This window comes from Mesorhizobium carmichaelinearum (assembly GCF_900199455.1).
GTDB lineage: Bacteria > Pseudomonadota > Alphaproteobacteria > Rhizobiales > Rhizobiaceae > Mesorhizobium > Mesorhizobium carmichaelinearum.
Window position 1 is genome coordinate 633,704 of record NZ_FZQR01000001.1, and the last position, 56,032, is coordinate 689,735.

General features: G+C 62.9%; 56 protein-coding genes (1 of these 56 only partly in view). 19 read left to right on the forward strand and 37 right to left on the reverse strand.

The genetic code is table 11. The annotated features are described in order from the left end of the window. The 5 genes from CKW40_RS02635 to CKW40_RS02655 form a co-directional block, all read right to left on the reverse strand. Window positions 1-328, reverse strand: the start of a protein-coding gene (locus tag CKW40_RS02635) for a CpaD family pilus assembly protein (RefSeq protein WP_095198352.1). The gene continues 410 nt to the left of window position 1, outside the view; 328 of the gene's 738 nt are visible here — the first part of the coding sequence; the start codon lies at window positions 326-328; its stop codon lies off the left edge, out of view. Window positions 329-342: 14 nt separating this feature from the next. After that, window positions 343-1,860, reverse strand: coding sequence for a type II and III secretion system protein family protein (locus CKW40_RS02640; RefSeq protein ID WP_095198353.1), 1,518 nt, complete (start codon window positions 1,858-1,860; stop codon window positions 343-345). Next, window positions 1,857-2,672, reverse strand: a complete 816-nt coding sequence (gene cpaB, locus CKW40_RS02645) for a Flp pilus assembly protein CpaB (protein ID WP_095198354.1) — start codon at window positions 2,670-2,672, stop codon at window positions 1,857-1,859. The genes CKW40_RS02640 and cpaB overlap by 4 nt, the downstream gene beginning before the upstream one ends. 226 nt (window positions 2,673-2,898) lie before the next feature. After that, entirely contained in the window at window positions 2,899-3,417 is a 519-nt protein-coding gene (locus CKW40_RS02650; protein ID WP_095198355.1) for an A24 family peptidase, read from the reverse strand. Between the two features lie 185 nt (window positions 3,418-3,602). Beyond that, window positions 3,603-3,779 (reverse strand): Flp family type IVb pilin, encoded by a 177-nt coding sequence (locus tag CKW40_RS02655; protein ID WP_095198356.1) that lies wholly within the window; start codon window positions 3,777-3,779, stop codon window positions 3,603-3,605. A 356-nt stretch (window positions 3,780-4,135) separates the two neighbouring features. On the opposite strand from CKW40_RS02655, the gene CKW40_RS02660 reads away from it, so the two are divergent. The 3 genes from CKW40_RS02660 (at window position 4,136) to CKW40_RS02670 (ending at window position 5,947) form a co-directional block, all read left to right on the forward strand. Further along, the gene (locus CKW40_RS02660; RefSeq protein ID WP_095198357.1) at window positions 4,136-4,558 is read left to right on the forward strand and encodes a pilus assembly protein N-terminal domain-containing protein; all 423 of its coding nucleotides are present in this window, start codon (window positions 4,136-4,138) and stop codon (window positions 4,556-4,558) included. Between the two features lie 140 nt (window positions 4,559-4,698). Further along, window positions 4,699-5,289, forward strand: a complete 591-nt coding sequence (locus CKW40_RS02665; protein ID WP_095198358.1) for a TadE/TadG family type IV pilus assembly protein — start codon at window positions 4,699-4,701, stop codon at window positions 5,287-5,289. Window positions 5,290-5,323: 34 nt separating this feature from the next. Then, window positions 5,324-5,947, forward strand: coding sequence for a TadE/TadG family type IV pilus assembly protein (locus tag CKW40_RS02670; protein WP_095198359.1), 624 nt, complete (start codon window positions 5,324-5,326; stop codon window positions 5,945-5,947). A 6-nt stretch (window positions 5,948-5,953) separates the two neighbouring features. Here the strand turns inward: CKW40_RS02670 and CKW40_RS02675 are convergent, their stop codons facing one another. Further along, window positions 5,954-6,877, reverse strand: coding sequence for a phosphate/phosphite/phosphonate ABC transporter substrate-binding protein (locus CKW40_RS02675; protein ID WP_095198360.1), 924 nt, complete (start codon window positions 6,875-6,877; stop codon window positions 5,954-5,956). 337 nt (window positions 6,878-7,214) lie between these two features. Here CKW40_RS02675 and CKW40_RS02680 point away from each other — a divergent pair, with 337 nt between their 5' ends. The 9 genes from CKW40_RS02680 (at window position 7,215) to CKW40_RS02720 (ending at window position 17,035) form a co-directional block, all read left to right on the forward strand. Further along, a complete protein-coding gene (locus CKW40_RS02680; protein WP_095198361.1) occupies window positions 7,215-8,456 on the forward strand; it encodes a phosphopentomutase in 1,242 nt (413 codons plus the stop codon). After that, window positions 8,449-9,339, forward strand: a complete 891-nt coding sequence (gene mutM / locus CKW40_RS02685; protein WP_095198362.1) for a bifunctional DNA-formamidopyrimidine glycosylase/DNA-(apurinic or apyrimidinic site) lyase — start codon at window positions 8,449-8,451, stop codon at window positions 9,337-9,339. The genes CKW40_RS02680 and mutM overlap by 8 nt, the downstream gene beginning before the upstream one ends. A 92-nt stretch (window positions 9,340-9,431) precedes the next feature. Further along, on the forward strand, window positions 9,432-10,205 hold the full coding sequence (locus CKW40_RS02690; protein ID WP_095198363.1) for an enoyl-CoA hydratase: 774 nt from the start codon (window positions 9,432-9,434) through the stop codon (window positions 10,203-10,205). A 181-nt stretch (window positions 10,206-10,386) separates the two neighbouring features. Then, window positions 10,387-10,653, forward strand: coding sequence for a 30S ribosomal protein S20 (gene rpsT / locus CKW40_RS02695; protein WP_095198364.1), 267 nt, complete (start codon window positions 10,387-10,389; stop codon window positions 10,651-10,653). Window positions 10,654-11,510: 857 nt separating this feature from the next. After that, window positions 11,511-13,055, forward strand: coding sequence for a chromosomal replication initiator protein DnaA (dnaA, locus tag CKW40_RS02700; protein ID WP_095198365.1), 1,545 nt, complete (start codon window positions 11,511-11,513; stop codon window positions 13,053-13,055). A gap of 362 nt (window positions 13,056-13,417) precedes the next feature. Beyond that, window positions 13,418-14,536, forward strand: a complete 1,119-nt coding sequence (gene dnaN, locus CKW40_RS02705) for a DNA polymerase III subunit beta (RefSeq protein ID WP_010913340.1) — start codon at window positions 13,418-13,420, stop codon at window positions 14,534-14,536. Window positions 14,537-14,620: 84 nt separating this feature from the next. Continuing rightward, window positions 14,621-15,760: a DNA replication/repair protein RecF gene (gene recF, locus CKW40_RS02710; RefSeq protein ID WP_095198366.1), complete on the forward strand. Its 1,140-nt coding sequence runs from the start codon at window positions 14,621-14,623 to the stop codon at window positions 15,758-15,760. A 31-nt stretch (window positions 15,761-15,791) separates the two neighbouring features. Further along, entirely contained in the window at window positions 15,792-16,544 is a 753-nt protein-coding gene (locus CKW40_RS02715; RefSeq protein WP_095198367.1) for a molybdopterin-synthase adenylyltransferase MoeB, read from the forward strand. 2 nt (window positions 16,545-16,546) lie between these two features. Beyond that, window positions 16,547-17,035, forward strand: a complete 489-nt coding sequence (locus CKW40_RS02720; protein WP_095198368.1) for a GNAT family N-acetyltransferase — start codon at window positions 16,547-16,549, stop codon at window positions 17,033-17,035. 32 nt (window positions 17,036-17,067) lie between these two features. On the opposite strand, the gene CKW40_RS02725 is transcribed toward CKW40_RS02720, so the two are convergent. Further along, a complete protein-coding gene (locus tag CKW40_RS02725) occupies window positions 17,068-18,069 on the reverse strand; it encodes a 2-hydroxyacid dehydrogenase (RefSeq protein WP_095198369.1) in 1,002 nt (333 codons plus the stop codon). A 148-nt stretch (window positions 18,070-18,217) separates the two neighbouring features. On the opposite strand from CKW40_RS02725, the gene CKW40_RS02730 reads away from it, so the two are divergent. After that, a complete protein-coding gene (locus CKW40_RS02730) occupies window positions 18,218-18,778 on the forward strand; it encodes an SH3 domain-containing protein (protein WP_095198370.1) in 561 nt (186 codons plus the stop codon). On the opposite strand, the gene CKW40_RS02735 is transcribed toward CKW40_RS02730, so the two are convergent. Then, window positions 18,768-19,148 (reverse strand): DUF4260 domain-containing protein, encoded by a 381-nt coding sequence (locus CKW40_RS02735; RefSeq protein WP_095198371.1) that lies wholly within the window; start codon window positions 19,146-19,148, stop codon window positions 18,768-18,770. The two genes, CKW40_RS02730 and CKW40_RS02735, sit on opposite strands and share 11 nt — an antisense overlap. 10 nt (window positions 19,149-19,158) lie before the next feature. Continuing rightward, on the reverse strand, window positions 19,159-19,644 hold the full coding sequence (gene irrA, locus CKW40_RS02740; RefSeq protein ID WP_095198517.1) for an iron response transcriptional regulator IrrA: 486 nt from the start codon (window positions 19,642-19,644) through the stop codon (window positions 19,159-19,161). A 242-nt stretch (window positions 19,645-19,886) separates the two neighbouring features. On the opposite strand from irrA, the gene fabA reads away from it, so the two are divergent. The 4 genes from fabA (at window position 19,887) to CKW40_RS02760 (ending at window position 24,217) form a co-directional block, all read left to right on the forward strand. Next, window positions 19,887-20,402: a 3-hydroxyacyl-[acyl-carrier-protein] dehydratase FabA gene (gene fabA, locus CKW40_RS02745; protein WP_095198372.1), complete on the forward strand. Its 516-nt coding sequence runs from the start codon at window positions 19,887-19,889 to the stop codon at window positions 20,400-20,402. Window positions 20,403-20,451: 49 nt separating this feature from the next. After that, window positions 20,452-21,672: a beta-ketoacyl-ACP synthase I gene (fabB, locus tag CKW40_RS02750; protein ID WP_095198373.1), complete on the forward strand. Its 1,221-nt coding sequence runs from the start codon at window positions 20,452-20,454 to the stop codon at window positions 21,670-21,672. A 31-nt stretch (window positions 21,673-21,703) separates the two neighbouring features. Continuing rightward, complete coding sequence (fabI, locus tag CKW40_RS02755; RefSeq protein WP_095198374.1) at window positions 21,704-22,507, forward strand: enoyl-ACP reductase FabI; 804 nt, start codon at window positions 21,704-21,706, stop codon at window positions 22,505-22,507. A gap of 165 nt (window positions 22,508-22,672) precedes the next feature. Then, window positions 22,673-24,217, forward strand: a complete 1,545-nt coding sequence (locus CKW40_RS02760) for a putative bifunctional diguanylate cyclase/phosphodiesterase (protein WP_095198375.1) — start codon at window positions 22,673-22,675, stop codon at window positions 24,215-24,217. A gap of 17 nt (window positions 24,218-24,234) precedes the next feature. Here the strand turns inward: CKW40_RS02760 and CKW40_RS02765 are convergent, their stop codons facing one another. The 10 genes from CKW40_RS02765 to rimP form a co-directional block, all read right to left on the reverse strand. Beyond that, complete coding sequence (locus CKW40_RS02765) at window positions 24,235-25,245, reverse strand: class I SAM-dependent methyltransferase (protein WP_095198376.1); 1,011 nt, start codon at window positions 25,243-25,245, stop codon at window positions 24,235-24,237. A 69-nt stretch (window positions 25,246-25,314) separates the two neighbouring features. Continuing rightward, entirely contained in the window at window positions 25,315-27,462 is a 2,148-nt protein-coding gene (pnp, locus tag CKW40_RS02770; protein WP_095198377.1) for a polyribonucleotide nucleotidyltransferase, read from the reverse strand. Window positions 27,463-27,870: 408 nt separating this feature from the next. Further along, a complete protein-coding gene (gene rpsO, locus CKW40_RS02775) occupies window positions 27,871-28,245 on the reverse strand; it encodes a 30S ribosomal protein S15 (protein ID WP_269465810.1) in 375 nt (124 codons plus the stop codon). Window positions 28,246-28,323: 78 nt separating this feature from the next. After that, on the reverse strand, window positions 28,324-29,418 hold the full coding sequence (gene corA / locus CKW40_RS02780; RefSeq protein ID WP_095198378.1) for a magnesium/cobalt transporter CorA: 1,095 nt from the start codon (window positions 29,416-29,418) through the stop codon (window positions 28,324-28,326). Between the two features lie 122 nt (window positions 29,419-29,540). After that, window positions 29,541-30,518 (reverse strand): tRNA pseudouridine(55) synthase TruB, encoded by a 978-nt coding sequence (gene truB, locus CKW40_RS02785; RefSeq protein ID WP_095198379.1) that lies wholly within the window; start codon window positions 30,516-30,518, stop codon window positions 29,541-29,543. Further along, on the reverse strand, window positions 30,518-30,958 hold the full coding sequence (gene rbfA, locus CKW40_RS02790; protein WP_095198380.1) for a 30S ribosome-binding factor RbfA: 441 nt from the start codon (window positions 30,956-30,958) through the stop codon (window positions 30,518-30,520). The genes truB and rbfA overlap by 1 nt, the downstream gene beginning before the upstream one ends. Window positions 30,959-31,131: 173 nt before the next feature. Further along, entirely contained in the window at window positions 31,132-33,717 is a 2,586-nt protein-coding gene (gene infB, locus CKW40_RS02795) for a translation initiation factor IF-2 (protein WP_095198381.1), read from the reverse strand. Next, a complete protein-coding gene (locus tag CKW40_RS02800; RefSeq protein WP_095198382.1) occupies window positions 33,714-34,364 on the reverse strand; it encodes an RNA-binding protein in 651 nt (216 codons plus the stop codon). The genes infB and CKW40_RS02800 overlap by 4 nt, the downstream gene beginning before the upstream one ends. A gap of 38 nt (window positions 34,365-34,402) precedes the next feature. Further along, the gene (nusA, locus tag CKW40_RS02805; protein WP_095198383.1) at window positions 34,403-35,998 is read right to left on the reverse strand and encodes a transcription termination factor NusA; all 1,596 of its coding nucleotides are present in this window, start codon (window positions 35,996-35,998) and stop codon (window positions 34,403-34,405) included. Between the two features lie 49 nt (window positions 35,999-36,047). Further along, entirely contained in the window at window positions 36,048-36,695 is a 648-nt protein-coding gene (gene rimP / locus CKW40_RS02810) for a ribosome maturation factor RimP (protein ID WP_010913319.1), read from the reverse strand. A 290-nt stretch (window positions 36,696-36,985) separates the two neighbouring features. On the opposite strand from rimP, the gene CKW40_RS02815 reads away from it, so the two are divergent. Beyond that, window positions 36,986-37,150, forward strand: coding sequence for a hypothetical protein (locus CKW40_RS02815; RefSeq protein WP_095198384.1), 165 nt, complete (start codon window positions 36,986-36,988; stop codon window positions 37,148-37,150). Window positions 37,151-37,179: 29 nt separating this feature from the next. Here the strand turns inward: CKW40_RS02815 and trmB are convergent, their stop codons facing one another. The 18 genes from trmB to CKW40_RS02905 form a co-directional block, all read right to left on the reverse strand. Then, the gene (gene trmB / locus CKW40_RS02820) at window positions 37,180-37,881 is read right to left on the reverse strand and encodes a tRNA (guanine(46)-N(7))-methyltransferase TrmB (protein WP_095198518.1); all 702 of its coding nucleotides are present in this window, start codon (window positions 37,879-37,881) and stop codon (window positions 37,180-37,182) included. Window positions 37,882-37,906: 25 nt separating this feature from the next. Then, entirely contained in the window at window positions 37,907-39,172 is a 1,266-nt protein-coding gene (gene metK, locus CKW40_RS02825; RefSeq protein WP_095198385.1) for a methionine adenosyltransferase, read from the reverse strand. 169 nt (window positions 39,173-39,341) lie between these two features. After that, window positions 39,342-39,761 carry a helix-turn-helix domain-containing protein gene (locus CKW40_RS02830; RefSeq protein WP_027032979.1) on the reverse strand — a complete coding sequence of 140 codons (420 nt, stop codon included), beginning with the start codon at window positions 39,759-39,761 and terminating at the stop codon, window positions 39,342-39,344. Between the two features lie 138 nt (window positions 39,762-39,899). Continuing rightward, the gene (gene lnt, locus CKW40_RS02835) at window positions 39,900-41,492 is read right to left on the reverse strand and encodes an apolipoprotein N-acyltransferase (protein WP_095198386.1); all 1,593 of its coding nucleotides are present in this window, start codon (window positions 41,490-41,492) and stop codon (window positions 39,900-39,902) included. Between the two features lie 97 nt (window positions 41,493-41,589). After that, window positions 41,590-42,060, reverse strand: coding sequence for a VOC family protein (locus CKW40_RS02840; protein ID WP_095198387.1), 471 nt, complete (start codon window positions 42,058-42,060; stop codon window positions 41,590-41,592). A gap of 14 nt (window positions 42,061-42,074) precedes the next feature. Continuing rightward, window positions 42,075-43,151: a hemolysin family protein gene (locus CKW40_RS02845; protein ID WP_095198388.1), complete on the reverse strand. Its 1,077-nt coding sequence runs from the start codon at window positions 43,149-43,151 to the stop codon at window positions 42,075-42,077. A 27-nt stretch (window positions 43,152-43,178) separates the two neighbouring features. Beyond that, on the reverse strand, window positions 43,179-43,679 hold the full coding sequence (gene ybeY / locus CKW40_RS02850; RefSeq protein ID WP_095198389.1) for an rRNA maturation RNase YbeY: 501 nt from the start codon (window positions 43,677-43,679) through the stop codon (window positions 43,179-43,181). 18 nt (window positions 43,680-43,697) lie between these two features. Continuing rightward, entirely contained in the window at window positions 43,698-44,690 is a 993-nt protein-coding gene (locus CKW40_RS02855) for a PhoH family protein (protein WP_023766987.1), read from the reverse strand. A gap of 83 nt (window positions 44,691-44,773) precedes the next feature. Beyond that, window positions 44,774-46,195 (reverse strand): tRNA (N6-isopentenyl adenosine(37)-C2)-methylthiotransferase MiaB, encoded by a 1,422-nt coding sequence (gene miaB, locus CKW40_RS02860; RefSeq protein ID WP_095198390.1) that lies wholly within the window; start codon window positions 46,193-46,195, stop codon window positions 44,774-44,776. A gap of 85 nt (window positions 46,196-46,280) precedes the next feature. Further along, a complete protein-coding gene (gene olsA, locus CKW40_RS02865; RefSeq protein ID WP_095198391.1) occupies window positions 46,281-47,081 on the reverse strand; it encodes a lyso-ornithine lipid O-acyltransferase in 801 nt (266 codons plus the stop codon). Between the two features lie 27 nt (window positions 47,082-47,108). Beyond that, entirely contained in the window at window positions 47,109-47,603 is a 495-nt protein-coding gene (rimI, locus tag CKW40_RS02870) for a ribosomal protein S18-alanine N-acetyltransferase (protein WP_095198392.1), read from the reverse strand. Then, window positions 47,603-48,280: a tRNA (adenosine(37)-N6)-threonylcarbamoyltransferase complex dimerization subunit type 1 TsaB gene (tsaB, locus tag CKW40_RS02875; protein ID WP_095198393.1), complete on the reverse strand. Its 678-nt coding sequence runs from the start codon at window positions 48,278-48,280 to the stop codon at window positions 47,603-47,605. Before tsaB ends, rimI begins: the two co-directional genes overlap by 1 nt. 97 nt (window positions 48,281-48,377) lie before the next feature. Further along, window positions 48,378-49,481: a DUF1513 domain-containing protein gene (locus CKW40_RS02880; RefSeq protein ID WP_095198394.1), complete on the reverse strand. Its 1,104-nt coding sequence runs from the start codon at window positions 49,479-49,481 to the stop codon at window positions 48,378-48,380. 2 nt (window positions 49,482-49,483) lie between these two features. Then, complete coding sequence (locus CKW40_RS02885; RefSeq protein ID WP_095198395.1) at window positions 49,484-50,563, reverse strand: imelysin family protein; 1,080 nt, start codon at window positions 50,561-50,563, stop codon at window positions 49,484-49,486. Next, window positions 50,563-52,164, reverse strand: coding sequence for a di-heme oxidoreductase family protein (locus CKW40_RS02890; protein ID WP_095198396.1), 1,602 nt, complete (start codon window positions 52,162-52,164; stop codon window positions 50,563-50,565). The genes CKW40_RS02885 and CKW40_RS02890 overlap by 1 nt, the downstream gene beginning before the upstream one ends. A 12-nt stretch (window positions 52,165-52,176) precedes the next feature. Then, the gene (gene bfr, locus CKW40_RS02895; RefSeq protein WP_095198397.1) at window positions 52,177-52,662 is read right to left on the reverse strand and encodes a bacterioferritin; all 486 of its coding nucleotides are present in this window, start codon (window positions 52,660-52,662) and stop codon (window positions 52,177-52,179) included. Then, window positions 52,628-52,939, reverse strand: a complete 312-nt coding sequence (locus CKW40_RS02900) for a (2Fe-2S)-binding protein (protein WP_095198398.1) — start codon at window positions 52,937-52,939, stop codon at window positions 52,628-52,630. The genes bfr and CKW40_RS02900 overlap by 35 nt, the downstream gene beginning before the upstream one ends. 64 nt (window positions 52,940-53,003) lie before the next feature. Further along, a complete protein-coding gene (locus CKW40_RS02905; protein ID WP_095198399.1) occupies window positions 53,004-54,293 on the reverse strand; it encodes an imelysin family protein in 1,290 nt (429 codons plus the stop codon). A 433-nt stretch (window positions 54,294-54,726) separates the two neighbouring features. On the opposite strand from CKW40_RS02905, the gene CKW40_RS02910 reads away from it, so the two are divergent. After that, on the forward strand, window positions 54,727-55,980 hold the full coding sequence (locus tag CKW40_RS02910) for an NAD(P)/FAD-dependent oxidoreductase (protein ID WP_095198400.1): 1,254 nt from the start codon (window positions 54,727-54,729) through the stop codon (window positions 55,978-55,980). The last annotated feature ends 52 nt before the right edge of the window (window positions 55,981-56,032 follow it).

Consider the following 56,032-nt stretch of genomic DNA (forward strand, 5'->3'; position numbering starts at 1 on the left):
GAATCTGGATGGTCAATGTCGGCGCGGCACTCTTGTCATAACCGTCGAGGAAACCGAGCAGCGTGTCGCGCTGCGACCCGGTCATGCCGCGGTCGCCGGCGCCGACAGGCAGGTCGATCTTCTGGTTCTTCTCGGCGATGACGATCGGATGGTTGGTGCGATAGTCGTCCGGAATGGCGCCAACGGTGATGCTGTCGCGCTGGGCGCAGCCGGCCAGCAAGGCCGTCACCGCCACCGCCAGCAGCGGCAGCGCCCGCAGGCCGGCCCGCGAACGGCCGGTGCGCATCGTCGAGGCGATGGTCCTTGTCTTCAACGCTGACTGAGACATGTCCGCTTCCCCATTCACTTGTAGATGTAGCCGACGACGCCGTGGTACCGGCCGTTGGGCTTGTCGGTCTGCATGGTGCCGTAGACGCGATTGACCTTGCCTAGGAACATGCCGGCGCCGTCGCTCGGAGGATTGAAATTGTCGTCCGGCTTGGCGAGATCGTTGCGTGCCACCGGCTTCGTCAGATAGGGCGTGATGATGATGACGAGTTCGGTCTCATTGCGCACGAAATCCCTGCTGCGGAAGAGCGCGCCGAGCACTGGGATTTTTGTCAGCCCAGGCAAGCCGGTGACGGCTTGCCTGACATCGTCGCGAACCAGGCCGGCGATCATCATGGAGCCGCCCGAGGGCAGTTCGACGGTCGTATCTGCAAGACGCTTGCGCAGTGACAGGGCATTCATGCCGATACTCTTATTGTCCGTGGATGCCGACACGGACCCCTCGGTTGTCGGTTCGGAAACCGAGGTTCTGACTTTCAGGCTTATGCGACCGGGCGACAGAACCACCGGCTGGAATTCCAGGCCGATGCCGTACTCGATCTTGTCGACTGTATAGGTCTTCAGACCGGTCTGATTGTCGGTGGATACGTTAGCGGAGACCGAGCTCACCATATTGTATTCGCCGCCGACCTTGAAGGTCGCCTTCTCACCGGATACCGCGGTCAACGTCGGCTCCGCCAACGTCTTCATGACCCCGGACTCCTCCATTGCATTGATATAGGCCTGCAGCGCCGAGTTGCCGATGCTTAAGCCCGCGTTCGACAGCGGCTTGCCAAGACCAGTGAAAGGGTCACTGAGTGCAGCGTAGCTTATGCCGTTGCTGCCACCGCTGCCTATCATGTTGACGCCGAGCTGCTTCATCACCGAGCGGCTGACTTCGGCGACCGTCACTTTCAGCGTGACCTGGTCGTCACCGATGATCTGCAGGAGATTGACGATCTTCGAGACGCGTCGTTGCTGGTCGGGATTGTTGATGTCGACACCGTTCGAGGCCGAGCCGCCAGCCGCGGTCTGCGAATACTGACCCGTCGTCGCTTCACCGCCCGAGACGAAGATCGTCGCCAGGTCGACCGCTCGTTTCGCGTCCAGCGGCGTATCGACCGTTCCGGTCAAGATAACGTTGTCGTTCAGCAGTTCCACCTTGACGGTCGAAGTCGGAAGGAAGCGCTTGATGTAGTCCTCCAGGCCGGCAACGTCGCGTTCGACGGCCAGATCCAGGCTGGCGATCTGTTCGCCGTTCGGACCGAAGACGAAGATGTTGGTCTCGCCGACCGCCTTGCCGAACAGATAGATACGCCTTGCGGTGCGGGTCACCGCATCGGCAACGGTCGGGTTGGCGACAAGAATGTCGTAGGCATCGCTCGGCAGGTCTATGACCACCGATTTGTTGAGGCCAAGCTTGACGCGCTGGTTGGCGGTCGTGGCCGTCACCTTAGTGCTCTTCGCCTCGACAACGCCCTGCACATTCGTTCCGACGAGCAGCAGGCCGAATGCCGCGGCTATGATTGCCGGCAGTTTACCGCTTAGCCTCATTTCCTTGCCCCTACTTCGGAAACTTCACCCGACTTGATCAGTCTCACCGTTCCCTTGCGGCCATTGCCGGAAACGAGATAGTCGGCCTCGTCCACATTCTTTTCCTGGGTGTCCGTGATCGCCCGCAGCGCCAGTGTCAGGCGATCGGCCATCTGCTGGGCGACGGTGATGATCTCCGCCTGTTTGGGCGTGAGCTCCAGCGTGGCGGTCTGGCCCACCCTGGTCTTCTTGCCCTCCTCGTCCTCCTGGATCGTCTGGTCGATTGCCAGGACGCGGATGTTCTTGAGGATGGTTTCGGTGTTGAAACCGGTGCCGCCGCTGCTGGCATCGGCCCTTCGCGTCATGATGACGTCGACGAAATCGTTTGGAAGGATGAAGCCGCCGGCCGAAGTGTCGGCCGATATGGTTGTGGCGACCGCGCGCATGCCGGAAGGCAGGATGGACGACATGAAGCTCTGCCCCTCGCCGATCAGCTTGGAACGCCGCACAGGCTCACCCGCATACATCGGCACACGGGCGATCGACCCCTTCAATTTCTCCAGGGCGTCGGGAGCAGTGGCCTTGGTGATGAAATTCGCGTTGACGCCGTCGGCCGGCCAGGATTGCCAGGAGATGTTGTTCTGAAGCGCGTTGCCCATCGCGACATCGCCCGAGAGCACAAGCACGTCCTGCAGCGGGACGGCGGGAGCCTGGGGGCCGGAATCGACGACGATCTGCGGCGGCGGCGCGGCGACCATATTTTTTGCGACATAGCCAGCGCCACCCGCCGCGGCCACCGCCACGCTCAGAATAATCAGTCGGGATGCTGGCATCTGTCCGAACCCTCGCCCTTGGCAAACCACGTAGCCAAGCCGGACTTTGCAGCGGCAATCGTCAAAACAAGGTTAATGTAATGCTTACGATCGTGATTAATTTAAGGTTTACATAAATTAGCCGGATCGTGCCGCCACGAATGCAAAGAGCCCGGCCACGGCTCTTTTCAAAGGGTTTCAAAGGGGTCGGGCAACGCGGTTAATGGTAGCGGAAATCAGATCGCGTTCAGTTCGCAAGCCTTGCCAGCGCCCACACCATCAAAGGCGAATCCGGATAGGTCAGCAGTCCGCCCAGGCCGAGCGCGATCCCATAGGGAACCCCAGTCGTGTCATCCGCGAAATGACGCAGGAATGGATTGCGTCCGGTAAAAACCGCCAGCGGCGACTTCCTATAAAGCAGGATGGCGAGCGTCAGCAGGCCGCCGATCATTGTCGAGACAACGAGGTATTCGACAAGATGGATGTTCAACCCCATCCATACGGCCGTCGCGGCCAGCAGCTTGGCGTCACCGCCGCCCATGCCACCCATCGCGAACAGGCCGAACGTCACGGCCAAGACCAGGGCGCCGGCGGCGAAATGCCAGCCATAGGCTGCCCATTCCATACCCGTCAGCGGCGCAACCAGCGCGAAGACGACAACGAGCAGCACCGAGACGCGGTTTGCAATCGTCATCGACAGCATGTCGGAGATCGCGGCAAACAGCATACAGAACGGAAAGACGACGAAGATCAGGGCTTCAAGCATCGGCGCTCATGCCTATTGTGCGAATTCCAAGGGGCTCAATCTAGGCCGGTTCGATTAACGATTGATGAGGCCCGCAACGAAAAGACGCTTAGTCTTGGTGGTGACATAACAAGCAGAATAAAACAGGGGCCGCCACGTGGCGGCCCCTGTCCAGAACATTAGCTGACCATTCAGCAATAAGCGGATTAGCTGCCGCTGGTGTTCAGGGTGGTTCCGATCGCGGTGAACTTGGCGTTGATTGCATTGCCAAGGGCGCCGGCGCCGGTGATGATGGCGAGCGCGATGAGAGCGGCGATCAGACCATATTCGATAGCGGTCGCGCCGGATTCGTCCTTCACGAAACGTGCAAAAAGGTTAGACATTCGAGAGCTCCTACTCCACGTGTTACAGCACTTCCGTCAACTTCTGTAATGGTTGATCGGATGCTGCCAATCTAGGGAGAAGCTCTTTCGATCGGCTTAATAAACAGCCTTACCGATTCCTTTCCCGGCGCGAACAGAGTGCGTGGTTAACTCCATGCTAAGCGCGGGCTACGCTGCCGTTTCTCAGGCCAACGCCGCAAAAGGCAAGGGCTTAAGGAGGCTTGCGGCCCAGCGCGGATCCGGCCATGCGAGCAGCCATGCCGGTCGCTTCATCCGACACCAGCAAGCCGACTTAACCGTTGGTTCACCAATCTCGTTCATGTTCCGTTGAACAGTTTGCTTGCGGGAGCGCCTCGATGGCCGTGCAGAGATCCTCAATCCTGATTGCCGTGCTTCTTGCCGCCACGAGCTTGATCACTCCAGCCAGGGCCGGCGCCGATATCCAAGTCACGATGAATCAGGCCAAGATCGTGAAACTGTCGCGCCCCGCCGACACGATCGTCATCGGCAACCCAGCCATCGCCGATGCCTCCGTCCAGGACGCCTCGACGGTCGTGCTCACCGGCAAGGGGTTCGGTGTCACCAATCTCGTCGTTCTCGACCAGGAGGGCAGCCCGATCGTCGACGCGCAGGTTACCGTCGTGCGGCAGGCAGCCTCGACGGTTCGCATTTACCGGCGTGCCGAGGTCCAGACCATGTCGTGCACGCCCTATTGCGAAAGCTCCTACAAGAGCGAGGCTGAAAAATCCTCCGAAGCCGAGATGAGCGTGAGCAAATAGGCTGCGCAGCCCTAATTGGCAGTCCAGGTTACTGGCCGGTTAAGACGCCTGCGCCGACTTTAACGATCATCCAAACCGGACCTCAATTGGTTTGCGCTAATACATCTGCCGGAACCGTCCAGGGGTGGCAGGAACAGGGCATGGGCAACGAATTCGGCTCGACAGGTCAGCACAAGGTGGAGCGCGCCAGGTTTTTGAAGCGCTTCGTTCGCAACCGCCGTGGCAGCACGGCCATCGAGTTCGCAATTCTGGCATTGCCGTTCGCGCTTCTTGTCTTTGGCATCCTTGAAAGCTGCATCTCTTTTGCCGGCCAGGAAGTGATGGCCAACATCACCGATGATGTCGCGCGCCAATTGCGCACGGGCCAGTTGCGGCCGGCCGATGTGGCGGGGACCAAATTGACGACCCTGATCTGCGGCAGGCTGCAGATCATCGTCTCCACGGATTGCCCGCAACAGCTGCTCGTCGATCTTCGCGAGTATCCGACTTTCGCCGACGCGGCCACCGCGACCTTCAAGATCCAGAATGGCGACGTCGTGCTGATGCAAGGCACGAACTCACAGACTTTTGCAAACACGCCTGGCCTGGCGGAATCGAAGAACATGCTGCGGGTCTTTTACAAATGGCCTGTGGTGACCGATCTGATGGCGAGGTCTATGGCCAATCTGAGCGGCGGCAGGACGCTGCATTTTGCGTCGGTGACCTGGCAGAACGAGCCGTTCGACAATTGAGTTCGGAAGCACCAACAAGAAAAAAGGCAATGACATGATGCGTGCGGGGGCACATCCGGGAATTGCCGGACTCTGGAGCAAAGCGGTCGGGTTCTGCGCCAATCGTCGTGGGGTGGCGGCGGTCGAGTTCGCTCTTATCGTGCCTATCCTGCTGATCATGTACTTTATGACCATGGAGGCGTCGCAGGCCATCGAGACCAGCAAGAAGGTCAGCCGCATCGGCAGCATGGTCGCGGATCTCATCACGCAGCAGCCGACCATCGTCAAGGCGGATCTCGACGCCATCATGAAAATCGGCACCTCGACCATTCAGCCCTACAACCGCTCGACGCCCAACATCACCATCACCGCAATACAGGTCACGACCGATCCGACGCCCAGGGTCCTGGTGGTGTGGTCGCGCAAGGTCGCCAGCGGCGTCTATAGCGTCGGCGCCACCGCAGGCACGACCACCACGGTTCCGACAACGCTCAAGGTCGCCGGTACCTTCCTCATCCGCGTTGACAGCAACCTTAGCTATGCGCCGATTATCGGCTGGACGACCGATACCCAGCAAAAGCTTGGACTGACCCAATCCCTCACCACCACGATCCCGATGGGCGAGACCTACTATCTGCGACCGCGCAGAAGCCTGACCATCCCCTGCAGCGACTGCTGAAGACTTTTATTGCTGCCCACCGTCGGCCGACACCAGGCGCACGATGGCTTCCGCTGTCGCGTAATCCTTTGGGGACACGGTCAAAAAGCCGCCAGAGTGTTTCGATTCCAGGAGATCGTAGACATCCGGCGTCGTCGATTTGAGGTTGGTGAGGAACACGGTCAGCCGGCGCTTGGCTTCCGGATCAAGATCGCTTCGCACGGCATGGGGCCCGTATCTCAAAAGGCCCGACGTCCACACGACCTTGAGAGCCGACGGCGAAAGGCCGGCCGCTTCGAGCCTTGCCTGCGTGCCGTCGGACAGCAATGGCTGGCCGTCGGCCGCGGCCCTCACCCAGCCGAACGAGGCGTCGGCCTGGCCGTCGAAGAGCATTTTTTCCGCCGCCGACGCTGAATCCGTATGAACCAGAAAGGGAGAATCTTCGGCGATCTTGACGTGTTCGGCGGACAGTTCCGCCAGCGGCAGAAGCGAGCCCCCGACGCTGTCCGGCGGCGGCATGGCGATCCGGTGCGTCTGCATAGCCCCCAGGCCAGACAGCTTGCCGTCCCTGGTCAGCAGCACGGAGCGGATGCCGGCCGCACCGTCTGAATCGACCGGTGCCACAAGCGGCTCGATGCATCCGCAACGCTGCAGCGCCGTGGCGTAAGCCGTTGCCGAATAGATGGCGTACTCGATCCGGGCGTTGGCCTGCGCCTCGATCAGTGCCGCATAGTCGCGCGCAACGACGAACTCCACCTTCATGCCGAGCGCATTGGTAAAGGATTGCGTCAACAGCGCCAGCCCCGGAACGGTGTTGCCGGCGCCAGGCTCAGCGACGATGCCGATGCGAAATGTGCCGATATCATCGCGCCAGTCGGCCCGCGCCGGACCACACCAGAGGGCGCCGTGCACGGCCACAAGGGCAGCACATGCCTTCAGCGCAGCGTTCATAAAAAGACCGTCCTTGGGTTTTCTTCGATCCATGCCCATGCCCGGTGCGCCGCAATACTTTTATCTTGGATTACGTCTGTCGTCGTCACCCCAAAACCGCTGCGCACTTCAGGACGACATGGACTATTGGTTTGTCCCTGTCGTTGTCCCAGAAACCGCCAGGCACTTTGGGCTACATGCACTCTTAGCTCGTGCATGTCGTTCCCCGAAAACCGCTGCGCACTTTTGGGCGACATGCACTGGACTATCCACGCCAGCCGTTGCCGTTTGGTTTCCGAATTGCCAATACCGCTGTGGAACCCTATGTCTGGGCGTCCAAACTGGCAACAATGACCCGATGGCGCGTGCTTTCCTCTTTGTCCTGGATTCCTTCGGCGTCGGCGGCGCGGCCGATGCTGAACGCTATGGCGACGCCGGCGCCAACACGCTTGCGCATATCGCCGAAGCTTGCGCCGAAGGGCGTGCGGATCGCGAGCGGCTTCGTCAGGGGCCGCTGTTTGTCCCGCACATGGCAGCTCTCGGGCTCGGCAAGGCAGCCGAGACGGCGACAGGATTGGCTTTTGCCCATTTCGGGACGGATCTGGCCGCCAATGCCTTCCATGGCGCGGCGCAGGAAGTTTCGAGCGGCAAGGACACCCCTTCCGGTCACTGGGAGATCGCAGGCCTGCCGGTTCGCTTCGACTGGGGTTATTTCCCGGATACGGTTCCCGCCTTTCCGGCTGATCTGACCGCGGCGATGATCCGCGAGGGCGAGGTTTCAGGCATTCTCGGCAACTGCCATGCGCCAGGCACCGATATCATCGAACGCTTCGGCGAGGAACACATCCGCACCGGCAAGCCGATCTGTTACACCTCCGTCGACTCGGTTCTGCAAATCGCCGCGCATGAAGTCCATTTCGGGTTGGAGCGGCTTTATGAATTCTGTCAGGTGGTGCGCCGGCTGGTCGATCCGCTGAGGATCGGGCGCGTGATCGCACGGCCGTTCGTCGGCGAGACCGCCGGCACCTTCCAGCGGACCTACAATCGCCATGACTATGCCGTGCCGCCGCCGGAGCCGACCTTGCTCGACCGGCTGACGGCGCGGGGAAGCCGCGTCATCGCCGTCGGCAAGATCGGCGACATCTTCGCCCATCGCGGGGTTTCGGAAGTGCGCAAGGCGGCCGGCAACATGGCCATGTTCGACAAGGCGCTCGGTGCGATGGATGATGCCGGCGACGGCGATCTCGTCTTTGCCAATTTCGTCGATTTCGACACCGAATTCGGCCATCGCCGCGATGTCGCCGGCTATGCCGCCGCGATCGAGGCCTTCGACCGGCGGCTGCCGGAAGCATTCGCAAAACTGCGGCAGGGCGACCTTCTCATCCTGACGGCCGACCACGGCAACGATCCGACCTGGCGAGGGACCGATCATACGCGTGAACGTATCCCGGTGATCGGCATGGGACCGGGTTTGACAGGTGGCGACATCGGACTGAGAACGACATTCGCCGATATTGGCGAGACCGTCGCCGAACACCTCCACCTGGCGCCCGGCCGCCACGGCACTTCTTTCCACGCGATGATTGGCGGCCATGCCTGAATTGCCCGAAGTCGAAACGGTGCGGCGTGGCCTGCAGCCGGTCCTGGAAGGTGCCCGCCTGGCCAAGGTCGAGGCGCGGCGGCCGGATCTGCGCTTCCCCTTTCCCGAGCGGTTTGCGGAACGGTTGACCGGCAAGACGATCACGGCGCTCGGCCGACGGGCCAAATATCTGACCATGCATGTGCAGGACGGCCCGGTGCTGATCTGCCATCTCGGCATGTCGGGCTCGTTTCGCATCGAGACGGACGACGACGGCGAGACACCCGGCGTGTTCCACCGCGAACGCTCGAAAAACACGACGCACGACCATGTCGTGTTCGATGTCGTCGCCGCCAACGGCGCCCGGTCGCGCGTGATCTTCAACGACCCGCGCCGCTTCGGTTTCATGCTGTTTGCGGAAGGGTCGCCGGAGACGCATCCGATGCTGGCCGGACTGGGCGTCGAGCCCACGGGCAACGCGCTGGACGGCGTGCTGCTTGCCTCGTTGCTGAAGGAGCGGCGATCGCCGCTGAAGGCAGCACTTCTTGACCAAAGGCTGATCGCCGGACTTGGCAACATCTATGTATCGGAGGCGCTTTGGCGCGCCGGCCTGTCGCCCTTGCGTGAGGCGGGCACCGTCGCCAAGCCGGGCAAGAAGGCCAGGGAGCAAAGCGAACGCCTGGCCGAGGCGATCCGCTCGGTCATATCGGATGCCATCGCCGCCGGCGGGTCGTCGCTGCGCGACTACGTGCATACCGACGGATCGCTGGGCTATTTCCAGCATTCCTTCGCCGTCTACGACCGCGAGGGCGAGCCCTGCCCGAAGCCCGGCTGCAGCGGCCACATTGAGCGCATCGTGCAGAGCGGACGCTCGACCTTCTATTGCCGGACGTGTCAGAGCTGAGTTAGAGCAATTCCAGGAAAAGTGTGAACGGTTTTCCGTCCGGAATTGCGTCACGCAATCAGATAGACCGGGTCGAGTGAGGAGAAGCAGCCATGGCCTATGAAACGATCATCACCGAGACGCGTGGCAAGGTCGGACTGATCACACTGAACCGGCCAAAGGCGCTGAATGCTCTGAATTCCCAGATCCTTGCTGAGCTCGTCGCAGCCGTGAACGGGTTCAGCGCCGATCCTGGCATCGGCGCCATGGTTCTTACCGGTTCCGACAAGGCCTTCGCCGCGGGTGCCGACATCAAGGAGATGCAGGCGATCTCCTATGTGGACGCCTACAGCCAAGACTTCTTCGCGGGTTGGGAAGAGTTCACGCGCACGCGAAAGCCGATCATTGCGGCAGTGGCCGGCTATGCGCTCGGCGGCGGATGCGAGCTGGCCATGATGTGCGACTTCATCATTGCCGCCGACACGGCCAAATTCGGCCAGCCCGAAATCACGCTCGGCGTCATTCCCGGCATGGGCGGGTCGCAACGCCTGACCCGGTTCGTCGGCAAATCGAAGGCGATGGATATGTGCCTGACCGGACGGATGATGGATGCCGCGGAAGCCGAGCGCTCAGGCCTGGTGTCGCGGGTCGTGCCCGCCGCCGAGCTTGTCGAAGAGGCGGTCAAGGCGGCGGCCAAGATCGCCGATTTCTCGCTGCCGTCGGTGATGATGGCGAAGGAAGCGGTCAACCGTTCCTATGAGACGACGCTGGCCGAGGGATTGCGGTTCGAGCGCCGTCTGTTCCACTCGCTTTTCGCGCTCGAAGACCAGAAGGAAGGCATGGCGGCCTTCGCCGAAAAGCGGAAGCCGAATTTCACCAATCGGTAGAGTGTTGCCGGCCGGCGATCGAAACCCTGTGGCATCGGCCAAAAAGAACGCCAGGCAGCGTTGACGCGCCGGAAAAGCTGAACTATAAGCCGCACCAACCGAGGCGGCCCTGTGGCTGCCCGTTTGTTTTTTGCGCCCTGCGGCATGCCGCGTGCGCCGACCAGATCAGAAGAGAGGCATCATGGCCAACACATCCTCGGCCAAAAAGGCAACGCGCAAGATCGTCCGCCGCGCAGCGATCAACAAGAACCGCCGCTCGCGCGTGCGTACCTATGTCCGCCAGGTGGAGGAGGCACTCGCCTCCGGCGACAAGGCTGCCGCTCAGGCCGCTTTCAAGGCCGCCGAGCCGGAATTGATGCGTGCCGCGACCAAGGGGGTGATCCACAAGAACACCGCGTCCCGCAAGGTGTCGCGTCTGGCCGCGCGCCTCAAGGTGCTGTCGGCCTGATATCGCCTTTACAGACTAAGCTTCCTTAAAACCCGGCCGATCGTGCCGGGTTTTTTTCGTTTGCCGGCAAGTACTTAAAAAGAATGCTCGGAAACGGCGCCCAAAGCAGATTCCAGACTCCTAAATGCTTTGCCGGCACATGCATGCCTGCTGATGGCTGACATGCTTGAAAAGAGGCGGCTCAAAAACTCTTAACTATCAGAAATAAGCGATATTTTTCAGACAGTTACCCATGGTCGTCCACAGCTTGTCCACAGCACCCCGGAGGGACGGGAGGACAACTGGCTGTCAAGCGAATTATTTCAGAATATTTCGAAGCGGGCCGGCTTTTTCATATTCGCCGGAAAAGGGTTTGAATCACAATGGCTTTGTCAAAATATGCCGCTACGGCATGGCGCCCCAAGGCGCCCGAGGTAACCAGATTCCTTAAAAATCCGTTAGACGTGGCCTTGCCCTATCCACAGCGATTTCGGTAATGTCGATCCATCGAAAGGGACGGGCCTGTGGCCCTAACCCAGCCTGACGCAGCCAGCTTAAATTGGCGGGATTTGCGACGCGGATCAAGTCCGCGAACGGGTATGGCTTGCTCTTTTTCGATACGGTAGGGGACTGGCGTAAATAGACATGGCAGGTAGACGGCGCGCCGGCGCTCTTTCGCCGGACGGTGTTGTATTGCCCTGACATACCCAACGCGGACTGGCTTCCATGGGCCGGCACCGGTTCCCTCCGAATAGTGGGCGACGTTCATTGCCGGCGGCGGCAACGGGCATCGTGGCGAAGACACAGTCGCTGGAAACAAGGATGCAGGAGGCGCATCCCCGGCGGAAAACAGGTACAGAAAAGCAAGGAACTCGATCATGCAGAGCGGCATCGAAAGGGAGCTTACGGGCGACCTCCCATTTCCTGGAACTTTGATCGGAGCAAACGAGATGGCGGTCTCCAGCGACGCGGAGCAGAAGTTCGACCGGGTCAAGACCCAGTTGAAGGCGCGTCTGGGGGCTGAAGTCTATTCGAGCTGGTTCGGCCGCATGAAGGTCGCGGAGGCGTCCAAGGGCATTGTCCGCATCTCGGTGCCCACCGCGTTCCTGCGCTCGTGGATCAACGGCCACTATCTCGACCTCATCTCCGAACTGTGGAAGCAGGAGGATGCCGATCTCCTCAAGATCGAGATCGTCGTGCGCACGGCCACCCGTCAGGGACGCAGCCATGCCGAACCGGAATTGGCGCCGGCGCGCAAGATGACGCGACAGACGCAGACGGCGCTGGCCGCCGGCACCGTAAGCCCCGGCAGGGTGGAACGGCCTCCCGTGCCGCGCCCGGGTGCGGTGGTCGAGAGCGAGTTCCGCCACAACGTGCTGGGATCACCGCTTGACCCGCGCTACACGTTCGGTTCCTTCATCGAGGGGCCGTCGAACCGGGTGGCCTTCGCTGCCGCCAAGGCCGTAGCGGAATCGCAGTCGAGCGCGGTGCGCTTCAATCCGCTTTTCCTGCATGCGACCGTCGGGCTCGGCAAGACCCACTTGCTGCAGGCTATCGCGGCGGAATCGCTGAAGCAGAACCCCAAGTCCCGCGTCGTCTATCTCACCGCGGAATATTTCATGTGGCGCTTCGCCACGGCGATCCGCGACAACAACGCGCTGACGCTCAAGGAGCAGCTGCGCGACATCGACCTCTTGATCATCGACGACATGCAGTTCCTGCAGGGCAAATCGATCCAGCATGAATTCTGCCATCTGATCAACATGCTGCTCGACAGCGCCAAGCAGGTCGTCGTCGCCGCCGACCGGCCGCCGTCCGAACTGGAATCGCTTGAGCCGCGCGTCCGCTCGCGCCTCAATGGCGGCGTCGCGCTCGAAATGTCGGCGCCGGATTTCGCCATGCGCCTCGGCATGCTCAAACTGCGCCTCGCCACGGCCAGGGTCGACGACGCATCGCTGGATATTTCCGACGAGATCCTCAATCACGTCGCCCGCACCGTGACCGGCAGCGGACGCGAACTGGAGGGTGCGTTCAATCAGCTGCTGTTCCGCCAGTCGTTCGAGCCGCAGATCACCATCGACCGCATCGACGAGATCCTCGGCCACATCTATCGCACCGGCGAGCCGAAGCGGGTCCGCATCGAGGATATCCAGCGCATCGTGGCGCGCCACTACAACGTGTCGAAGACCGAATTGCTGTCCAACCGGCGCACGCGCACCATCGTCAAGCCGCGGCAGGTCGCCATGTACCTGTCCAAGGTGATGACGCCGCGCTCGCTGCCCGAAATCGGACGGCGCTTCGGCGGCCGCGATCACACCACGGTGCTGCACGCCGTGCGCAAGATCGAGGACCTGTCCGGCAACGACAACACGCTGGCCCAGGAACTTGAGCTGCTGCGGCGGCTGATCAACGACCAGGCTTGACCGATCCGGCACAGGCAAGCCGGAACCGCACTGGAATTCAATGGCTTGCCTGCCCGGCCGTGAGCCCGAAATGGGCTCGCGGCGCAGAGCAATTCCAGGAAAAGTGTGAGACGGTTTTCCGTCCGGAATTGTGTCAAAACAAAGCCTGGCGATGATCTGGATTCCGGATTCAGCGCATAGGCTGGCGGTCTTCTCGGCCTTTATCCCCAGAAAGCCCGCGCAGCCGGCCGGAACCGGTGGCGCGGGCTTGCGTTTGCTGGCTTTTTCCTGTCAGTTTACGCAGATTCTGAGCCTGTTCAGACCTTTCGCGGGGCGCCGCCAGCCGGAGACCCGCTCATCCTTTCAAGCGAGCCTGTTTCGTCATGCGTGTTATCCTGGAACGGTCAAATCTCCTGAAGTCGCTCAACCACGTCCACCGTGTGGTCGAACGGCGCAACACGATACCGATCCTGTCCAATGTGCTGCTCAGCGCCGAGGGCGCCAGCCTTGAAATGAAGGCGACCGACCTTGATCTGGAGGTGACGGAAGCGACGCCCGCCAAGGTCGAGCGCGGCGGGGCGACGACGGTTCCGGCGCATCTGCTCTACGACATCGTGCGCAAGCTCTCGGACGGCGCCGAGGTGATGCTGAAGACGGACGAGGACGGCAACGCTATGACGGTGACGTCGGGCCGCTCGAGCTTCCGCCTGCAGTGCCTGCCGCAATCCGACTTTCCCGAGCTTTCGGCTGGATCCTTCTCGCATATCTTCCGGCTCGACTCGGTCGCCTTGAAGGGCCTGATCGAGAAGACCCAGTTCGCCATTTCCACCGAGGAGACGCGCTACTATCTCAACGGCATCTACCTGCACACGCATGAGGTCGGCGGCAAGCTGAAGCTGCGTTCGGTGGCCACCGACGGCCACCGCCTGGCGCGGGCCGAAATCGACGCGCCGGCGGGTTCGGAGGGCATGCCGGGCATCATCATTCCGCGCAAGACGGTGAGCGAGCTGCAGAAGCTGGTCGATGATCCGGATGTCGCCGTGACCACCGAGCTGTCCGACACCAAGATCCGCTTCACCATCGGCAGCGTGGTCCTGACCTCGAAGCTGATCGACGGCACCTTCCCGGATTATCAACGAGTCATTCCGACTGGCAACGACAAGAAGCTGATCCTTGACCGCCAGAGCTTTGCCGCGGCGGTCGATCGTGTCTCGACCATTTCCTCCGAACGCGGCCGTGCGGTGAAGCTTTCGATCAGTGAAGGCCAGGTGACGCTTGCGGTCAACAATCCGGATTCCGGCAGCGCCACCGAGGAACTGGCGGCCGACTATTCGTCCGACCCGATCGAGATCGGCTTCAACGCCAAATATCTGCTCGACGTGGCCGCTCAGTTGACCGGAACGGAAGCCAAATTCATGCTGGCCGACGCCGGTTCGCCGACGCTGATCCACGACATGGCCGATGAGACCGCGCTTTACGTGCTGATGCCGATGCGGGTGTAGCCGGCGCTGCATCATCGATCCGGCTCTGCGACGGGACCGGCAGCAGGCACAATGGTTGCGGCGACTTCTACGGGCGGATAGCGGTTGCCGGGACAAATCCATATAAGTAAGCTGATACTTACCAATTTCCGCAACTATGCGGCGCTGGCGATCGATCTCGCCCCGGGCGCCGTGGTGTTTTCCGGCGACAATGGCGCCGGCAAGACCAACCTCCTCGAAGCGATTTCCTTTCTGACGCCCGGGCGCGGCCTGCGCCGTGCCCCTTACGCCGATGTCGCGCGCGAGGGCGGCGACGGCGGCTTTGCGCTGCACGCCCGGCTCGACGGACCCGACGGCCAGATCGAGATCGGCACGGGGATTTCGGTTGGCGAGGGCGAAGGCGGGCGGCGGGTTCGCATCAACGGCGCCACCGCCCGATCGGCCGAAGACATGCTGGAATGGTTGCGCGTGGTGTGGCTGACGCCGGCCATGGATGCGCTGTTCACCGGGCCGGCCGCAGACCGCCGGCGCTTTCTCGACCGGCTGGTGCTGGCGATCGATCCGGGCCACGGCCAGCGCGCTCTCGACTACGAAAAGGCGATGCGCGGCCGTAATCGTCTGCTTACCGAGGGCTCGCGGGATGACCGCTGGTTCGAGGCGATCGAGACGCAGATGGCCGAAACCGGTGTCGCCATTGCGGCGGCGCGCGCGGAACTGGTGCGCCTGCTCGCCGCCATGATCGACAGGCTGCCCGACACGGGACCGTTCCCGCAGGCCGACATCAGCCTTTCGGGCGATCTGGAGGCCGAGGTTTCCACCGCGCCGGCGGTCGATGTCGAGGAGCGGTTCCGCCGGGCGCTTGCCGGTGGCCGTGATCGCGACCGTGCCGCGGGACGCACGCTCGAAGGCCCACACCGTTCCGATCTCCTGGTGCGGCACAGGCCCAAGGCGATGCCGGCCGAGCTCTGCTCGACCGGCGAGCAGAAGGCGCTGCTGGTCGGCATCGTCCTGTCGCATGCCCGGCTGACCGGCGAGATGTCGGGCATGACACCGATCCTGCTGCTCGACGAAATTGCCGCCCATCTCGACGGCGGGCGGCGGGCAGCGCTGTTTTCGATCCTGGAGGAATTGAACTGTCAGGCGTTCATGACAGGGACCGATGCGGCGCTGTTTTCCAGCCTCAAGGGGCGCGCGCAGTTCCTGACGGTCGACCATGGCACGGTTGGGCCAACCGAAGACGCCTGACAAGGTTTTTCGGTCGCTATATGGTCCTGATATGACCACCACACTCACCGCCGACGAGATCGAACGCTATGCCCGCCACATCGTGCTGCCCGAAGTTGGCGGCGCGGGCCAACAAAAGCTCAAGCAAGCCCGGGTTCTGGTGATCGGCGCTGGTGGGTTGGGTGCGCCGGTGCTCGAATATCTTGCGGCGGCGGGCGTCGGCACACTCGGCATTGTCGATGACGACACCGTGTCGCTCTCCAATTTGCAGCGCCAGGTCATCCACGGCACCGATACGATCGGCATGCTGAAAACCGAGAGCGCCAAGGCGGCAATCGCCCGCATCAATCCCAACACCGCAGTGGAGACGCACACATTCCGGCTAAGCGCGGACAACGCCCCTGCCCTCGTCGCCCGCTATGACATCACTGTCGACGGGTCCGACAATTTCGAGACCCGTTATACGGTGGCCGATGCCTGTGCGAGCGCACACAAACCCCTGGTGCATGCCGCGGTCGGCCGCTTCGATGGCTCAGTGACGGTGCTGAAGCCTTTCGAGGACGGCAAGGATGGCAAACCGAATCCTGGCTATCGCGACCTCTTTCCCGAAGCCCCGCCGCCGGGCCTGGTGCCGTCCTGCGCCGAGGCCGGGGTGCTTGGCGCGCTGACCGGCGTTGTCGGCACGCTGCAGGCGATGGAGGCGATCAAGCTGATCACCGGCATCGGCGAGCCGCTGGTCGGCCGACTGCTGCTCTACGATGCGCTCGCCGCGCGCTTCGAAACGATCCGCTACGCCAGGCACTGATCTTGAAGCGGACCGTATCCCTCTCCATCGACCGCATTCCGGCTGATTTCGGCCGCTGGGAGGAGGTGCTTGCGCTGATCATGCGTGCCTTCGCCTTCATGGACGGCCTCATCGACCCGCCGTCCTCGGCTCACCTGCTCACCGTCGACACGTTGCGCGGCAAGGCTTTGCGCGAGGCCGGTTTCGTGGCCCTCGACGGCGACAGGATCGTCGGCTGCGTCTTTGCTCTTGAGAGGGCCGACGACCTTTATGTCGGCAAACTCGCCGTCGCCCCGGACTGCCAGGGGCAAGGCATTGGCCGGCGGCTGATGCGGGCGGTCGAAATTCTCGCGCTCGACAGCGGCAAGGCGGCGCTGGAGCTGCAGACGCGGATCGAGCTCACCGGCAATCACGCCGCCTTTGCCCACCTCGGCTTTCACGAGACCGGCCGGACGGCGCATGAAGGCTACGCCAGGCCGACCTCTATCACGATGCGCAAGGCTCTTTCGTAAGTTTCTTCTTACGTCTGAATAACGGCGGGACGTCAGGTTCTGAGCGGCAGTACGCGGTCAGGCGGTCGGTGGCCGTCAACGAAAGCCCGGATGTTGATGATCACCTTCTCGCCCATGTCGATGCGGCCCTCGAGCGTCGCCGAGCCCATATGCGGCAAAAGCACGACCTTGTGCCTGGCGGCGAGCTTGAGCAGCTTGGCATTGAGCGCCGGCTCATGCTCGTAGACGTCGAGGCCGGCGCCGGCGAGCTTGCCGTCCTGGATCAGCTTGACCAGCGCATCCTCGTCGATGATGTCGCCGCGCGCGGTGTTGACGATGTAGGCCGTGGGCTGCAGCAGCGCCAACCGTCGCGCCGACAAGAGATGAAAGGTCGCCGGCGTCGACGGACAATTGACCGAGATGATGTCCATGCGGGCCAGCATCTGGTCAAGGCTCTCCCAATAGGTCGCCTCCAGCTCGTCCTCGACCGCCGGCAATACGCGGTGGCGGTTGTGGTAGTGGATGGAAAGGCCGAAGGCCTTGGCCCGCCTGGCAACCGCGGTGCCTATGCGGCCCATGCCGACAATGCCGAGCCGCTTGCCCCAGATGCGCCGGCCGAGCATCCAGGTCGGCGACCAGCCGGCCCATTTCTTGTCGCCGGTCAGCACATTGGCGCCTTCCGCCAGCCGGCGCGGCACCGCCAGCATCAGCGCCATGGTCATGTCGGCGGTGTCTTCGGTCAGCACATTGGGCGTGTTGGTGACGGTGATGCCCTTCTTGGCCGCCGCCGTCACGTCGATCTTGTCGACACCGTTGCCGAAATTGGCGATCAGCTTGAGGTTGTCGCCGGCCTGGGCGATCAGCGCCGCGTCGATGTGATCAGTCACCGTCGGCACCAGCACGTCGGCTTCCTTGACCGCCGCAACCAGTTCCGGCTGCGTCATCGGCCGGTCCTCGACATTCAGCCTGGCGTCGAACAGCTCGCGCATGCGGGTCTCGACCGGGTCGGGCAGCTTTCGCGTGATGACCACGAGAGGCTTCTTTTTGCCTGCCATTGTTTCCCTCGTTGAGACCTCTTTAACCAAGACCGGCGAAACTGAAAGCCGGTCGCGGTAGCCGATTTACCCATGTAACAAGCGGTGCCGCCGAAGACAAAGAAAAAGGGGCGCCGAGGCCACCGGGCCGGCGCCGAAAGGAACGAAAGTGTCTGGTTTCGCGTCGCTTCGCCTGGCCCTCAGCGCAGCATTGCTCGGCGCTCTCTTCTATTCCCCGCTTGCCGCGGCGCAGAGCGCGGCCGCACCTGCGCAGAGCGCCGTCACGCTCGGGCCCAGCGGCCTGCCGCTGCCGCGATTCGTCAGCCTGAAATCCGGCCGCGTCAACTCGCGCGTCGGCCCCGGCGCCAACTACTCGGTCGACTGGATGTATATGAAGGCCGGCCTGCCGATGGAAATCATCCAGGAATTCGACACGTGGCGCCGCGTGCGCGATGCCGACGGCTCGGAGGGCTGGATCAACCAGTCGCTGCTGTCAGGCCGGCGCACCGCGATCGTCGCGCCCTGGCAGCGCGGCAAGGGTGCCCAGATCAATCTTATGAAAAGTCCCGACAAGGATGCCCGTGTGGTGGCGATCGTCGAGCCCGGCGTCATGGGCACGATCAAGTCCTGTGATGGTCAGTGGTGCGAAATGACGCTTGACGGCCACACCGGCTGGCTCGCCCAGGCGGCAGTCTGGGGCGCTTATCCCGGCGAGCGGGTCAAGGACTGAGGTCGTTCCGCTTGCGCCCAATACGGCCAAGGTGGGTGTCCTGAAAACCGGTTGACAGCTTCAGGCCGTAGCCCAGCGCACGGTCGATGGCGATGTGGGCGATCCAGATCAGTGCGACCGCGATCGCGACCGCATTGCCGGGCAGGTGACCAACAAGCAACAGCAGCACCGGTACGATGAGGATGTGCAGGGCATTGTAGGCGATGGCGCCGATGCGCGGCCCCGCCAGATAACCGAACATCGACAGGTCTGGCGCCAGGATCAGCACTGCGAAGAGCCACCAGGAAACGCCTGACCAAGCGTAGAAGACGACAGCGACCGCGGCCACGGCAGCCCATTCGAGCCGGATGATCAGGTCGAGAGGCTTCATCCCGGACCGATTATTCGGGCCCGCCAGATTGTTCTGGCCCGGCCGATTGTTCCGGCCTCGCCGGCCCTTCCTGGCGCTTGGGGCGCAGCCTCACCACGATGTCGACATTGGCGATCTCCATGCCTTCCGGAGGTTCCGGCAGGTTGGAGACGGTTACCGGGCCGCTTTCGATATCGAAAATCCGGTTTTCGCCTTCAATGTAGAAATGGTGGTGGTCGGAGGTGTTGGTGTCGAAATAGGTCTTGGCACCCTCGACGGCGAGGATGCGCAGCAGTCCCGCCTGGGTGAACTGGTGGAGCGCGTTGTAGACGGTGGCCAGCGACACCGGCACGCCGGCGGCCAGCGCCTCCTCATGCAATTCCTCGGCCGAGAGATGGCGATCGCCCTTGGCAAAAAGCAGGTCGGCCAGCGCGATGCGCTGCCGCGTCGGCCTCAGGCCGGCTTCACGAACCCGCTTGTCCACAGCGACATTTTCCTTCCGGCAGCCCCGGTCCATCTGGTCTTCCAAGCTCGCAGTCCCGCTTCAAGACACGCCCAGAATGGCAAAAAAATGAACGTCTGCCGAAACCGGACCCCTGTTGACATATATTCTGTCGCCCGAATGCGATCAATAGCGCGCATTGACCCGGGCAGACTTGCGGGTTAAGCGCAAACGCCGGTTTCCGGCCTGAAACAGATTGTGTTAGGACACCAACGACAAGGGCGCGCTACCGCCCGGACGATATGGGGACGAGATTTATGGCGGGTAAACCCAGCTACGACTACGAAGAATTGCTGGCCTGCGCCCGCGGCGAGCTGTTCGGAGAGGGCAATGCCCAGTTGCCCTACCCGCCCATGCTGATGTTCGACCGTATCACCGAGATCAGCGAGACCGGCGGCGCCTTCGACAAGGGTTTCATCCGTGCGGAGTTCGACATCAAGCCGGACCTGTGGTTCTTTGCCTGCCATTTCATCGGCAATCCGATCATGCCAGGATGTCTCGGCCTCGACGCCTTGTGGCAGTTGACCGGCTTCTACCTTGGCTGGCTCGGCGAGCCCGGCAAGGGAATGGCGCTGTCGACCGGGGAGGTCAAGTTCAAGGGCATGGTCACACCATCGGTCAAGAAGGTCGAATATGGCGTGGATTTCAAGCGCGTGATGCGCGGCCGGTTGGTTCTGGGCATCGCCGATGGCTGGATGAAGGCGGATGGCGAGCCCATATATGCGGCGACGGACCTGAAGGTCGGTCTGTCCAAGCAGTCGGCGGTCGCTTGACCGCAGCCTTGGCCTGCCCACTGGCCAGCATCCCTGGAAGGAGTTGCGAATGAGACGTGTCGTAGTCACAGGCCTCGGCATCGTGTCGTCGATCGGCAACAATGCCAACGAGGTGCAGACCTCGCTGCATGACGCCAGATCCGGCATCAGCTTTTCCGATTCCTTCGCCGAGCATGGCTTCCGCTGCCAGGTCTGGGGCGCACCGACGCTCGACCCCTCGGCCATGATCGATCGCCGTGCGATGCGCTTCCTGAGCCAAGGCGCTGCCTGGAACCACGTCGCCATGGATCAGGCGATCGCCGACGCCGGCCTCGGCGAAAGCGACATCACCAATGAGCGCACCGGCATCGTCATGGGCTCGGGCGGCCCCTCGACCCGCACCATCGTCGAGGCGGCCGAAACGACGCTGAAGAACGGCAGCCCCAAGCGTATCGGCCCCTTTGCCGTGCCAAAGGCGATGTCGTCGACGGCCTCGGCGACTTTGGCCACCTGGTTCAAGATCCACGGCGTCAACTACTCGATTTCGTCGGCTTGCTCGACCTCGGCGCATTGCATCGGCAATGGCTACGAGCTGATCCAGTGGGGCAAGCAGGATATCGTCTTTGCCGGTGGCCACGAGGATCTCGACTGGACGATGTCGGACCTGTTCGACGCCATGGGCGCCATGTCGTCGAAGTACAATGACCGGGCATCGGCGGCTTCGCGCGCCTATGACGTCAATCGCGACGGCTTCGTCATCGCCGGCGGCGCCGGCGTTCTGGTGCTGGAAGAGCTGGAGCATGCCAAGGCGCGTGGCGCCAAGATCTACGCCGAGATCGTCGGCTACGGGGCGACCTCGGACGGCTACGACATGGTCGCGCCTTCCGGCGAAGGCGCGGTCCGCTGCATGCGCCAGGCGCTGGCGACTGTGACCACGCCGGTCGACTACATCAACACCCACGGCACTTCGACGCCAGTGGGGGATTCCAAGGAAATGGGCGCCATCCGCGAAGTGTTCGGCGAGAAGATGCCGTTCATCACCTCGACGAAATCGCTGACTGGCCATTCGCTGGGCGCGGCCGGCGTGCAGGAATCCATCTATTCGATCCTAATGATGCAAGGCGGCTTCATCGGCGAAAGCGCCCATATCGAGACACTCGACCCTGAATTCGAGGGTATGCCGATCGTGCGCAAGCGCATCGACAACGCCAAGATCGACACCGTTTTGTCCAATTCGTTCGGTTTCGGTGGCACCAACGCGACGCTCGTTTTCCAGCGCTACTCCGCATAAGGCCAGCGTTTTTCTAAAAGGATTGCCAGCCATGGACGGACTGATGAAGGGCAAGCGCGGGCTTGTCATGGGTGTTGCCAACGATCATTCGATCGCCTGGGGCATCGCGCAGAAATTGTCCGAACATGGCGCGGAGCTCGCCTTCACCTACCAGGGCGAGGCCTTCGGCCGGCGGGTCAAGCCGCTCGCCGACAGACTGGGCGCCTCGCTGGTCGTTCCCTGCGATGTCGAGGACAGCGCTTCGGTCGCCGCCACCTTCGAGACGCTTGGCAAGGAATGGGGCGGACTGGACTTCGTCGTCCATGCCATCGGCTTTTCCGACAAGAATGAGTTGAAGGGCCTTTACGCCGACACCAGCCGGGACAATTTCGTCCGCACCATGGTGATCTCCTGCTACTCCTTCACGGAAGTGGCCCGCAATGCCGCGCCGTTGATGACGCAGGGCGGCTCGATGATCACGCTGACCTATGCCGGTTCAGTCCGCGTCATGCCGAACTACAATGTCATGGGCGTCGCCAAGGCCGGCCTCGAGGCCAGCGTGCGCTACCTTGCCAACGACTACGGTCCGCGCGGCATCCGGGTGAACGGCATCTCGGCGGGACCGGTGCGCACGCTCGCCGGCGCCGGCATTTCGGACGCCCGCCACATGTTTTCCTACCAGCAGCGCAACTCGCCGCTGCGTCGCACCGTGACCATCGACGAGGTCGGCGGCTCGGCGCTTTATTTGCTGTCCGACCTCGCCTCCGGCGTCACCGGTGAAATCCATTATGTCGATTCCGGCTATCACATCGTCTCGATGCCGACGCTCGATGAGTTGAAGCAGACGGATGGCTAACCAGCCCTGAAACGGATCAAGGCGACGCGCTTTGGACAACTGTTTCGGAGAAATGGCGCTTTTCCAGTAACGAAATAATTCTTCTCCAGTAAAATTGGATGCATTCGCGGAAACTCATTTTAAGAAGATTTCCGCTATAGAGTCCCGCAATCTGGGGACCTTTGAATGTCTGCCGTTAGCAACCCGAAGCGAACACCGGTGTTCCGACTGCTCACCATAGCAAGTTCGGGCATTGGCAGTTTCGTGCTCGGCATCTGGGGCCTGAAGCACGGTCTCGGCGACGGGTTTGCCGGCATATCGGCTGATATGATGGTCGCGATCATGGCCGCGCTTTGCGCGCTGGCGGCTTCGGTGGCGGCAATGTCCTTCTTCGCCGGTATCGATGAATCGGCGGATTTCGTGTTCAACGAAACCCATTTCGACAAGCTGACAGGGCTCTTGGCGCGCCCTGCGATGGTCGGCAAGATCGCCGAGGCGGCATGCGCGACAAGCCGAACCGGGGAACCGGTGTTCCTGATCGACATCGATATCGACCGGTTCAAGCAGATCAACGACGCGATCGGCTATAGCCAGGGCGACGAGTTGATCCTCGCCTTCACCAAGCGGCTGCAAGAGAGTGTGCCGGCACGCGCCCTGATCGGGCGTATCGGCGCTGGCGAGTTCGCGGTGCTGCTTGCGGATCATCAGATCCAGGGAACGATGGAAAGCATGGTCGAAAGGCTCATCGACGAGATGATGGAGCCCTATGAACTGAGCACCCATCAGCAATCGGTGAGCCTGTCGGTGGGGATTGTCGCCATGCCCAAGGATGGCGTCGATCCGGTCCTTATCCTGCGCCGTTCCAATCTGGCGCTGCAGAATGCGCGCGCCAGCGGCGTCGGCAACTGGTCGGTGTTCGACAGCGAGATGGGGCGTGTCGCCGATTATCGCCAATGGGTCGAATCCGAACTGCACACCGCTTTCGAACGCGGAGACTTCGACCTGCACTATCAGCCGCAGCTCGACCTGCCGACCGGCCGTATCATCGGCTACGAGGCGCTGATCCGCTGGAACCATCCCGAGCGCGGCATGATCCCGCCGATGGAGTTCATCCAGATCGCCGAGGAAACCGGGATGATCAACCCGATCGGCGAATGGGTTCTGCGCAAGGCCTGCAGCGATGCCCGCCATTTGCCGGAAGACTGTTTTGTCGCCGTCAACATCTCGCCGGTCCAGTTCATGACCAAGGATTTCGTCGGCATCGTGCGCGACACGATGCGGGCCACCGGCATCAAGCCGTCGCGGCTGGAGCTGGAAGTCACCGAGACGGCGATGATGCAGGACCGCGACCGCGCGGCCGCTATCCTGAAAGAGCTTGCCGAGATGGGCATCTCCGTTGCCGTCGACGATTTCGGCACCGGCTATTCCAATCTGAGCTACCTGATCGATTTCTCGTTCGGCAAGCTGAAGATCGACCGCTCCTTCGTCAGCCGCATCGATACGGATTCCAGCTCCGGCGCCGTCGTCTCGACCATTGTCGGGCTTTCGCGTGCACTCGGCGTCAGCATCATTGCCGAAGGCGTCGAGACCGAGAACCAGGCGACTTTGCTGCGCGCCGCCGGCTGCGAGGTGGTGCAGGGTTACCTGTTCGGCCGGCCAGCGCCGCTCAAGTTCAGCGCTGGTGACGCGCACGCCACCGACGAAGTCCGGCGTGTCGCCAATCTGCACTGAACGCCATACGCATCGTTTCAGCGCCGAGCGGAAAACACCTTGAACATGCCGTCGCGGGCGAGTTCCGCGTGGCTGGCAAAGACGGCCGACAGCACGGGCTCGTAGGGAAGCTGGCGGTTGGCGACCATGAACAGCCTGCCACCGGGCTTCAACGCCTTGGCGGCCGCGCGGATCATGCCGGCACCGATCTCCGGCTCCGCCGCACGACTGCGGTGAAAGGGCGGGTTCATGGCGATGACATCGTAGCGTTGCTCGACAGGCTCGGCGAGCAGATCCGTCCAGAAGAAGCCTTGCGCCACGGTGTTGCCGAGGTTGCCCTTGGCTGCCTCCAGCGCGTCGAAATCGGCCTCGTAGAGATCAAGGCCCGACAGGCCCGACGAACGGGCAGCCATCTCAGCCGCCACATAGCCCCAGCCGGCGCAGAAATCGGCCGCGCTGCCGCGCAGGTCACCGGGCAGGTTGTCGACCAGAAGCTTCGACCCTGCGTCAATGCGATCGAAGGAGAACATGCCGGGTTCGGTGTGGAACCGGCCCTCTACCAGTTGGGCCGGGTTGGCGGCGCGAAGTGCCGCGGCAGCCTGCACATCCGCCGGGCGGCGCAGCCAGAAGGCGATGCCGTGATATTTCGGCATATGGCCGTCGAGCGGCACAAGCTCGTCGATGCGCTTGCGCAGGCTGGCAATGCCATCATCCTTGCCGCCGGCAATTACGACCAGTCCGCCTGGCGCCACTCGCTCGAGCGCCTCGGCGATACGCAGTTCGTTCTGGCCGCGATGACGGCCAGCGAGCACCAGCGCGGCATCAAAACCGTCGCCCTCGGTTGTCGGCATGACCGTGAATCCCGTCGCCTGCAAAGCGCGGAAATGCGGCCGGAAGCCTTGTACGAGATTTAGCCCGGCCTCGAAACCGTGCGGCGGGCGCAGGCCCGGCTCGGCGCCGAGGAAGAGGATGCGCTCGCCCTTTCGCGGCAAGGAGAGAGCCTCGGCCTCGAACGGATGGAAAAGCGTCTTCAGCGCTTCAGCGGACATACCTTGGCTCCATAAACGAAAACGGGCGCGACATAAGCCGCGCCCGCTCCGATTTTCCTGTCAGATCGCTCAGGCGGCGTCTTCTTCGCCTTCGGCCTTCTTGTCGCGCACGATTTCCTTGCCGGTGGCCTGGTCGACGACCTTCATCGAGAGGCGGACCTTGCCGCGCTCGTCGAAGCCCATCAGCTTGACCCAGACCTTGTCGCCTTCCTTGACGACGTCGGAGGTCTTGGCAACGCGCTCATTGGCGAGCTGCGAGATGTGAACGAGACCGTCACGCGGACCGAAGAAGTTGACGAAGGCGCCGAAGTCGGCGGTCTTGACGACCGTGCCCTCGTAGATTTCGCCGACTTCCGGCTCGGCGACGATGGTGTGGATCCACTTCTTCGCCGCCTCGATCTCCTTGGCGTTCGAGGAAGCGATCTTGACCGTGCCGTCGTCCTCGATGTTGATCTTGGCGCCGGTCTTCTCGACGATCTCGCGGATGACCTTGCCGCCCGAACCGATGACGTCGCGGATCTTGTCGGTCGGGATGTGCATGACCTCGATGCGCGGCGCGAATTCGCCGAGTTCAGGGCGGGCGCCGGTCAGGGCATGCGCCATTTCGCCGAGGATATGCTGGCGGCCGTCCTTGGCCTGGTCCAGCGCGATCTTCATGATCTCCTCGGTGATGCCCTCGATCTTGATGTCCATCTGCAGCGAGGTGATGCCGTTGGCGGTGCCGGCGACCTTGAAGTCCATGTCGCCGAGGTGATCTTCGTCACCCAGGATGTCGGAGAGCACGGCGAAGCGCTCGCCTTCCTTGATCAGGCCCATGGCGATGCCGGCAACGGGTTTGGCCAGCGGCACGCCGGCATCCATCAGCGCCAGCGAGGTGCCGCAGACGGTGGCCATCGAGGACGAACCGTTGGACTCGGTGATCTCCGAGACGACGCGCAGCGTGTAGGGGAACTGATCAGCGCTCGGCAGCATCGGCCGGATGGCGCGCCAGGCGAGCTTGCCGTGGCCGATTTCGCGGCGACCCGGCGAACCCATGCGGCCGGTCTCACCGACGGAGTAGGGAGGGAAGTTGTAGTGAAGGAGGAACTTCTCCTTGTACATGCCGGTCAACGAATCGACATACTGCTCGTCTTCGCCGGTGCCGAGCGTGGCAACGACCAGCGCCTGGGTCTCGCCGCGGGTGAACAGCGCCGAACCATGGGTGCGCGGCAGGACGCCGACTTCCGAGACGATCTTGCGGACCGTCTTCAGATCGCGGCCGTCGATGCGCGAGCCGGTGTCGAGGATGTTCCAGCGCACGACCTTGGCCTGCAGTTCCTTGAACACCGAACCGATCTGCTCGGAGGTGTACTTGGCGTCTTCGCCTTCGGCCGGAGCATAGGCTGCCTTGACCTTCGCCTTGACGGCGTCGACAGCGGCGTAGCGCTTCTGCTTGTCGGTGATCTTGTAGGCTTCACGAAGTTCGTCGCCGACAATCTTCAGCATCTCTGCTTCAAGCGCGGAATAGTCCGGCGCGGTGAAGTCGCGTGGCTCCTTGGCGGCAACTTCGGCAAGCTTGATGATGGCGTCGATGACCGGCTGGAAGCCCCTGTGGCCGAACATGACAGCGCCGAGCATCAGCTCTTCGCCAAGTTCCTTGGCTTCCGACTCAACCATCAGCACGGCGTCGGCGGTGCCGGCGACGACGAGGTCGAGCTTGGATTCCTGCATCTCGTCGATGTGTGGGTTGAGGACGTATTCGCCGTTGATGTAGCCGACACGCGCGCCGCCGACCGGGCCCATGAAGGGAACGCCCGACAGGGTCAGAGCGGCCGAGGTGGCAACGATCGACAGGATGTCCGGATCATTCTCGAGGTCATGCTGGACGACGGTGACGACGATCTGGGTGTCATTCTTGTAGCCGTCGGCGAAGAGCGGACGGATCGGGCGGTCGATGAGGCGCGAAACCAGCGTTTCCTTTTCGCTCGGACGGCCTTCGCGCTTGAAGTAGCCGCCCGGGATCTTGCCGGCGGCATAGGTCTTTTCCTGGTAGTTGACGGTCAGCGGAAAGAAATCGAGGCCGGGCTTGGGCTCCTTCATCGAAACGACGGTGGCCAGAACCTTGGTCTCGCCGTAGGTGGCGAGCACGGCGCCGTCAGCCTGACGCGCGATCTTGCCGGTTTCGAGGATGAGCGGGCGACCGCCCCATTCGATTTCCACTTTGTGCTGATTGAACATGTCTTGTCCTTTATATGAGGAAGGGCCGCGCCGTTTCAGCGTGCGCGGGTGCCCTTTCCTCTGGCTTCCTTTCTCGGGCAGCCACGGGCAAGACAACGGGAGGCTCGGGTTTCATCGGCACGGTGGCCGTACGAGCGTCCTGCAATCCTGCCCCATGACCGTCCATGGGTGGCTTCGAGTGGCCCTCTGCACGCTCTAAGCCGGATATGGCCAATCGATCGATCGGCCTGCGCATGACCCCGAAACCCACGGCTTGCGGAACGCGTCATGCGCAAATTCACTTTTTGGAGCGTCCGTCCGGCATCCGGATGGGTGCGCGGCGCTCCAGTCCTGCATTCGAGATCGGATTGGTCCGGGGCTCGAATGCGCGACCGGCGGACTCCTTAAGAGAGCCCGCCGGTCAATTCGTCAACGGCGCAGACCGAGCTTCTCGATCAGTGTCTGATAGCGCGCGTCGTCCTTGCGCTTGAGGTAATCAAGCAGGCTGCGGCGCTGGGACACGAGAGCGAGCAGACCACGGCGGGAATGGTTATCCTTCTTGTGGTCCTTGAAATGGTCGGTCAGGTTCTTGATGCGCTCGGAAAGGATGGCCACCTGGACTTCCGGAGACCCGGTATCGCCCTTGGCGGTCGCGAATTCACCCATCAATTCCTTTTTGCGCTCGGCAGTAATCGACATCGTGTTTTTCCTTATCTGTTTGAGGAAACGGGTCGCCCTCAGCCGGGATGTCGTCCAGCAGGGGCCGGTGCAAGCAAAGCGTCGTGGCGCTATGCTGCGGCGCATATAGTGCAATTCCCGGGAAAACACCAGCCCAATTCACGAAGCCGGCTTTTCAGCCCGAAATGGCCAGTTTTGCCACCGTTAAAGCCATTTTTTCCATTTGAAGAAGGCAATCAAGCCGATCGCGACAACAGCCATGAACAGGAGCGATGCGGGATAACCGTAGTAGGCCCGCAGCTCCGGCATGTTCCATGGCGAGGCGTCGGGACTGAAGTTCATACCCCAGACGCCGACCAGGAAGGTGAGCGGCATGAAGATGACCGAGACGATGGTGAGATAGCTGATGACGTCGTTGGTTCGCGCCTGGCTCAGCGACAGATGCATCTCGATCAGGCCGGTCAGCATGTCGCGCTGGGTCTCGACCAGTTCGATCAGCCGCAGCGTGTGGTCGAGCGTGTCGTTGAGGAAGATTTTGGTCTCGGCCTTTACATAGGGCACATCGTTGCGGATCAGCGTCGCCACGGCATCGCGCATCGGCCACAGCACGCCCTTCAGCACATTGGCGTCGCGCCGCAATTCGTGCAGCTGCCGCATCTGATGCTTCTGCGTTGAATGCAGCATCTCATCTTCGATACCGTCGACCAGGTCGCCAGCCGCCTCGATCGGCGGAAAATAGCTGTCGACGATGGCGTCGATCAGCGCGTAGGCCAGATAGTCGGCGCCGCGGGCCCGCAACCGGTTGGGCGCGGAACTCTCGATGCGTTTACGCACCGGGTCGAAGGGATCGCCCTCGCGCTCCTGGAAAGTGACGACGAAATTCTTGCCGAAGAACACGGCGATCTGTTCGTAGCGATGCGACGTGACGTCGTCGATCATGCGCACGACGACGAAGGCGTGGTCTTCAAAGAAATCGACCTTCGGCCGCTGGCCGGTGTTGACGACATCTTCGAGGGCCAGCGGATGCAGGTTGAAGATCCGGCCGATCTCCTCGATCAGCGGGATGTTGGCGAGCCCGGTGCAATCCAGCCAGACGACCGGCCAGCGGTCGCAATGGGTATTGAGATCGTCGATGCTGGCATTGTCGATGGTCTTGAATTTTTCGGGCGAAATCAGCGTCAGCCTGAGTTCGCTGCGCCGCGCCGCCGGATCGGCGATCAGCGTGCCCGGCGAGGCACCGACCGGCGGCCGCCGCGTCTTCACCGGCGCCCGCTTTTTCACCGCCTCGGCCTTTGCCATGTGCCCCTCGAGCGTAAAATCCGACTGAAGTTAGAGCTTATTTTCTCGCAATTCCCAAGGGAAAGCGCCATGCGCTTTTCCCGGGAAAACCGTTCACACTTTTCCTGGAATTGCTTTGGCCATCAACCGGCAAAGACCCGCTTGGGCTTGAACATGCCTTGTTCGATCGCGCCGATGGCTACCAGCTTGCCACGGGCCGTGGCACAGGCTTCTTCCGCTTCGACAGGCGCATCGCGGCCACGAATGATGACCGGATTGCCGAGGCGGATCTTCGTCGCCGCATCGTCGCTGATGGCGATCTGCGGCAGGCAGTCGAGAGCCGCTGACGTGTCGACCAGAAGCGCATCGATCGCGCCGAAATCTACCGGCACGTCAATCGCATCTGCGTCCTCGGCAGGCTCCGGCTTGTCCTCACCTTGCGTGCCGAAGCGGGCCGCTTCCAATTGCGCGATGGTGACGAAATCCTCAGGCGTGAACGGCTCGACCTCGACCCGGCGCAATTCGCTGATATGGCCGAAGCTGCCGAGGTCGCGGCCCATGTCGCGGGCCAGCGAGCGCACATAGGTGCCCTTGCCGCATTCGATCTCGAAAATGGTGTGGTCGGCGTGGTGCTCGACAATGTCGAGGCGGCCGATCTCGATCTCGCGCGCGGGAATGTCGACCGTCTCGCCTTCGCGGGCGAGGTCGTAGGCGCGTTCGCCCGCAATCTTGATGGCCGAGAATTGCGGCGGCGTCTGCATGATGACGCCGGTGTATTTCGGCAGCAGCGCCGTGACCTCGGCTTCCGCCGGGCGGAGGTCTGAACTCTGGGTCACCGGCCCTTCAAGATCGTCGGTGGAGCGCTCCTGCCCCCAGGCGACGGTGAAGCGATAGATCTTGGCGCCGTCCTGCACATAAGGCACGGTCTTGGTGGCTTCACCGAGCGCGATCGGCAGCATGCCGGAGGCCAGCGGATCGAGCGTGCCGGCATGGCCGGCCTTTTCCGCCTGGAACAGCCATTTGATCTTGGACACGGCCTCGGTCGAGCCCATGCCGACCGGCTTGTCCAGCACAACCCAGCCGGAGACCGGCCGGCCCTTCTTCTTGCCGCGGCGCCCCATTATTCGCTGTCCTTGTCGTCTTTGGCCCCGTCATCCTTGGCCTTGTCGTCGTCCGCATCGAGATCGCGCGCCACTTCGGGCGACTTCAGCAGATCGTTGATCCTGGCGAAATTGTCGAAGGAGGTGTCGAGCTTGAAGCGGAACTCCGGCATGAACTTCATCTGCCGCAGAGCGCCGGAGACACGGCCACGAACGAATTTCGCATGCTTGTTCAACGCCTCGACAACCGCGTCGGTGTCCTTGGCGCCCAGCGGCGAGACGAAAGCGGTGGCAACCCTCAGGTCGGGCGACATGCGCACTTCCGAGACCGACACAACGGTATTTTCGATCAGCGGATCGATGATCTCGCCGCGCTGCAAGGTTTCGGAGAGCGCATGGCGCACCTGTTCGGCAACGCGCAGCATACGCTGGGACGGGCTGGATGTGGTTGGACGGGGCATTTTTCTCAATCCTGAAAGCGTGAGGCGCGGGATGGGACCGTGCCGCATGTCTCACATGTCAACGCATCGGCCCGAAATCGAATTCGGTTTCGAAAAGCACGATGCGCAATTTCACAATAAACTCCAGGCGGCGGTCATTAGACCACCGCCTGGCATGGACAAGTCACGCGAACTCAGAGTGTCCGGGTCACCATCTCGACGCGGAAGCACTCGATGATGTCGCCGACGCGCATGTCCTCGTAGTTCTGGAAGGCCATGCCGCACTCCTGGCCGCCGGGGACTTCCGAAACCTCGTCCTTGAAGCGCTTCAGCGTCTTCAGCGTGCCTTCGTGGATGACGACGTTGTCGCGGATCAGGCGCACGCCCGCACCACGCTCGACCTTGCCTTCGGTGACACGGCAGCCGGCGATCTTGCCGACCTTGGTGATGTCGAAGATCTCGAGGATCTCGGCATTGCCGATGAAGGTCTCGCGACGCTCCGGCGACAGCAAGCCCGACAAAGCCGCCTTCACATCATCCACGAGGTTGTAGATGATCGAGTAATAGCGGATCTCGATGCCCGCGGCCGCAGCCGCGGCACGTGCCTGCACGTTGGCACGGACGTTGAAGCCGATGATCGCCGCACCAGACGTTTCCGCCAGCGAGACGTCGCTTTCGGTGATGGCGCCGGCGCCGGCGTGAACGATGCGCGCACGCACCTCGTCGGTGCCGAGCTTGTCGAGCGCGGCGTTGATCGCCTCGATCGAACCCTGCACGTCGCCTTTGATGACCAGCGGGAACTCTTTCAGCCCGCTCGTCTGCAACTGCGACATCATCTGTTCGAGCGAGCCGCGCTGGCCGGCATGCTTGGCCACCGCCTTCTCGCGCGCCAGACGCTGGCGATATTCGGTGATCTCGCGGGCGCGGGCCTCGTTGTTGACCACGGCGAAGCGGTCGCCGGCCTGCGGCGTTCCCTGAAGGCCGAGCACCTCGACCGGCATTGCCGGCGGCGCTTCCTTGATCTGCTCGCCGCGATCGTTGACCAGAGCGCGCACGCGGCCCCATTCGTTGCCGGCGACGAGGATGTCGCCGGGCATCAAGGTACCGGTCTGCACCAACACGGTGGCAACCGGGCCACGGCCCTTGTCGAGCTGCGCCTCGATGACGACGCCTTCGGCGGTCCGGTCCGGATTGGCCTTCAGGTCGAGGATTTCGGCCTGCAGCAGGATCGCCTCAAGCAGCTTGTCGAGATTGGTGCCCTTGGTCGCCGACACTTCGACGTCCAGCACTTCACCGCCCATCGATTCGACGAAGACCTCATGGCGCAGCAGTTCGGAGCGCACCTTCTGCGGATCGGCATCATGCTTGTCGATCTTGTTGATCGCCACGATGATCGGAACGCCGGCCGCCTTGGCGTGGCTGATCGATTCGATCGTCTGCGGCATGACGCTGTCATCGGCAGCCACCACCAGAATGGCGATGTCGGTGGCCTGGGCGCCGCGGGCGCGCATCGCCGTGAAGGCGGCGTGGCCGGGCGTGTCGATGAAGGTGATTTTCTGACCGTTCTTCTCGACCTGATAGGCACCGATATGCTGGGTGATGCCGCCGGCCTCGCCGGAGACGACATTGGCATTGCGGATCGCATCGAGCAGCGAGGTCTTGCCGTGGTCGACGTGGCCCATGATGGTCACGACTGGCGGACGCGAGACCAGGTCCTCGGCATTGTCGGCGATGTTGAACAGGCCTTCCTCGATGTCGGACTCGGCGACGCGGCGGACCGTGTGGCCGAATTCGGTGGCGACCAGTTCGGCCGTGTCGGCGTCGATGACGTCGCCCGGCTTCAGGATCTGGCCCTGCTTCATGAAGAACTTGACCACATCGACCGCACGTTCGGACATGCGCTGCGCCAGTTCCTGGATGGTGATGGTCTCGGGCAGGATCACTTCGCGCATGACTTTCTCGCGCGGCTCATTATGCATCGCGCGCTTGAACTTCTCCTGGCGGCGACGCATCGACGACAGCGAACGGGCCCGCGCATCCTCGTCGGAAAGCGCGGAATTCAGCGTCAGCTTGCCACGGCGACGGTCTTCTTCGCCCTTGGTCGGCTTGGCCGGACGCGCCACTTCGGGCGTGACCAGGCGGCGCACCGGCGCACCGGCGCCCGTCCGCTTCGGCTTGACCTCTTCTTCTTCGTCGGCCGTTGCCAGCTCCGCGGCTTGCGGTGCGCGGCGGCGTGCCTCTTCCTCGGCGCGACGGCGCGATTCGGCCTCGGTCTGCAGCCGCGCCTCTTCCTCGGCCTGGCGGCGCGCGGATTCTTCGCGCTCACGCTTGCGGCGCTCTTCGTCCTCGGCCCGGCGCTTGGCCTCTTCGGCGGCGCGCTGACGGTCTTCGACCTCGCGGACCTTCGAGCCCTCGAGCGCCCTGCGGCGGGCTTCCATTTCGCTGCGCGACAGTTCGTTCAGCACCATGCCGCTGCGCTCGACCGGAGGCGGCGCGGGAGGCGGAGGAGGCGCCACCTTGGGCGCTTCCTGCACGACAGGTGCCGCGGCAACCGGCGGCTTCGGCGTGAAGACGGGCACAGGGGTAGCGGCCACCGGCTCCGGCTTGTCGCCGGGCAGGGAGAATTTGCGCTTCTTGGTCTCGACCACGACCGACTTGGTACGGCCATGCGAGAAGTTCTGGCGCACGGTGCCCTGTTCCATGCCGGGGCGCTTCAGCGTCAAGGTCTTCTTCGGTGTAACACTCAACGTCTTGTCGTCGCCCGATTTCGTATCGCTCATTCCATATCCTCTGCGGGCTCATCTTCGTCAGCAACGGCCGCAAGCATTGCCAGATCGTCCGGGGTACCGCCCCGATATCGGTCGAGCGCAACCATGCGCTTCTGGACCGCCTTACCCGCGTCTCCCGCGAGGACGGCAGCATGTATCACATTTGTGCCCCCCAATGCCAAGCTCAACTCGGCCTCGGAGAAAAGTTTGTAGGCAAGGATGGAAGGGCCGCCAATATGGACGGTCGCCCGCCGCGCCTGGCTGATCTTGCGCACGCCATCGTCCGACGCTTCGGTCGCGTGGAGCACGAAAAGCGCCAGCCCGCCGCGCACGGCACTCTCAACCTTGGTGGCACCAAGAGAAATTGCGCCTGCCTTGCGAGCGAGACCCAGCATGCCCAGAGCGGATCTGGAGAGCAGCCCGTCGACCATGCCGCCAAGATCCGGCGGCACGACCACCTGTGCCTTGAAGGCGCGGGCAAAAAGGTTCTTGGCCGCCGCCTTGTCGATATGTAGGCGGTCGGCACTCACCCAGCAACCGCGGCCGGGCAGATTTCGCTTGAGATCGGGAACGACGGCCGAATCCGGGCCGACGACGAACCGGATCAGTTCATCCGGTTCGGCCTGCTTGCGGGTAACGATGCAGGTGCGATCGTTCATCTCGTCCAAGGGCGGGTTGTGTGCGATGCGGTTTCACCTCACGCACCAACGGCTTCGTCAGCCGATACTTCTTCGGCCGCAAGCTCGTCCTCGGAAATCCAGCCGGCCTTGAGACGGGCGTTGAGCACCATCTGTTCGGCGTCGGCGCGCGAAACACCGTGATTGGCCAGCACGCCCGGATAGACCTTGGTCTCGCCGTCCTTGCGTTCCTTCCAGCCGGTCAGGTCGTCGGCGGCATAACCGGCGAAATCCTCGATCGTCTTCACGCCGTCCTCGCCCAGCGTCACCATCATGGCGGTGGTGATGCCGGGGATTTCGCGCAACTCGTCCTTGACACCCAGCGCCTTGCGCTTGTCGTCATGCTCGGCCTCGATCTTTTCGAGATACTCGCGGGCACGGGTCTGGATTTCGGAAGCGGTGTCGTCGTCGAAGCCGTCGATCGAGGCGATCTCGCCGGCGTCGACATAGGCGACTTCCTCGACACTGGTGAAGCCTTCGGAGGCCAGCACCTGGCCGACCATCTCGTCGACGTCGAGGGCTTCCATGAACAGCGCCGAACGTTCGACGAATTCCTTCTGGCGGCGCTCGGATTCCTCGGCCTCGGTCAGGATGTCGATGTCCCAGCCGGTGAGCTGCGAGGCGAGACGCACGTTCTGGCCGCGGCGGCCGATGGCCAGCGACAGCTGATCGTCGGGAACCACCACTTCGATGCGCTCGGCGTCTTCGTCGAGCACGACCTTGGCGACTTCCGCCGGCTGCAGCGCATTGACGATGAAGGAGGCGGCCGAGGGCGACCACGGAATGATGTCGATCTTCTCGCCCTGCAATTCGCCGACGACGGCCTGGACGCGGCTGCCGCGCATACCGACGCAGGCGCCGACCGGATCGATCGAGGAATCACGCGAGATGACGGCGATCTTGGCGCGCGAGCCCGGGTCGCGGGCGACCGACTTGATCTCGATGATGCCGTCATAGATTTCCGGCACTTCCATGGTGAAGAGCTTGGCCATGAACTGCGGATGGGTGCGCGACAGGAATATCTGCGGGCCGCGCTGCTCGCGGCGCACGTCGTAGACATAGGCGCGGACGCGGTCGCCATACTTGTAGTTCTCGCGCGGGATCAGCTCGTCGCGGCGGATAATGGCCTCGCCACGGCCGAGATCGACGATGACATTGCCATATTCGACGCGCTTGACGGTGCCGTTGACGATCTCGCCGATGCGGTCCTTGTATTCGTCATACTGACGGTCACGTTCGGCCTCGCGCACCTTCTGCACGATGACCTGCTTGGCCGACTGGGCGGCGATGCGGCCGAAATCCATCGGCGGCAGCTGTTCGGCGATGAAGTCGCCGAGCTGGGCGTCGGGATTGCGCTCGCGGGCCGAGGAAATGGCGATCTGCGTGGCGTAGTCGTCGACTTTTTCGACCACTTCCATCAGCCGCTGCAGCTTCATCTCGCCGGTGTTGGGGTTGATGTCGGCGCGGATGTTGGTTTCCTGGCCATAACGCGAGCGCGCCGCCTTCTGGATCGCATCGGCCATTGCGGCGATGACGATCGACTTGTCGATCGACTTTTCACGTGCGACCGCGTCCGCAATCTGCAGCAGTTCAAGTCTGTTGGCGCTTACAACCATGATTTTTCTCCCGAGCCTGTTTGCCGGACCTTTGCGCCCGGCAGCTCAATCAACTTTCCTGTTCGTGTTCTTCCGTGGCGTCCGCTTCCGCACCCTCGGGCACATCATCGTCCGGCTCGCCGCGACGTTTCTTGGCTTCCTTGCGCGCCCTGTTGTCCTTCGACAACGCATCGCGGATGAGGTCGTCGGTCAGGATCAGCCGGGTTTCGGCAATTGCGTCGTAGGGCACGCGCACCGTCGGCTCCTCACCATAGGCCGCCTTGTCGCGCTCGATCAGCACATCGTTCTCACCGGCTTCGGCGATCTTGCCCTTGAAGCGCTTGCGATCCGCGACGATGACCGATGTTTCCATCTTCACCAGATGACCGGTCCAGGTCACGAAATCCGATTTGCGCACCAACGGCCGGTCGATGCCGGGCGAAGAGACTTCGAGATGATACGCCTTTTCGATCGGATCATCGACATCGAGCGCCGGCGACACCGCGCGGCTGACCTCTTCGCAATCCTCGACGGTCATGGTGCCGTCCTCGCGCTCGGCCATGATCTGCAGCGTCAGCCCGTTCTGGCCGGACAGATGCACGCGCACGAGGCGAAAGCCGATGCCGCGCAGCACCGGTTGGACGATCAGCGCAATGCGCGCATCGATGCCGCTTTCGCGGATGATGCGGTCGTCACCTTCGCTTGCCGTTGCAGTCATCAATTACCTGTCGTTCGTTTCGATCCTATCGGCAGGTAATAAAAAAGAGCGGGACCGGGTGGACCCACTCTTCGTCATACCGACCAAGAATTTGAGGCTGATATAAACGAACATGGCCGGTGTTTCAAGCCCGCCGTGGCGAGCCGGCAAAAGCCCTGACAGCATCAGCATTGCTCCAGGCGCATGGCCCCCATGCGGCAATCCCCCTGTGAGAGCCGGCAGGGCGCTCTTATTTGTTAGCCACGACACGAACAGAAGCGGCGCGCGATGGCGCGCGAAAGGACAAGATCATGAGCAACCGCAGACTATTTTCCGCCCTGGGCGATCTCTTCACCACTTTTGGCAGCGCCGTCGCCGCGTCCCGCGCCGTGGAAGCCGGCCGCAAGCCGCGCGCCGACGATTTGCACAAGCTCGGCATGGACCCGGCCATCTTCAACAGAATCGGCCGTTTCTGAAAATTTCGCGAGGGTCGCCGTGAGGCCGCCTATTTCCTGACAAAGGTCAGATAGGCAGGCCGCCGGCCCTCGCGGATGGCCTTCGCCTCGTAACGCGTGCCCGGCCAGCCGTCGTAGGGACGGTGCCAGTCCGCCGCTTCCGCGGCCTGCCACGCAAAGGCGCGATGCGCCCGGCAATGCAGCAAGGTCCAGTTCACATACGTGTCGATATCGGACGCGAAGCGGAATTTTGAACCCGGTTTCAGGACGCGCGCGAAACGCTCGAGATTGACCGGTCTGACGAAACGCCGCTTCCAGTGCTTCTTCTTCGGCCAGGGATCGGGATAGAGAAGATCGAGACCATCGAGCGAGGCCGGCGGCAGCCAGTCGAGCAGTCGGGTGGCGTCGTCGTCATGAACCCTGAGATTGGCCAGCGGCCTTGCCTGCACCGCCATCATCATCTTGGCCATGCCGTTGACGAAGGGCTCGACGCCGATGAAGCCGGTCGCCGGCGACTCGATGGCGCGGTGCAAAAGATGCTCGCCGCCGCCAAAGCCGATCTCGAGCCGGACAGTCGAAACTTCAGTCTCAAACAGCGTGCGCAAATCCGACGGCGCTTCAGCCGTCAGATCGAGCCCGTAGGCGCCAAGCCCGCTTTCCAGGGCCGCTGCCTGCTGCGGGCGCACCGGCTTGCCGCGCCGACGACCGAAGAAGGCTTCGGTCGCACGGCTTGGCCTGTCTTGCGGGCTCATCTGGTAACGCAAGGTCTGTCGCGGCTCAGGCCGCGACAGCATCCTTGAGCGCCTTGGCGAGATCGGTCTTTTCCCAGGAGAAAGACCCGTCACGGCCGGCCTTGCGGCCGAAATGACCGTAGGACGACGTCTTGGCATAGATCGGCTTGTTGAGGTCGAGATGACGGCGGATGCCCGACGGCGACAGGTCCATCACCGTGCGCAGCGCGTCCTCGAGCTTTGCCTCGTCGACCTTGCCGGTGCCGTGCAGGTCGACATAGACCGACAGAGGCTGGGCAACGCCGATGGCGTAGGAAAGCTGGATGGTGCAGCGATCGGCAAGCTTCGCCGCCACGACATTCTTGGCCAGATAGCGCGCCGCATAGGCGGCCGAACGATCGACCTTGGTGGTGTCCTTGCCGGAGAAGGCGCCGCCGCCATGCGGTGCCGCGCCACCATAGGTGTCGACGATGATCTTGCGGCCGGTGAGGCCCGCGTCACCATCCGGACCGCCGATGACGAACTTGCCGGTCGGGTTGATGTACCACATGCAATCGTCGGCAATCTTGAGATCACCAAGCGCCTCGCGGATGTAGGGTTCCACGACCTTGCGGACCTTCTTGGAGTCCCAGGTCGCGTCGAGATGCTGGGTCGACAGCACGATCTGCGTTGCCTCGGCGGCCTTGCCGTCGATGTAGCGCACGGTGACCTGGCTCTTGGCGTCCGGGCCGAGCTTGCCGGCCTCGCCGTTGTTTTCGTGACGGGCGGCAGCCAGAAGTTCGAGGATCTTGTGGCTGTAGTAGATCGGCGCCGGCATCAGATCCGGCGTTTCGCGGCAGGCGTAGCCGAACATGATGCCCTGGTCGCCGGCCCCTTCCTCGCCCTGTCGGTCGGCGGCGTTGTCGACGCCCTGGCCGATGTCTGGCGACTGGCCGTGCAGGAGAACCTCGATCTTGGCCGTCTTCCAGTGGAAGCCGGCCTGTTCGTAGCCGATCTCGCGGATCGCCTTGCGGGCGACGGATTTGAACTTTGCCGGGTTCACGACAGGGTGGCCCGCTGCATCCTTGAGAATATTGCCGGCCTTGTCCTTTTTCAGCAGCGTCTCGGGGACGCGCACTTCGCCGGCGATGACGACGCGGTTGGTGGTCGCGAGCGTCTCGCAGGCGACACGGACTTTCCATGGGTCCATGCCGGTCTTCTTGGCTTCACGGTAGACCAGATCGACAATCTCGTCGGAGATCCGGTCACAGACTTTGTCGGGATGGCCCTCGGCAACGGATTCCGAGGTAAAGAAGTAGTTCTGCCGCGTCACGGGTGTCCCCTCTTGAAAAACGATCGGCAGGCTGCCGATTTTGGCGCGCCACGTGTTAGCGGGGCAAAGCGCCGCTCGTCAAGCGTTGCCGCCATTCTGGCACGACTGTCGATGTCGATATCTTGTGCCACCGGCGGCGAATGCCGCCGGTTCGAGGCGCATCGAGGGGTCAGTCGAGGTCGTCGGCGGCGAGCGACTTCACCAGGTCGATGATCCTGCGGCGCACCTTGACGTCAGCGATCTTGACGAAGGCCCGGTTGAGCTGAAGGCCTTCGGGACTGCCGCAGAATTCGACGGCGAAAGCCATCGACGCATCTTCGGAAAAACCACGGCCGGCCACCGCTTCCTGACCCGGCGCATCCTCGAAGAAGAAGGCGACAGGCACGCCGAGTATGGAGGCAATCGCCTGCAGCCGGCTGGCGCCGACTCGGTTGGTACCCTTTTCATATTTCTGGATTTGTTGAAATGTGATGCCGAGATTCTCGCCCAGCTTTTCCTGGCTCATTCCGAGCATGTTGCGGCGAAGCCGGACGCGGCTTCCAACGTGGATGTCGATGGGATTCGGTTTCTTCTTGTTTTCTTCTGTCATTTTTTCCTCGCCGAATTTTTTCGGCTTTGTGATTTTTTTCCCGCCCAAAAAAAGCCGGGGGCGACTGCCCCAACAGAACGTTCCACCGGCTTCGAGAAATTTCAGGCGATACAGTATGAGTTTCTAATGTGTCGACTGTCAATTCACCCGTAGCCTTTGCCTTACGTTCAACAGCGCCCCCACAAGCGCAAACAGCAACATGATCAGCATTCCGTTAATGCGCCGCTGGCCCGAGGAAACGACCGTCTGTCCGGAAATCGGCACCTTCACATCGATGGCTCCACGCGCGTCGATCGCCAGCGCATCGACGATGCGTCCGTGTGGATCGACGACAGCCGAGATGCCGTTGTTGGCAGCACGCAGCAAGGGCAATCCGTTCTCCACCGCGCGAATCTGGGCCTGCCTGAAATGCTGGTACGGTCCCGGTGTGTCCCCGAACCAGGCATCATTGGTAACGTTCACAATAAGCTGCGCTGACGTAGCGTCAACTGCCACGAGATCGGGAAAGATCACCTCGTAACAGATAAATGGCAGGGCACGGATGCCGCCCGGCAGCGTGATCGCGTGGCGCTCGTTGCCGGCGGCGAACGTCACCGGCCCGGCGACAAGCTGTGCGATGCCGAAACGGTTGAACAGGTCGGCGAAAGGCAGATATTCGCCGAACGGCACCAGATGGACCTTGTCGACGGCGTCGGCGATTTCACCCTTGTCGTTGATCGCCACCACGGAATTGTAATAGCGGCTGTCGGTGCTGGCCGCCGAGCCGCCTTCCTCGCGAACGACGCCGGCGATCAGCATCTGGCCATCGGCCAGCATGTCGCCCAGCGCCGTCAACGCGTCCGGGCGCTCGGTGAAAAGGAACGGCACCGAGGTTTCCGGCCAGAGAATGAGTTGTGGCTTGCCGTGACCGGGGTCCGGCGCCTTGGCGGACAGGCCGAGCAAGGTGGCGAAGATGCGGTCGCGCACCGAGGCGTCCCATTTTTCGCTGAGGTCGACGGCCGGCTGGACGATGCGGACATCCAGGCTGCGCTCCGCCGGCTTTTCAGGCGCGGCAAGCCTGACATAGCCGAAACCGACATGGGCAGATGCAAGCACGACGAACAGTGCCGCGCCCAGGCGAAGATGCCGGCGCGCCGCCAGCAGCGCCGGCATCGAAAAAACGAACACCGCAAGCGCGTTCATGCCGATCATGCCGGTCACCGAGACGCTCTGCATCAGAAGAGGCACCGGCATTGCCGCGTAGCCGATGGCATTCCAGGGAAAACCGGTGAACAGGAAGCCGCGCAGCCACTCGGTCAGCCCGAAGCCGAAGGCAAGGGCGGCGATGCGGCCGATATCGCTGCTCCACAGGAGCCGGGCGACCATCGTTGCGAAGCCATAGAAAAAGGCGAGCGCGAAGGGAATGCCGACCACGGCGAAGGGAAGCGCCCAGGCAAAGTCATCGGCCTCGACCAGCAACGCCGAGCCGATCCACCAGAGACCGGCGAGAAAATAGCCGAAACCGAACCACCAGCCGACGGCGAAGGCCGGCCGCAAGCGCCGGAACAGGCTGCCGGAGGCTTCGCCGGTCGCGCCATCGAGCAGCCAGACCAGCAGCGGAAACGAGATGAAGCAGGCAGCGAAGAAATCGTAGGGTGCCTGGCCAAGCACCGCCAGCGCCCCGGCCAGAAAGGCCACGAGCGCCCGCCGCCAACCCCAAAGCAGAATTATCCGGCCGGCCAGGCGCTCCATGCAAACTTCCGAGTCGCGCGAATCAAGACGCAAGATTTATCAGGCCGCGGCCCGCGCTCCAAACGCCGGGCTGTTAGCGGCGATGACCCGTTGCGCGCTACCGGTGCCAGCCGTCAATGCGCAGACCGCTCAACCGCTCGGCCTCTTCGCGGGACACGCAACGGATGGGCTGGGTGAAGGTCCAGACATGGCCCTCGGGATCGCGCGCACGGTACTGGCGTTCGCCGTAGAACTGGTCCGTCGGCTCCTGGATTATGTCAGCGCCGGCCGCCCGCGCCTGCTCGCAATGCGCGTCCAGGCCGTCCTTCAGCCTGACATAGACGGACTGCGTGTTCTTGCCCGAGACCGAAGCCGGGCTCGCGACATAATCGCTCCATTCGGAATCGACGATGATATAGCAATCGCCGAAGCGCATCTCGGCGTGGACGAGGTTTCCGTCGGCGTCGCTGACCACCATGCTGCGCTCGAAGCCGAAGGCACTTTCCAGCCACGCCAGTGCTGCGCGAGGATTTTTGTAGAAGACCCCGGACCCCAGACTTGAATGCTTGAATGGGTCGTCCACCGTCATCGGCAGCGGAACGCTCAGGCCTGCTCGGTGCGTGCCGTTGCGCGGCGGCGGCGCTCGCCCTTCTGGCTCTGCACGATGCGCACGCGCTTGACGCGGCGCGGATCGGCATCGAGGACATGGAACTCGAAGCCTGGAATGGCCTGCACCACCTCGCCTCGCGCCGGCACGCGGCCAAGCGTGTTGAAGATCATGCCGCCGATCGTGTCGACATATTCGCCATGTTCGCCGGCGGCGAAATCCTCGCCGATCATCTTGGCGACCTCGTCGATCTCGGCCTTGCCGTCGACGATGAAGACGCCGTCACCGGCCTGAGTGATCATCGGCTCGTCGTCGTCATGTTCGTCCTCGATATCGCCGACGACCATCTCGACAATGTCCTCGAGCGAGACAAGCCCGTCCGTGCCGCCATATTCATCGATGACCAGCGCCATCTGCGTGCGCGTCGTCTGCATGCGGCCCATCAGGTCGGAAGCAAGCATCGAGGGCGGCACGAACAGCACCTGGCGGATCAGATTGAGCTCGCCGATGGTGCGTGCAAGGTCGACCTGTGCGAGATCGAGTTGCGTGGCGGCAGGGGTTTTCCTGGTCGTGCGGCCCTTCTTGACGCGCGCAAGCTTGGTGATGTGGGCCAGCACGTCACGGATATGGACCATGCCGCGCGGGTCGTCGAGCGTCTCGGAATAGACCGGCATGCGGGAATGGCCGGACTGTTCGAAGGTACCCAGGAGGTCGCCGAGCGTCGTGGTGATCTCGACCGCCTCGATATCGGCGCGCGGCACCATGACGTCCTCGACGCGCACCTCGCGCAGCCGCAGGATGTTGTTGAGCATGGCGCGCTCGCCAGGCGAGAAGGCGCCGGCATCGCTGGCGGTCTCGGCCAGCGCGCCGGCGATTTCCTCGCGCAGGCTGGTGCCGTTGCGTTGCCTAAAGAGGCCCAAAACACGGTCGAACAGGGAGGGTCCGGCAGGCGAAGGCTCACTGGCAACGCTGCCGGTACCAGTACTCGGACTTGATCCCTCTTCCGACGTATCGGAAGCCTTGGGCGCACTGCCGGCGTCGGGGCGGGCGGCAGTCTCTGGTTTGTCGTTCATCGTCGTCCGGTCAATTGTCAGATGTAGTTACGCGTAGGGATCGGGAATGGCAAGCCTTGCGAGCGCTGCGCGTTCGATGGCCTCCATCTCCTCGGCCTCGGTATCGGTCTCGTGATCGTAGCCCAGCAAATGCAGCAGGCCGTGGATGACGAGATGGGTGATATGGTTCTCGACGGGCTTGTCTTCCAGTGCCGCTTCGCGTGAAACCGTCTCGGCGGCGAGCACGATATCGCCCAGCATCGGCGGCAGCGGGCCGCCTTCTACAAACGGAAAAGCCGGGAAAGACAAGACGTTGGTGGGTTTGTCCTTGCCGCGCCAGCCGGCGTTGAGGGTCCGGATATGGGCGTCGTCGGAAAAAACGACGCTGAGTTCGGAACGGCCCGTCACGCCGGTCTCGGCGAAAGCAGCGCCAACCGCGCGATTGACCAGCCGCGTCAGGCTGGCCTCATCGGGCCAATCGCCCGCTTCGACCGATATATCGATGTCGACGGGAGGATCCCCGTCGCCGGATATTTTGTGCTCAGGCATGCAGCCGCATCGCCGAGATCAATTTTCGGCACCCAGGCCGCGCGCCAGCTTGGCGTCGCGGTCATAGGCCCTGACGATTTCCGCCACCAGCGGATGGCGAACGACGTCGATATCGTTGAAGCGCACGGTGACCGCGCCGGCGACGCCGTCGAGGACACGCAAGGCTTCGACCAGGCCCGATTTGGTACTCGGAGGGAGGTCGATCTGCGTCGGATCGCCGGTGACGATCATGCGCGAGTTCTCGCCGAGACGGGTCAGGAACATCTTCATCTGCATCGGCGTGGTGTTCTGCGCCTCGTCGAGGATGACGGCGGCATGCGCCAGCGTGCGGCCGCGCATGAAGGCGAGCGGGGCGATTTCAATGACTTCGGCGGCAATGGCGCGTTCGACCTTGTCGGCCGGCATCATGTCGTAGAGCGCATCGTAAAGCGGCCGCAGATAGGGATCGACCTTCTCCTTCATGTCGCCAGGCAGGAAGCCCAGCCGCTCGCCGGCCTCGACGGCCGGCCGCGACAGGATGATGCGCTCGACCATGCCGCGCTCCAGCAGCATCGCCGCGTGCGCCACTGCCAGATAGGTCTTGCCGGTGCCGGCCGGACCGATGCCGAACACCAGCTCCGACCGCTCCAGCGCCCGCATATAGGCATCCTGGTTCAGCGAACGGGCATAGATCGTCTTCTTGCGGGTGGCGATCTGGGCGGCCGAGACCTTGCCCTTGCGCTCCAGCGTCGGCAGCGTCAGCTGATCGTCGGCGGCGACCGCCATGCGCACGGCACCATCGACATCGGACTGGCCGATATCGACGCCCTTCTGCAGAATCCCGTAGAGATTGTCCAAGGCGCGGCGCGCCTGTTCGGCGGCAGAAGCCGACCCCTTGATGGTCAGCTGGTTGCCGCGCGAGCGGATGTCGACGCCAAGCTTCTGCTCGAGCCGGGCGAGGTTCTCGTCGAACTGACCGTAAAGGGCGCTGGCAAGCTTGTTGTTGTCGAAAGTCAGAACGATGTGCGCCATGTCAGAAGCCCCAGATGCCGGTACCGGGGGCAGGTTCTTCAGCTCTGCTGCGCTCAACCGTCTCTCCTCATCTGCCGAGACCATCAGGCCAATTCGGCGAACAGGCTATTGTAGCCCGTCTTCGTGATTCGCACCTGGATAATGTCACCGATTTCGCCGGCCTTTTCATCAACAATAACCGGCTGCAGCCAAGGTGAGCGGCCGACCTTCTGGCCAGCCTGCCGGCCGGGCTTCTCGATCAGCGTGTCGATGGTGCTGCCGACCAGGCTCGAGCCGAAGTCCTGCTGCTGTTTCAACAGCAGTGCCTGCAGGCGCTGCAGCCGCTCGTCCTTGACCGTTTCCGGCACGTGATCGGCCATCTCGGCGCCCGGCGTGCCTGGGCGCGGCGAATATTTGAACGAAAAGGCCGAGGCATAGTTCACCTGGCGCACCAGTTCCATGGTCGCCTCGAAATCGGCCTCCGTCTCGCCGGGGAAGCCGACGATGAAATCGCCGGACAAAGCAATATCGGGCCGGGCGGTGCGAATGCGGTCGAGCAGCGCCAGATAATCCCGGGCCGTATGCCTGCGGTTCATCGCCTTGAGGATACGGTCGGACCCCGATTGCACCGGCAGATGCAGATAAGGCATCAGCGACGGCAGGTCGCGGTGGGCAGCGATCAGTTCGTCGTCCATGTCGCGCGGATGGCTGGTGGTGTAGCGCAGCCGCGTCAGTCCGGGGATTTCGGCCAACCGGAACAGCAGGCGGCCAAGGCCCCACTCCTCGGTCTTGCCCCCTTTGGTCTCGCCCTGGCCGTGCCAGGCATTGACGTTCTGGCCAAGCAGCGTCACCTCGCGCACGCCGGCTTCAGCCAGGCGCTCGGCTTCAGCGACGATCTGCGCCACTGGCCGCGACACTTCCGAACCCCTGGTATAGGGCACGACGCAGAAGGTGCAGAACTTATCGCAGCCTTCCTGCACGGTGAGGAAGGCGGTGACGCCGCGCTTGATCACCTCGGCGCGCTTCGGCTGCGGCAAATGGTCGAATTTGTCCTCGATGGCGTAGTCGGTCTCGACGATCTTCTCGCCACGGCGCACCCTCGCCAGCACGTCGGGCAGACGGTGATAGGTCTGCGGCCCGATGACCAGGTCGACGGCGGGTGAGCGCCTGATGATCTCGGCACCCTCGGCCTGCGCCACGCAGCCGGCGACACCGATCAGCATTTCGCGGCCGGCACTAGCGCGTTCCGCCTTCATATCGCGGATGCGGCCGAGCTCGGAATAGACCTTTTCCGCAGCCTTCTCCCTGATGTGGCAGGTGTTGAGCAGCACCAGATCGGCCTCGTCGATGGCATCGGTCGCGGTATAGCCGTCGGCGGCCAGCGCATCGCCCATGCGCTGTGAATCATAGACGTTCATCTGGCAGCCATAGGTCTTGATGAAGACCTTTTTCGCTGTCGTGGCGCGCGCAGCCGGCTGCCCGGCCACGGTGCCGATGTCGTCGCTTTCAATCGTGTTCAAGTCCATCCGGCGGCTTCTAACGCCTTTCCGTGACAAAAAACAGACGATTCTCCGCTACGGCGGTCATGTGCTCGGTAGACACTGGCCTGTGCTAGCGGCTCGGACGCGGATCGGCGAGTGCCGCCTGCATCATCTCGCGCACCTGGCTCTCCATCAGCCTTGCCGTTTCCTTGCGGTTCGAGCCCTTGGCAAAGGCGATCGGCTCGCCGAAATGCACCTCGACGTCGAGCGCGCCTTCCGCCATCAGCACCTTGAGATGCGGCATCAAATCCTCGTCGCCGATCCAGGCCGAGATCGGCCGGTGGCGACGGCCGAGCGGCACGCCATGCAGGCGCGTATAGGCGATCGCCACCGGCTGGATGAATACCTGCTCGGCCGCACCCTCCGAAATCGCCATCGAGGCAGCGCCGAACAGCGTGCTTTTGAAGGGCAGGACGGCGTTGCCGTCACCGGTCGAACCTTCGGCGAACAGCACCATGGCGTCGCCCTTGGCCATGCGGCTGGCGATCTCGCTGGCCTGGTCGCCTGAGGAGCGCTTGCGCTCGCGTTCGATGAAGACGGTGCGCTGCAGTTTCGACAGCATGCCGATCAGCGGCCAGCCTTCCATATCGGCCCTGGCGATGAATTTCACATCGGCAAAAGAGCCCAGCACCATGATGTCGGTCCAGGAGATGTGGTTTGCGGCAACCAGCAAGGGCCGCTTGTCGGACAGCGTCCCCTTGACATGGACGTGCATGCCAAGCGCCCTAAGGATCAGCCTGTGCCAGATCTTGAGAATGACGGTTTCCGGCCACCAGCCGGTCTTCATCGACAGGATCTGCAATGGCACCAGGACCAGCGAACCGGCGACGACAAGGCCCAGGGCCAGGAAAATCCTGATTTTTCCGATCATACTGTCCTGCGCCTACCCGATCTCTGGCTAGCGAAGATCGCGGCGCATGACAAGCGCACCGGTCGGACCGCGGTCGGGCGACTTGTAGTAATCCGGGCGCTTGCCGACTTCGCGGAAGCCCAGCCGACGGTAGAGAGCGATCGCGGCGACATTGGTCTCGTCGACCTCGAGGAACAGAGCTTCGGCGCGCTGCGAGTGCAGTTCGCGCAGCACCGCATCCATCAACTGCCAGCCCAGTCCCTGCCGGCGATGCGAGCGCGCCACCGCGACGGTCAGGATCTCGCCCTCGCCGGCGGCCAGCCTCGCCAGCACGAAGCCGACCGGTGGCTTGGCGCCCTGTCCGGTTTCGCGTGCGGCATAACCGAACACGGTGTCCTGTTCGAGCAAGGCGGCGAACTCGCCATCGGTCCACGGGCGGACAAAGTCCTCGCGGTGCAGCAACGACACCGCCAGGCTGTCGGTGATCCTGAGCGGCTCGAGAGCATAGTCCCGGCGGCGCGGTTGGAGAAAAGGTATGCGCATTAATTTTGTTGCCTTGATAAAATGAACCCGGCTTGCGGCTTGGCGTCGGCACCGCGCAAATAGAGTGGTTTCGGCCTTTCGCCCTCGCCCTTTGCCGCTGCCAGGCGGGCATAGGTGAGAATGTCGGCGGTAGCTGCCGGCGGCCCGATATCGGAAAGCCGGCCCACCGATGCGGCGATCTGTGCCGCCGCAGTGCCGGCCAGCACCGCAGAGTTCTCCATCGCCAAGGCGGTGGCTTCCGGCAGCGTGGTCACTGATGGACCGTAAGTCAAAACTAACGCTTTGTCGTACAGCGCGGCATGGATCTCTTCGCGGCCGGCATCGAGCGCCGCCAGCACGGCCCGGCCGGGAAATGCCGCCGCAGCTTCAGCCGCGAGCGCTTCGAGCGTCGTCACGCCGATCGCCGGAATCTTCAGCGCCAGCGCGAGGCCACGTGCCGTAGAGACTCCGACACGCAGACCGGTGAACGAACCGGGACCGACAGAAACGGCAATGGCGCCAAGGCCGGCATAGTCGGTCGCGCCGGCCTTCAACGCATCGGCGATGACGGCCATCAGGTGCTCGGCATGGCCCTTGCCGAGATCGAGCACCGCGCGGCCAAGCTCGCGCCCGGCCGCCGCGTCGTAGACGCAGGCGGCGCAGAGGCTGGCGGCACAGTCGATGGCAAGCACTTTCATGAACGACCGGTTCCGAAAAACAAACTTCCGTGTGCCCGCCAAGGCGCGCCACCGCAAGCATAATTTGTTAAGCGGCTTCGGTTCCGCCAGCGCGCTGTCAGACCTGTTCGATGCGCAGCATGTGGTTGTCCCAGACATAATCCGGTTCCGACCGCGTCGCGCCGCTGCCCTCGATGATCTCGCCGGCGCCCGTGGTGGCCATGAAGCCCGACCCCTCCGGCGCCAGGCCGCAAACCTCGACCAGAGCGCTGGATGAAACGACCCGGCCGCTGGCCGTATCGATCACAACAAGCGAATTGCCTTCCGGCGATGAGACGGCGACGGTGCCGGCAGCCGAATTGGCGGCGACGGAACCGATATAGTTGCGGAAGCCGGACAATACGTCCTGTGGCATGTCGAGCAGCTGCAACTCCTTGCCGCGCACGGCGCGGCCGACCAGCAGCGGACGATCGGTACCCGGCCCCCTGTACTGGCAGCCGAACCAGACAGCACCGGATGGGTCAGTGTCCATGTGGCGGATCGACAGCTGGTGCAGGGAAGCCGGCAATTCGTGCTTTTCGATGAGGTCGCCGGAGACGCGGTCGATCAGCATATAGGACGGCTTCATGGTGGCGATGTTGAGCTCGGCGCGGCCATAGTCGGGATGCGTCTCAATGCCGCCATTGGCAACCGCGATCGTCCTGCCGTCGCCCAGCAGCAGAAGCTCATGCGGACCCATGCCGTAGGTCGGGAATTCGCCGATGCGACTGAATTTCGCCCGCGCGTCGTAGACGCCGACGACACCGGCGGCGTTGTCGAAATCGTTCTCGGTCGCATAGAGCAGGGCGCCATCAGGAGAGAACACGCCATGGCCGAAGAAATGCCGGCCGGTGATGCTGGCGATGGTCTGCGGGGCATCGCGCCCGGTGTGGTCGAACACCACGGCGAAGGTGCCGGGCTGGCGGGCGAAGACCACCGAGCGTTTCGATACGGGATCGAAGGTGACGTCATGGCCGCGATCGGGCAGGTCGATCGCATGCAGCAGCTTGCCAGCCTCGGACAGCACGGCGGCGCCAAAACTGCCGTCACGCTTGACGAAAGCGGTCGCGAAGACGGCGTCGGCCGCGAGCGTCGCCGCCCACGCAGGCGGTGCCATAGCGGCGGCAAAGCCGATGCCGGCGGCTCTGAGGAAATCCCGGCGATCGATGAGCGGCGTGGGCATGCTCAGTCCCCATCCAGTGACGAAAAGCCGGCGGTCAGGCCGAATTCGTCGGTCAGCCTGGTGCCGATCAGGGTCGACAGGCTGGAGGTGATCAGCGCGAAATGCTCGAGTTTTTCGCGCAGCGCCGGGTCGGTGAGCGTCTTGTCGATAGGACCCTGAATCGACTTCGCGGTGGCGACGCCGTTGACCAGCTGGATATGGATCGATTCCGCCATCCAGCGCGCATCGGGCGGCAGCGCATCGCCAAGTTTGGAGGCCTGGAACAGCGCATCGATGCCGGCGAGATTTCCGGCCAGCGCATTGGCGGTGTTTTGCGACCGCCAGTAGATCGCCTGCTTCGGCTTGTCCGCATCCGGCTTGGCCCCAAGGAAGCCTTTCAGGCGGACGTCCCTCACCATCTCCAGCTCGTTGATGAAGACGCCGACCAGTTCGGTCACCGCCTCGTTGCCGTCGCGGTAGAGCGCGTTTTGCGGCCCCGGATTGGCCCAGAGCGCGGCAAAGCCGTCCGGCTTGTTCCAAGCTGTGCTGACGTCACTAGCCATGGTTTCGATATTGCCGGCAACCGCTGCGCCATAGGCGCAGCGATAGGGGTCATCCTTGCCCGTCAGCGCATCGGCGCCATCGCCGAAAAGCACGAATTCCAGCGCGCCGAGCCCCTGCATGGCAATGCTCTTGCCTGCCAGCTGTGCCGGATTGATGGCATTCGGGTCCTCGGCGGACAATACCGCCTGCACCTGTTTCAGGCCGAGGCCCTTGCGATCCGGCCAATAGAGGATGCGCTCCAGCAGGTTGTTCTCCTTGATCGGCCCGAAACCGATGATTTCGGCCGACGACCAGGCATAGACCGTGGCCGAAAACTCCGCCCGCGCCGCGTCGAGTTCCCCTTGCGAGGGCGCTTCGCAGAGCTTGTGCATCGCCTTCGTCAGGGTTTCGGCATGCTGGTGCAGGTCGGCATAGGCCGGGCGGACAAAGCCGTCGATCGCCCGCTGGATGATATCGGAGGCTTTCACCGCCGCCGATGCCGGGAAAACACTGAGCAGAGCCAGCGGAAGAACGAGAACCAGTGCAGAGCGCTTCAGCATCACAGTGACTCCAGAAATTTGACCAGTGCATCGCGCTCGGCCGCGTTGGTGGCGGCAAAGCGGTCGCGCGCCTTCTGCGCCTCGCCACCATGCCATAGGATCGCCTCGGTCAAGCTGCGCGCGCGCCCATCGTGCAGAAAGAAAGTGTTGCCGTTGACGGTCTCGGTGAGGCCAATACCCCACAGCGGCGGGGTGCGCCATTCGCTGCCTGTTGCATCTCCCACCGCCTGGCCGTCGGCCAGGTCGGGTCCCATGTCGTGCAGCAGGAAATCGGAATAGGGCCAGATCAACTGGAAGGCCTGCGCCTTGTTGGGCGCATCGCGGCGGGTGACGAATTTCGGCGTATGGCAGGCAACGCAGCCGATCTCGTAGAAGACCTTCTTGCCGGCGAGCACGTCAGGCGCAGCGAGATCGCGGCGCGCCGGTACCGCCAGGTTCTGCGAATAGAAGGTGACGAGATCCATCACCGGCGGCGGTGCCTCGACCGGACCGAGGCGCGCCTGCACACCATTCGGCATGGCGAGGCATTTTGCTTCGGCGGCGGTGCAATCGCCCCAATGTTTCGGTTCTTCCGGCGTCGAGATGCCGATGTCGCCGGCAAAGGCGTCCGCCGCCTGCTGACGGATCGACGCGGTCTGCGCCTTCCAGCCGAAACGGCCAAGCGTCAGTTCCCCGCTCTGGCCGTCACGCTCGATATTGGGTCGGCCGGAAATGCCGTCGCCGTCCAAATCGTCCGGGTCGGCGTGGGCCAGAATGTCAGCCGGTGCGATCTGCTCGATCAGACCAAGGCCGATCATCGGCGGAGTCAGGCGCGGCGACAGCGTGGTGCGCGGATCGAGCGGCCCATAGGCGAGATCGGTGACGGAGTAGCTGGGTTGGCGCAGGGAAACCACGGTACCGTCCGTCAGCTCCACCTTACGTTCCTGATAGTCGACATGCATGCGGCCTTCGCCGGGCAGGCCGGGCACGGCGAGCTCCTGCAACTGCGTGCCATAGACTGGATCGGGAAAATTGAGCAATTGGTGGCTGGCAATGGCTGCTTTTTCGTCGGCGCTGCTGGCGTCGCGCGCCAGCCGCAGGAACATCGAGGTGGTTCCGACATCGCCTTGTGGCGGACGACCGCGGCCGTCCTTCAGGTGGCAGTTCTGGCAGGCGCGTTCATTGAACAGCGGACCAAGTCCGTCGGACGCCTGCGTCGAGGATGGCGACGACACCCAGTTCTTGCGGAACAGAGCGTTGCCGAGCTTGAAAGTGCCCTCTTCCTCGAAGCTGATGTTGGCCGAGGATTGCGAGAAGGCGTCGCGGTCGACCTCCTTCTCCGAGGTGCCAGCGCCGCCTTGCATCAGCTCGAACGGCTCGGGTTTGGAGAAATCCGTAGTCGGCCTAGTGACGGCGATGACGCGCGCCTGATCTTTTGGATTGAGGTCGCTGCGCGTGGTGGCGAGCCCGGCCGGCTGAAGCCCGCCGGCAATCGCGGACGATGTCAGCGTCAGCACAAGAATGGTGCAGCGCCGACGAGCCGATCCGGCTGGTCTTTTCAGGAGTAACGGCGAGCCGGCGGCCCGCCGCGAGCGGCGCAAGAATTCTAAGAGGCGCCGCATTCCCGCATGCCTTTACTCCGCCTCGTTGGCCGAGTCGGCGTTGAGCTGGCCGTATTTCTCCTCGCCGATCGAGGCGAGCAGGTCGAGCTGCGTCTCGAGGAAGTCGATGTGACCTTCCTCGTCAGCCAGCAGATCCTCGAACAGTTTCATCGTCACGTAATCGCCAATCTCGTGGCAGATCTCGCGCGAACGCTTGTAGGCAGTGCGCGCGTCATATTCGCCGGCAAGGTCGGATTCGAGCACTTCCTTGACGTTCTGCCCGATGCGCAGCGGCGCCACGGACTGCAGGTTCGGATGGCCTTCAAGGAAGATGATGCGGGCGATGAGCTTGTCGGCGTGGTGCATCTCCTCGATCGATTCGGCCCGCTCCTTCTTGGCCAGCTTGGTGTAGCCCCAGTCCTCGAGCAGACGGAAATGCACCCAATATTGATTGACGGCTCCAAGCTCCAGGAAAAGAGCCTCGTTAAGCCGCTCGATGATCTGAATTTCGCCTTTCATGGGTTCTGCTCCCGTATTGGACGCGCAGGCCTCTGACGCGATCCAGATGTGAAACGATATCCACGCCGCTCGCCTCCGAGCGGGCGTGGTAATTTTCGGTGACCCGGATGATCGTTTCGACCACATTTGGGAAGCAGCCGCAACAGCGGCCACGCTTTTGCATCGAGTGGTAGACCTTGGCCGGCACGATAAGTTGCCAGGGATCCTGGTCCAGCAGCCCGATGATCGTCTGCTCGATCTCCTTCTCCGTGATGATGTTGCAATGGCAGATCAGCATACGTTTGCTCAGATGGCTGACGGCGCCTCCCGCGCCGTTTGGCTGGTATTTATCTTGACGGCGCTTACTTGAACACCTTGTCGGGCGCGTCGAGGCTGTCGGAGCCTTCGAAGGCGATGGCGTTGAGTTTCAGCGAGCCGACGGCGCGTTCGATCGACTTGGTCTGGTCGATCAAGGCGTCGATCGCCGCCTGCACCGTGGCGTTGCCTGCCGTGTTGCCCTCGGCGATCTGCTGGTCATAGGCCTCACCGGCTTCCGCCCGTGCCTTAATCGCTTCCATCTTGGCGACAGTGACATCGAGCTTGTCGGACAGTTCCTTGTCGATCGCCGGATCGGCGGTCTTGACCATGTCGTGCACCGAAGGTCCGGAAACGACGGTGCCGTCAAGGCGGGTGTAGTTGGCAAGGTAGGCAGCCCGGATGCCGATCGCGTCATAGAGGTGCGAATTGTAGGTGTTGTCGGAGAAGCAGTCTTGCTCCTCCTCCGGATCATGCAGCAGGAGGCCGAGTTTCATGCGCTCGCCAGCCAGCTCGCCGTAGGACAGCGAGCCCATGCCGGTGAAGATGATCGAGATCGCCGTGTTCGGCTCGCCATCGACCAGGTTCTTGCGCGCCGCGCCGTCTTCCTTCCAGTCGTTGACCATCTTCTGCAGGTCGGAGACCAGCAGGGTGGTGGCGGACTTCAGATATTCGGCACGGCGGTCGCAATTGCCGCCGGTGCAGTTCTTGAGGTCGTAGTCGGTGTAGGGGCGCTCGCCGGCGCCCGGGCCGGTGCCGTGCAGGTCCTGGCCCCAGAGCAGGAATTCGATGGCGTGATAGCCGGTGGCGACATTGGCCTCGATACCGCCGGCTTGCTGCAATGTGCCGGAGAGGAATTCCGGCGAAAGCTTAGACGCGTCGACCTTCTTGCCGTTGATCTCGATTTCCTTGTTGGCGATCACATTGGCCGTATAGAGCGAATTCGTGTCCGATTCCGTGCCGTAGCTCTTGGCGACATAGTCGATCAGGCCCTCGTCCAGCGGCCAGGAATTCACCTCGCCTTCCCAATCGTCGACGACCTTGTTACCGAAGCGGTAGACCTCGGTCTGCTGGTAGGGCACGCGCGCGGCCTTCCAGGCGTCGCGGGCGGCCTTGAGCGTTTCCACCGAAGGCTTGGCCAGCAGCGCGTCGACCGCCTTGTCGAGGGCCTGTGCCGTGGTCAGTGAATCCTCGTATTTGGCGAGCCCGATGTCGGCATAGGTCTTGATAACGGCCTTTGCGTCGGTTTCCGCCTTGGCAGGCAGCACAAACACCGCCGCCGTCAGCAGCGCCGTGGCCCCAATCGCCGCAAGCCTGCCGCCGTATCGTGCTGTCATTATCGCTCTCCAGTTTCTCGGAAATTTTATAAACGGCGCATGCGGCGACCGGCGCCAGGCCAGGTCGACGCCATAAGGCGCAAGACTTGCCGCGCCATCGCGCGGTTCGCGGAAGAAAGACACCAAAATGCCTCCAATCGAACGGGTTCAAGGCCCAGACATCAAAGGGATGCGCCAACGCGCAGGCTTCCATAAAGCTGCGACGCCGATGGAAGTCAATGAAAATCGACGGGAAAAGCCAATCGAAACAACAGTTTAGAATTATTCTAAACTAGAAAGCTCAACTTTATACCCTTGCTGCACCGACCTCGCTGCGGAACTGTACGATTGACAGCCGCCATTCCGGGTGCGACCCGCAAACGCCGTCTTGCGGCGGCCCCAGACAATTGCCACCTGGCGAGACGTCCTAGAATCGAAGCGGGATTGGAATGCGATGAAGAACGGCGTGGTCATTGTCGGTGCGGGTCATGCGGGCGTGCAAGCGGCCGCCAGTCTGCGCGAGGACGGCTATGACGGACCGGTGATCCTCATCGGCGACGAGAACGAGCTGCCCTACCACAAGCCGCCGCTGTCGAAGACGTTCATCAAGGATGCCGAGGCCAAACCGCAACCCTTGCGCGGCGAGGCCTTTTATACCGGCAGCGCCATCGACTACCGGCCGGGCATCCGGATCGACCGTATCGATACCGGCCGCCGCAGCCTGGAGATATCAGGCGGCGGCGCGCTTGCCTTCGACCATCTGATCCTGGCGACCGGGTCGCGCCCGCGCACCCTGCCACTACCTGGCTCGGACCTGTCCGGCGTTTTGTCTCTGCGCTCGCTCGCCGATGCGCGGCTGATCCGCGACCTCAGCGCTCAGAGCGAAGACGTCGTCATCCTCGGCGGCGGCTTTATCGGCCTGGAGATCGCCGCGACATTGCGTGCGGCCGGCCGCACGGTGACAGTCGTGGAAGCGGTCGACCGGCTGCTCGGCCGCGCCGTGGCCCCTGTGGTGGCGAGCCATGTCCGGCAAAGGCTGGAAGCGACCGGCGTGCGCATTCTGACTGGCACCTCGATTTCAAAACTCGAAGGCGAAAACGGCCATGTCGTCGCCGCGATCACCTCGTCAGGTGAAAGGCTGCCGGCGCGCATGGTCATTGTCGGTATCGGCGCCGTGCCGAATGTCGAACTGGCGCAGGCCGCCGGCCTCACCATTGCCAACGGCATCCGTGTCGACCTCCAGATGCGCAGTTCAGTGCCGGAAATCCTCGCCATCGGCGACGCCGCCTCCTACCGCCACTGGTTCACCGGCGGCGATGTGCGGCTGGAATCGGTGCAGAACGCCACCGACCAGGCGCGGCTTGCGGCGCGCACGATTACCGGTCACGCCGATGCCTATTCGGCGGTGCCATGGTTCTGGTCCGACATTGGCGACATGAAATTGCAGATGGTCGGCCTGACCGCCGGCGGCGACAGCCATGTCGTGCTGGGCGACCTGCCCGGCAATAAATTCTCGATCTACCACTATACCGGCGACCGGCTGCTCGGCATCGAATCCGTCAACCGCCCTGGTGATCACATGCTCGGCCGCAAGATGCTCGGCGCCGGCTTCTCGCCGACACCGGAAACCGTGGCCATGGGTCCTGAAGGCTTGAAAGCGGCGCTGGCTGCTTTTCAGCAGGAGGAGCCTGCAAGGGCTGCGGGATAGACACCCTTACCCTCCCCCTTGTGGGGAGGGTCGCTGCGAAGCAGCGGGGTGG

What these genes read in the sequence shown, in the direction of transcription:
- CKW40_RS02655 (WP_095198356.1), bottom strand. Translation starts at nt 3,779, where the DNA reads ATGTCTAACCTTTTTGCACGTTTCGTGAAGGACGAATCCGGCGCGACC.
- CKW40_RS02910 (WP_095198400.1), top strand. Translation starts at nt 54,727, where the DNA reads ATGAAGAACGGCGTGGTCATTGTCGGTGCGGGTCATGCGGGCGTGCAA.
- CKW40_RS02885 (WP_095198395.1), bottom strand. Translation starts at nt 50,563, where the DNA reads ATGCTGAAGCGCTCTGCACTGGTTCTCGTTCTTCCGCTGGCTCTGCTC.
- CKW40_RS02675 (WP_095198360.1), bottom strand. Translation starts at nt 6,877, where the DNA reads ATGAACGCTGCGCTGAAGGCATGTGCTGCCCTTGTGGCCGTGCACGGC.
- CKW40_RS02735 (WP_095198371.1), bottom strand. Translation starts at nt 19,148, where the DNA reads ATGAAGCCTCTCGACCTGATCATCCGGCTCGAATGGGCTGCCGTGGCC.
- infB (WP_095198381.1), bottom strand. Translation starts at nt 33,717, where the DNA reads ATGAGCGATACGAAATCGGGCGACGACAAGACGTTGAGTGTTACACCG.
- fabA (WP_095198372.1), top strand. Translation starts at nt 19,887, where the DNA reads ATGGCGGGTAAACCCAGCTACGACTACGAAGAATTGCTGGCCTGCGCC.
- miaB (WP_095198390.1), bottom strand. Translation starts at nt 46,195, where the DNA reads ATGGACTTGAACACGATTGAAAGCGACGACATCGGCACCGTGGCCGGG.
- CKW40_RS02665 (WP_095198358.1), top strand. Translation starts at nt 4,699, where the DNA reads ATGGGCAACGAATTCGGCTCGACAGGTCAGCACAAGGTGGAGCGCGCC.
- lnt (WP_095198386.1), bottom strand. Translation starts at nt 41,492, where the DNA reads ATGGAGCGCCTGGCCGGCCGGATAATTCTGCTTTGGGGTTGGCGGCGG.
- fabB (WP_095198373.1), top strand. Translation starts at nt 20,452, where the DNA reads ATGAGACGTGTCGTAGTCACAGGCCTCGGCATCGTGTCGTCGATCGGC.
- CKW40_RS02905 (WP_095198399.1), bottom strand. Translation starts at nt 54,293, where the DNA reads ATGACAGCACGATACGGCGGCAGGCTTGCGGCGATTGGGGCCACGGCG.
- fabI (WP_095198374.1), top strand. Translation starts at nt 21,704, where the DNA reads ATGGACGGACTGATGAAGGGCAAGCGCGGGCTTGTCATGGGTGTTGCC.
- CKW40_RS02660 (WP_095198357.1), top strand. Translation starts at nt 4,136, where the DNA reads ATGGCCGTGCAGAGATCCTCAATCCTGATTGCCGTGCTTCTTGCCGCC.
- rpsO (WP_269465810.1), bottom strand. Translation starts at nt 28,245, where the DNA reads ATGCGCCGCAGCATAGCGCCACGACGCTTTGCTTGCACCGGCCCCTGC.
- mutM (WP_095198362.1), top strand. Translation starts at nt 8,449, where the DNA reads ATGCCTGAATTGCCCGAAGTCGAAACGGTGCGGCGTGGCCTGCAGCCG.
- trmB (WP_095198518.1), bottom strand. Translation starts at nt 37,881, where the DNA reads ATGAGCCCGCAAGACAGGCCAAGCCGTGCGACCGAAGCCTTCTTCGGT.
- CKW40_RS02715 (WP_095198367.1), top strand. Translation starts at nt 15,792, where the DNA reads ATGACCACCACACTCACCGCCGACGAGATCGAACGCTATGCCCGCCAC.
- nusA (WP_095198383.1), bottom strand. Translation starts at nt 35,998, where the DNA reads ATGGTTGTAAGCGCCAACAGACTTGAACTGCTGCAGATTGCGGACGCG.
- CKW40_RS02765 (WP_095198376.1), bottom strand. Translation starts at nt 25,245, where the DNA reads ATGTCCGCTGAAGCGCTGAAGACGCTTTTCCATCCGTTCGAGGCCGAG.
- bfr (WP_095198397.1), bottom strand. Translation starts at nt 52,662, where the DNA reads ATGAAAGGCGAAATTCAGATCATCGAGCGGCTTAACGAGGCTCTTTTC.
- cpaB (WP_095198354.1), bottom strand. Translation starts at nt 2,672, where the DNA reads ATGCCAGCATCCCGACTGATTATTCTGAGCGTGGCGGTGGCCGCGGCG.
- CKW40_RS02760 (WP_095198375.1), top strand. Translation starts at nt 22,673, where the DNA reads ATGTCTGCCGTTAGCAACCCGAAGCGAACACCGGTGTTCCGACTGCTC.
- rimP (WP_010913319.1), bottom strand. Translation starts at nt 36,695, where the DNA reads ATGACTGCAACGGCAAGCGAAGGTGACGACCGCATCATCCGCGAAAGC.
- CKW40_RS02650 (WP_095198355.1), bottom strand. Translation starts at nt 3,417, where the DNA reads ATGCTTGAAGCCCTGATCTTCGTCGTCTTTCCGTTCTGTATGCTGTTT.
- dnaA (WP_095198365.1), top strand. Translation starts at nt 11,511, where the DNA reads ATGCAGAGCGGCATCGAAAGGGAGCTTACGGGCGACCTCCCATTTCCT.
- CKW40_RS02800 (WP_095198382.1), bottom strand. Translation starts at nt 34,364, where the DNA reads ATGAACGATCGCACCTGCATCGTTACCCGCAAGCAGGCCGAACCGGAT.
- CKW40_RS02640 (WP_095198353.1), bottom strand. Translation starts at nt 1,860, where the DNA reads ATGAGGCTAAGCGGTAAACTGCCGGCAATCATAGCCGCGGCATTCGGC.
- CKW40_RS02900 (WP_095198398.1), bottom strand. Translation starts at nt 52,939, where the DNA reads ATGCTGATCTGCCATTGCAACATCATCACGGAGAAGGAGATCGAGCAG.
- CKW40_RS02725 (WP_095198369.1), bottom strand. Translation starts at nt 18,069, where the DNA reads ATGGCAGGCAAAAAGAAGCCTCTCGTGGTCATCACGCGAAAGCTGCCC.
- CKW40_RS02690 (WP_095198363.1), top strand. Translation starts at nt 9,432, where the DNA reads ATGGCCTATGAAACGATCATCACCGAGACGCGTGGCAAGGTCGGACTG.
- pnp (WP_095198377.1), bottom strand. Translation starts at nt 27,462, where the DNA reads ATGTTCAATCAGCACAAAGTGGAAATCGAATGGGGCGGTCGCCCGCTC.
- CKW40_RS02840 (WP_095198387.1), bottom strand. Translation starts at nt 42,060, where the DNA reads ATGACGGTGGACGACCCATTCAAGCATTCAAGTCTGGGGTCCGGGGTC.
- truB (WP_095198379.1), bottom strand. Translation starts at nt 30,518, where the DNA reads ATGGGGCGCCGCGGCAAGAAGAAGGGCCGGCCGGTCTCCGGCTGGGTT.
- CKW40_RS02880 (WP_095198394.1), bottom strand. Translation starts at nt 49,481, where the DNA reads ATGCCCACGCCGCTCATCGATCGCCGGGATTTCCTCAGAGCCGCCGGC.
- CKW40_RS02845 (WP_095198388.1), bottom strand. Translation starts at nt 43,151, where the DNA reads ATGAACGACAAACCAGAGACTGCCGCCCGCCCCGACGCCGGCAGTGCG.
- irrA (WP_095198517.1), bottom strand. Translation starts at nt 19,644, where the DNA reads ATGGACCGGGGCTGCCGGAAGGAAAATGTCGCTGTGGACAAGCGGGTT.
- CKW40_RS02815 (WP_095198384.1), top strand. Translation starts at nt 36,986, where the DNA reads ATGAGCAACCGCAGACTATTTTCCGCCCTGGGCGATCTCTTCACCACT.
- corA (WP_095198378.1), bottom strand. Translation starts at nt 29,418, where the DNA reads ATGGCAAAGGCCGAGGCGGTGAAAAAGCGGGCGCCGGTGAAGACGCGG.
- rimI (WP_095198392.1), bottom strand. Translation starts at nt 47,603, where the DNA reads ATGCGCATACCTTTTCTCCAACCGCGCCGCCGGGACTATGCTCTCGAG.
- CKW40_RS02890 (WP_095198396.1), bottom strand. Translation starts at nt 52,164, where the DNA reads ATGCGGCGCCTCTTAGAATTCTTGCGCCGCTCGCGGCGGGCCGCCGGC.
- CKW40_RS02680 (WP_095198361.1), top strand. Translation starts at nt 7,215, where the DNA reads ATGGCGCGTGCTTTCCTCTTTGTCCTGGATTCCTTCGGCGTCGGCGGC.
- olsA (WP_095198391.1), bottom strand. Translation starts at nt 47,081, where the DNA reads ATGATCGGAAAAATCAGGATTTTCCTGGCCCTGGGCCTTGTCGTCGCC.
- ybeY (WP_095198389.1), bottom strand. Translation starts at nt 43,679, where the DNA reads ATGCCTGAGCACAAAATATCCGGCGACGGGGATCCTCCCGTCGACATC.
- CKW40_RS02830 (WP_027032979.1), bottom strand. Translation starts at nt 39,761, where the DNA reads ATGACAGAAGAAAACAAGAAGAAACCGAATCCCATCGACATCCACGTT.
- dnaN (WP_010913340.1), top strand. Translation starts at nt 13,418, where the DNA reads ATGCGTGTTATCCTGGAACGGTCAAATCTCCTGAAGTCGCTCAACCAC.
- CKW40_RS02855 (WP_023766987.1), bottom strand. Translation starts at nt 44,690, where the DNA reads ATGGCGCACATCGTTCTGACTTTCGACAACAACAAGCTTGCCAGCGCC.
- rpsT (WP_095198364.1), top strand. Translation starts at nt 10,387, where the DNA reads ATGGCCAACACATCCTCGGCCAAAAAGGCAACGCGCAAGATCGTCCGC.
- tsaB (WP_095198393.1), bottom strand. Translation starts at nt 48,280, where the DNA reads ATGAAAGTGCTTGCCATCGACTGTGCCGCCAGCCTCTGCGCCGCCTGC.
- CKW40_RS02670 (WP_095198359.1), top strand. Translation starts at nt 5,324, where the DNA reads ATGATGCGTGCGGGGGCACATCCGGGAATTGCCGGACTCTGGAGCAAA.
- rbfA (WP_095198380.1), bottom strand. Translation starts at nt 30,958, where the DNA reads ATGCCCCGTCCAACCACATCCAGCCCGTCCCAGCGTATGCTGCGCGTT.